This is a genomic window from uncultured Mucilaginibacter sp., from assembly GCF_913773635.1.
Lineage (GTDB): Bacteria > Bacteroidota > Bacteroidia > Sphingobacteriales > Sphingobacteriaceae > Mucilaginibacter.
On record NZ_CAJYGQ010000006.1, the window covers coordinates 403700 to 461370 of the forward strand.

Annotated in this window: 58 protein-coding genes (2 of these 58 running past the window's edge); 20 read left to right on the forward strand and 38 right to left on the reverse strand. The window is 43.4% G+C overall.

From position 1 onward, the window contains the following. Nucleotides 1-638 carry the final stretch of a PQQ-dependent sugar dehydrogenase gene (locus tag QZ407_RS07055; RefSeq protein ID WP_295769139.1) on the forward strand. The gene continues 658 nt to the left of window position 1, outside the view, so the window shows 638 of its 1296 coding nt (coding positions 659-1296); its start codon lies off the left edge, out of view; its stop codon occupies nucleotides 636-638. Nucleotides 639-705: 67 nt separating this feature from the next. Here QZ407_RS07055 and QZ407_RS07060 read toward each other — a convergent pair whose 3' ends face one another. Beyond that, on the reverse strand, nucleotides 706-1560 hold the full coding sequence (locus QZ407_RS07060; protein WP_295769141.1) for a fumarylacetoacetate hydrolase family protein: 855 nt from the start codon (nucleotides 1558-1560) through the stop codon (nucleotides 706-708). A gap of 25 nt (nucleotides 1561-1585) precedes the next feature. Next, nucleotides 1586-2617 carry an aldo/keto reductase gene (locus QZ407_RS07065; protein WP_295769143.1) on the reverse strand — a complete coding sequence of 344 codons (1032 nt, stop codon included), beginning with the start codon at nucleotides 2615-2617 and terminating at the stop codon, nucleotides 1586-1588. A 210-nt stretch (nucleotides 2618-2827) separates the two neighbouring features. Between QZ407_RS07065 and QZ407_RS07070 the strand changes: the two genes are divergently transcribed. Together QZ407_RS07070 and QZ407_RS07075 are read left to right on the forward strand one after the other, a co-directional pair. Continuing rightward, nucleotides 2828-4519 (forward strand): beta-xylosidase, encoded by a 1692-nt coding sequence (locus tag QZ407_RS07070; protein ID WP_295769146.1) that lies wholly within the window; start codon nucleotides 2828-2830, stop codon nucleotides 4517-4519. A 7-nt stretch (nucleotides 4520-4526) separates the two neighbouring features. Then, entirely contained in the window at nucleotides 4527-5564 is a 1038-nt protein-coding gene (locus QZ407_RS07075) for a family 43 glycosylhydrolase (protein WP_295769148.1), read from the forward strand. A 61-nt stretch (nucleotides 5565-5625) separates the two neighbouring features. Here the strand turns inward: QZ407_RS07075 and QZ407_RS07080 are convergent, their stop codons facing one another. From QZ407_RS07080 to QZ407_RS07095, 4 genes are all read right to left on the reverse strand, one after another. After that, nucleotides 5626-5979 carry a hypothetical protein gene (locus tag QZ407_RS07080; RefSeq protein WP_295769150.1) on the reverse strand — a complete coding sequence of 118 codons (354 nt, stop codon included), beginning with the start codon at nucleotides 5977-5979 and terminating at the stop codon, nucleotides 5626-5628. A 101-nt stretch (nucleotides 5980-6080) separates the two neighbouring features. Continuing rightward, nucleotides 6081-7379: a cellulase family glycosylhydrolase gene (locus QZ407_RS07085; protein WP_295769152.1), complete on the reverse strand. Its 1299-nt coding sequence runs from the start codon at nucleotides 7377-7379 to the stop codon at nucleotides 6081-6083. 170 nt (nucleotides 7380-7549) lie between these two features. Continuing rightward, entirely contained in the window at nucleotides 7550-8809 is a 1260-nt protein-coding gene (locus QZ407_RS07090; protein WP_295769154.1) for a sodium:proton antiporter, read from the reverse strand. 259 nt (nucleotides 8810-9068) lie between these two features. Further along, on the reverse strand, nucleotides 9069-9440 hold the full coding sequence (locus QZ407_RS07095; RefSeq protein WP_295769156.1) for a helix-turn-helix domain-containing protein: 372 nt from the start codon (nucleotides 9438-9440) through the stop codon (nucleotides 9069-9071). Nucleotides 9441-9533: 93 nt separating this feature from the next. On the opposite strand from QZ407_RS07095, the gene QZ407_RS07100 reads away from it, so the two are divergent. From QZ407_RS07100 to QZ407_RS07120, 5 genes are all read left to right on the forward strand, one after another. Continuing rightward, nucleotides 9534-10064: an NAD(P)H-dependent oxidoreductase gene (locus QZ407_RS07100; RefSeq protein ID WP_295769158.1), complete on the forward strand. Its 531-nt coding sequence runs from the start codon at nucleotides 9534-9536 to the stop codon at nucleotides 10062-10064. Between the two features lie 130 nt (nucleotides 10065-10194). Continuing rightward, nucleotides 10195-10773 carry a TetR/AcrR family transcriptional regulator gene (locus QZ407_RS07105; RefSeq protein ID WP_295769159.1) on the forward strand — a complete coding sequence of 193 codons (579 nt, stop codon included), beginning with the start codon at nucleotides 10195-10197 and terminating at the stop codon, nucleotides 10771-10773. A 51-nt stretch (nucleotides 10774-10824) separates the two neighbouring features. Then, a complete protein-coding gene (locus QZ407_RS07110; protein ID WP_295769161.1) occupies nucleotides 10825-11601 on the forward strand; it encodes an SDR family oxidoreductase in 777 nt (258 codons plus the stop codon). 167 nt (nucleotides 11602-11768) lie between these two features. Beyond that, nucleotides 11769-12386 carry a TetR/AcrR family transcriptional regulator gene (locus QZ407_RS07115; protein WP_295769163.1) on the forward strand — a complete coding sequence of 206 codons (618 nt, stop codon included), beginning with the start codon at nucleotides 11769-11771 and terminating at the stop codon, nucleotides 12384-12386. Between the two features lie 100 nt (nucleotides 12387-12486). After that, nucleotides 12487-13347, forward strand: coding sequence for an SDR family oxidoreductase (locus QZ407_RS07120; RefSeq protein WP_295769165.1), 861 nt, complete (start codon nucleotides 12487-12489; stop codon nucleotides 13345-13347). A gap of 147 nt (nucleotides 13348-13494) precedes the next feature. Here the strand turns inward: QZ407_RS07120 and QZ407_RS07125 are convergent, their stop codons facing one another. From QZ407_RS07125 to QZ407_RS07145, 5 genes are all read right to left on the reverse strand, one after another. Beyond that, the gene (locus QZ407_RS07125) at nucleotides 13495-13791 is read right to left on the reverse strand and encodes a TIGR03643 family protein (RefSeq protein WP_295769168.1); all 297 of its coding nucleotides are present in this window, start codon (nucleotides 13789-13791) and stop codon (nucleotides 13495-13497) included. A 123-nt stretch (nucleotides 13792-13914) separates the two neighbouring features. After that, nucleotides 13915-15072 (reverse strand): NAD(P)/FAD-dependent oxidoreductase, encoded by a 1158-nt coding sequence (locus QZ407_RS07130; RefSeq protein WP_295769170.1) that lies wholly within the window; start codon nucleotides 15070-15072, stop codon nucleotides 13915-13917. 26 nt (nucleotides 15073-15098) lie between these two features. Next, the gene (locus QZ407_RS07135; protein WP_295769172.1) at nucleotides 15099-15854 is read right to left on the reverse strand and encodes an AraC family transcriptional regulator; all 756 of its coding nucleotides are present in this window, start codon (nucleotides 15852-15854) and stop codon (nucleotides 15099-15101) included. A 139-nt stretch (nucleotides 15855-15993) separates the two neighbouring features. Next, entirely contained in the window at nucleotides 15994-16356 is a 363-nt protein-coding gene (locus QZ407_RS07140; protein WP_295769174.1) for a ketosteroid isomerase, read from the reverse strand. A 196-nt stretch (nucleotides 16357-16552) separates the two neighbouring features. Then, nucleotides 16553-17506 carry a hypothetical protein gene (locus QZ407_RS07145; protein WP_295769175.1) on the reverse strand — a complete coding sequence of 318 codons (954 nt, stop codon included), beginning with the start codon at nucleotides 17504-17506 and terminating at the stop codon, nucleotides 16553-16555. Between the two features lie 763 nt (nucleotides 17507-18269). Between QZ407_RS07145 and QZ407_RS07150 the strand changes: the two genes are divergently transcribed. After that, nucleotides 18270-20579 carry a TonB-dependent receptor gene (locus tag QZ407_RS07150; RefSeq protein WP_295769177.1) on the forward strand — a complete coding sequence of 770 codons (2310 nt, stop codon included), beginning with the start codon at nucleotides 18270-18272 and terminating at the stop codon, nucleotides 20577-20579. A gap of 35 nt (nucleotides 20580-20614) precedes the next feature. Then, a complete protein-coding gene (locus QZ407_RS07155; RefSeq protein ID WP_295769180.1) occupies nucleotides 20615-21883 on the forward strand; it encodes a DUF4374 domain-containing protein in 1269 nt (422 codons plus the stop codon). 104 nt (nucleotides 21884-21987) lie between these two features. Here the strand turns inward: QZ407_RS07155 and QZ407_RS07160 are convergent, their stop codons facing one another. The 5 genes from QZ407_RS07160 to QZ407_RS17550 form a co-directional block, all read right to left on the reverse strand. Then, nucleotides 21988-22422 (reverse strand): hypothetical protein, encoded by a 435-nt coding sequence (locus tag QZ407_RS07160; protein WP_295769182.1) that lies wholly within the window; start codon nucleotides 22420-22422, stop codon nucleotides 21988-21990. Nucleotides 22423-23331: 909 nt separating this feature from the next. Beyond that, nucleotides 23332-25338 carry a heavy metal translocating P-type ATPase gene (locus QZ407_RS07165; RefSeq protein ID WP_295769185.1) on the reverse strand — a complete coding sequence of 669 codons (2007 nt, stop codon included), beginning with the start codon at nucleotides 25336-25338 and terminating at the stop codon, nucleotides 23332-23334. A gap of 31 nt (nucleotides 25339-25369) precedes the next feature. Further along, nucleotides 25370-26614: an efflux RND transporter periplasmic adaptor subunit gene (locus QZ407_RS07170; RefSeq protein ID WP_295769187.1), complete on the reverse strand. Its 1245-nt coding sequence runs from the start codon at nucleotides 26612-26614 to the stop codon at nucleotides 25370-25372. Between the two features lie 2 nt (nucleotides 26615-26616). Further along, a complete protein-coding gene (locus tag QZ407_RS07175; RefSeq protein WP_295769189.1) occupies nucleotides 26617-30996 on the reverse strand; it encodes a CusA/CzcA family heavy metal efflux RND transporter in 4380 nt (1459 codons plus the stop codon). An 80-nt stretch (nucleotides 30997-31076) separates the two neighbouring features. Beyond that, the gene (locus tag QZ407_RS17550; RefSeq protein WP_365334785.1) at nucleotides 31077-31397 is read right to left on the reverse strand and encodes a DUF6660 family protein; all 321 of its coding nucleotides are present in this window, start codon (nucleotides 31395-31397) and stop codon (nucleotides 31077-31079) included. Between the two features lie 153 nt (nucleotides 31398-31550). Here QZ407_RS17550 and QZ407_RS07180 point away from each other — a divergent pair, with 153 nt between their 5' ends. Together QZ407_RS07180 and QZ407_RS07185 are read left to right on the forward strand one after the other, a co-directional pair. Then, nucleotides 31551-31766: a hypothetical protein gene (locus QZ407_RS07180; RefSeq protein WP_295769191.1), complete on the forward strand. Its 216-nt coding sequence runs from the start codon at nucleotides 31551-31553 to the stop codon at nucleotides 31764-31766. Between the two features lie 2 nt (nucleotides 31767-31768). Continuing rightward, entirely contained in the window at nucleotides 31769-32323 is a 555-nt protein-coding gene (locus QZ407_RS07185; protein ID WP_295769193.1) for a hypothetical protein, read from the forward strand. 274 nt (nucleotides 32324-32597) lie between these two features. On the opposite strand, the gene QZ407_RS07190 is transcribed toward QZ407_RS07185, so the two are convergent. The 6 genes from QZ407_RS07190 to QZ407_RS07215 all read right to left on the reverse strand — a co-directional run bounded on the left by QZ407_RS07190 (nucleotide 32598) and on the right by QZ407_RS07215 (nucleotide 38779). Beyond that, a complete protein-coding gene (locus QZ407_RS07190; RefSeq protein ID WP_295769195.1) occupies nucleotides 32598-33665 on the reverse strand; it encodes a DUF932 domain-containing protein in 1068 nt (355 codons plus the stop codon). Nucleotides 33666-33670: 5 nt separating this feature from the next. Beyond that, a complete protein-coding gene (locus QZ407_RS07195) occupies nucleotides 33671-33838 on the reverse strand; it encodes a hypothetical protein (RefSeq protein WP_295769197.1) in 168 nt (55 codons plus the stop codon). Nucleotides 33839-33842: 4 nt separating this feature from the next. Beyond that, nucleotides 33843-33968 carry a hypothetical protein gene (locus tag QZ407_RS07200; RefSeq protein WP_295769199.1) on the reverse strand — a complete coding sequence of 42 codons (126 nt, stop codon included), beginning with the start codon at nucleotides 33966-33968 and terminating at the stop codon, nucleotides 33843-33845. 63 nt (nucleotides 33969-34031) lie between these two features. After that, a complete protein-coding gene (locus QZ407_RS07205; protein WP_295769201.1) occupies nucleotides 34032-34679 on the reverse strand; it encodes a hypothetical protein in 648 nt (215 codons plus the stop codon). 796 nt (nucleotides 34680-35475) lie between these two features. After that, nucleotides 35476-36294 (reverse strand): hypothetical protein, encoded by an 819-nt coding sequence (locus tag QZ407_RS07210; protein ID WP_295769203.1) that lies wholly within the window; start codon nucleotides 36292-36294, stop codon nucleotides 35476-35478. A 22-nt stretch (nucleotides 36295-36316) separates the two neighbouring features. Next, nucleotides 36317-38779, reverse strand: coding sequence for a hypothetical protein (locus tag QZ407_RS07215; protein ID WP_295769205.1), 2463 nt, complete (start codon nucleotides 38777-38779; stop codon nucleotides 36317-36319). Between the two features lie 258 nt (nucleotides 38780-39037). Between QZ407_RS07215 and QZ407_RS07220 the strand changes: the two genes are divergently transcribed. Together QZ407_RS07220 and QZ407_RS07225 are read left to right on the forward strand one after the other, a co-directional pair. Next, the gene (locus tag QZ407_RS07220; protein WP_295769207.1) at nucleotides 39038-39331 is read left to right on the forward strand and encodes a type II toxin-antitoxin system HigB family toxin; all 294 of its coding nucleotides are present in this window, start codon (nucleotides 39038-39040) and stop codon (nucleotides 39329-39331) included. Nucleotides 39332-39393: 62 nt separating this feature from the next. After that, the gene (locus QZ407_RS07225) at nucleotides 39394-39768 is read left to right on the forward strand and encodes a helix-turn-helix domain-containing protein (protein WP_295769209.1); all 375 of its coding nucleotides are present in this window, start codon (nucleotides 39394-39396) and stop codon (nucleotides 39766-39768) included. Between the two features lie 168 nt (nucleotides 39769-39936). Here the strand turns inward: QZ407_RS07225 and QZ407_RS07230 are convergent, their stop codons facing one another. From QZ407_RS07230 to dinB, 3 genes are read right to left on the reverse strand one after another with little or no spacing between them, the layout of a single operon-like run. Continuing rightward, entirely contained in the window at nucleotides 39937-40182 is a 246-nt protein-coding gene (locus QZ407_RS07230; protein WP_295769211.1) for a hypothetical protein, read from the reverse strand. Between the two features lie 21 nt (nucleotides 40183-40203). Further along, entirely contained in the window at nucleotides 40204-43152 is a 2949-nt protein-coding gene (gene dnaE / locus QZ407_RS07235; RefSeq protein WP_295769213.1) for a DNA polymerase III subunit alpha, read from the reverse strand. 2 nt (nucleotides 43153-43154) lie between these two features. Further along, nucleotides 43155-44312 (reverse strand): DNA polymerase IV, encoded by a 1158-nt coding sequence (dinB, locus tag QZ407_RS07240; RefSeq protein WP_295769216.1) that lies wholly within the window; start codon nucleotides 44310-44312, stop codon nucleotides 43155-43157. Between the two features lie 64 nt (nucleotides 44313-44376). Between dinB and QZ407_RS07245 the strand changes: the two genes are divergently transcribed. The 4 genes from QZ407_RS07245 (at nucleotide 44377) to QZ407_RS07260 (ending at nucleotide 47087) form a co-directional block, all read left to right on the forward strand. Next, nucleotides 44377-45225, forward strand: a complete 849-nt coding sequence (locus tag QZ407_RS07245; protein ID WP_295769219.1) for an SOS response-associated peptidase — start codon at nucleotides 44377-44379, stop codon at nucleotides 45223-45225. A 22-nt stretch (nucleotides 45226-45247) separates the two neighbouring features. After that, nucleotides 45248-46108, forward strand: coding sequence for a restriction endonuclease (locus tag QZ407_RS07250; protein ID WP_295769221.1), 861 nt, complete (start codon nucleotides 45248-45250; stop codon nucleotides 46106-46108). A gap of 49 nt (nucleotides 46109-46157) precedes the next feature. Next, nucleotides 46158-46544: a hypothetical protein gene (locus QZ407_RS07255; protein WP_295769223.1), complete on the forward strand. Its 387-nt coding sequence runs from the start codon at nucleotides 46158-46160 to the stop codon at nucleotides 46542-46544. Nucleotides 46545-46754: 210 nt separating this feature from the next. Continuing rightward, a complete protein-coding gene (locus tag QZ407_RS07260; RefSeq protein WP_295769225.1) occupies nucleotides 46755-47087 on the forward strand; it encodes a YnfA family protein in 333 nt (110 codons plus the stop codon). Between the two features lie 34 nt (nucleotides 47088-47121). On the opposite strand, the gene QZ407_RS07265 is transcribed toward QZ407_RS07260, so the two are convergent. The 8 genes from QZ407_RS07265 to QZ407_RS07300 form a co-directional block, all read right to left on the reverse strand. After that, nucleotides 47122-47532 carry a VOC family protein gene (locus tag QZ407_RS07265; RefSeq protein ID WP_295769519.1) on the reverse strand — a complete coding sequence of 137 codons (411 nt, stop codon included), beginning with the start codon at nucleotides 47530-47532 and terminating at the stop codon, nucleotides 47122-47124. Nucleotides 47533-47610: 78 nt separating this feature from the next. After that, nucleotides 47611-48348 (reverse strand): metallophosphoesterase family protein, encoded by a 738-nt coding sequence (locus tag QZ407_RS07270; protein ID WP_295769227.1) that lies wholly within the window; start codon nucleotides 48346-48348, stop codon nucleotides 47611-47613. Between the two features lies 1 nt (nucleotide 48349). Next, nucleotides 48350-49120, reverse strand: a complete 771-nt coding sequence (locus tag QZ407_RS07275) for a metallophosphoesterase family protein (RefSeq protein WP_295769228.1) — start codon at nucleotides 49118-49120, stop codon at nucleotides 48350-48352. Beyond that, nucleotides 49120-50205 (reverse strand): ACR3 family arsenite efflux transporter, encoded by a 1086-nt coding sequence (arsB, locus tag QZ407_RS07280; RefSeq protein ID WP_295769230.1) that lies wholly within the window; start codon nucleotides 50203-50205, stop codon nucleotides 49120-49122. Before arsB ends, QZ407_RS07275 begins: the two co-directional genes overlap by 1 nt. Before the next feature lie 23 nt (nucleotides 50206-50228). Beyond that, a complete protein-coding gene (locus QZ407_RS07285) occupies nucleotides 50229-50555 on the reverse strand; it encodes a helix-turn-helix transcriptional regulator (protein WP_295769232.1) in 327 nt (108 codons plus the stop codon). A 13-nt stretch (nucleotides 50556-50568) separates the two neighbouring features. Then, on the reverse strand, nucleotides 50569-50985 hold the full coding sequence (locus tag QZ407_RS07290; protein ID WP_295769234.1) for an arsenate reductase ArsC: 417 nt from the start codon (nucleotides 50983-50985) through the stop codon (nucleotides 50569-50571). A 9-nt stretch (nucleotides 50986-50994) separates the two neighbouring features. Next, complete coding sequence (locus QZ407_RS07295) at nucleotides 50995-51558, reverse strand: DUF6428 family protein (RefSeq protein WP_295769236.1); 564 nt, start codon at nucleotides 51556-51558, stop codon at nucleotides 50995-50997. Nucleotides 51559-51609: 51 nt separating this feature from the next. Beyond that, the gene (locus tag QZ407_RS07300; protein ID WP_295769238.1) at nucleotides 51610-51939 is read right to left on the reverse strand and encodes a metalloregulator ArsR/SmtB family transcription factor; all 330 of its coding nucleotides are present in this window, start codon (nucleotides 51937-51939) and stop codon (nucleotides 51610-51612) included. A gap of 195 nt (nucleotides 51940-52134) precedes the next feature. Between QZ407_RS07300 and QZ407_RS07305 the strand changes: the two genes are divergently transcribed. Together QZ407_RS07305 and QZ407_RS07310 are read left to right on the forward strand one after the other, a co-directional pair. Beyond that, nucleotides 52135-53220: a S1/P1 nuclease gene (locus QZ407_RS07305; protein ID WP_295769521.1), complete on the forward strand. Its 1086-nt coding sequence runs from the start codon at nucleotides 52135-52137 to the stop codon at nucleotides 53218-53220. A gap of 1 nt (nucleotide 53221) precedes the next feature. Continuing rightward, a complete protein-coding gene (locus tag QZ407_RS07310) occupies nucleotides 53222-53461 on the forward strand; it encodes a hypothetical protein (protein WP_295769240.1) in 240 nt (79 codons plus the stop codon). 27 nt (nucleotides 53462-53488) lie between these two features. Here QZ407_RS07310 and QZ407_RS07315 read toward each other — a convergent pair whose 3' ends face one another. The 5 genes in view from QZ407_RS07315 to traM are tightly spaced (at most 50 nt apart) and all read right to left on the reverse strand, a layout consistent with a single transcriptional unit that may run on beyond the window. Further along, nucleotides 53489-53725, reverse strand: a complete 237-nt coding sequence (locus QZ407_RS07315) for a hypothetical protein (protein ID WP_295769242.1) — start codon at nucleotides 53723-53725, stop codon at nucleotides 53489-53491. A 45-nt stretch (nucleotides 53726-53770) separates the two neighbouring features. Further along, nucleotides 53771-54241: a hypothetical protein gene (locus tag QZ407_RS07320; protein WP_295769244.1), complete on the reverse strand. Its 471-nt coding sequence runs from the start codon at nucleotides 54239-54241 to the stop codon at nucleotides 53771-53773. Between the two features lie 50 nt (nucleotides 54242-54291). Next, nucleotides 54292-55791, reverse strand: coding sequence for a hypothetical protein (locus QZ407_RS07325; protein WP_295769246.1), 1500 nt, complete (start codon nucleotides 55789-55791; stop codon nucleotides 54292-54294). Continuing rightward, on the reverse strand, nucleotides 55778-56806 hold the full coding sequence (locus QZ407_RS07330) for a hypothetical protein (protein WP_295769248.1): 1029 nt from the start codon (nucleotides 56804-56806) through the stop codon (nucleotides 55778-55780). Before QZ407_RS07330 ends, QZ407_RS07325 begins: the two co-directional genes overlap by 14 nt. Before the next feature lie 2 nt (nucleotides 56807-56808). Beyond that, nucleotides 56809-57671 carry the 3' portion of a conjugative transposon protein TraM gene (gene traM, locus QZ407_RS07335; RefSeq protein ID WP_295769250.1) on the reverse strand. Its footprint extends 160 nt past the window's final position, so the window shows 863 of its 1023 coding nt (coding positions 161-1023); its start codon lies beyond the right edge, outside the window — the gene reads right to left on this strand; the stop codon is at nucleotides 56809-56811.

Genomic DNA, 57671 nt, shown 5'->3' on the forward strand with positions numbered 1-57671 from the left:
GTGTGCGTTATGCAACCGGCTTACGTAACGTTGTGGGCTTAGATTGGAACCAGCAAAACAATCAATTATTTGTCATGCAACACGGTCGTGATCAATTGCACGATTTATTCCCTGACTTGTATACTGTAAAGCAATCGGCTATTTATCCTGCCGAATGTATGTACGCGCTAAAGAAAGGTGACAATGCCGGTTGGCCATACATTTATTACGATCAAGATCAGCATAAGAAAATAGTTGCACCTGAATATGGTGGCGATGGTAAAAAAGAGGGTGCTAAAGATATCATAGATCCGGCAGCGGCTTATCCGGGGCATATGGCTCCAAATGCCTTGCTGTTTTATACAGGTAACATGTTTCCTGCAAAGTATAAAAACGGAGCATTCATTGCCTTTCATGGTTCATGGAATCGTGCTCCTGAACCTCAAGCCGGCTTTTTTGTTGTATTTCAGCCATTTAAGGATGGAAAGCCTTATGGCAACTACGAAGTGTTTGCTGATAACTTTTCCGGATCAGCAGCTAAAACTGCCAGCGGCCGGGTTGATCACAAGCCATGTGGACTTGCTCAAGGAGCCGATGGCTCGCTATATGTAAGCGACGACCTTAAAGGAACAATTTATAGAGTTGTTTATAATAAATAGCTGTAAGTATATTCAACAAAAAAGGCTGCATTTTTGAAATGCAGCCTTTTTTGTTGTTTGATAAGTTTTATTCACCGTAAGCTTTAACAACTTGTCTTTGAGTGCCTAAACCATCAATACCTAAATCAATAATATCGCCTGGTTTTAAGTATACTGGAGGGTTAAATCCAAGACCTACACCAGCCGGAGTGCCTGTTGATATTATATCACCCGGTAGTAAGGTCATAAACTGGCTTACGTATGAAATAAGGAATGGAATTTTAAAAATGAAAGTTTTAGTATTGCCTGTTTGCATACGTTTACCATTAACATCTAACCATAGGTTCAGGTTGTTATCATCAGCTATCTCATCTGCTGTAGCTAAAAACGGACCCAGGGGTGCAAATGTATCACATCCTTTACCCTTATCCCATGTACCGTTGCGCTCCAGTTGAAACTCGCGCTCTGAAACATCATTATGTAAAACGTAACCTGCAATGTAATCAGCAGCATCGGCTTCATCAACATAGCTTGCTTTTTTACCTATTACAAAAGCAAGTTCAACTTCCCAATCGGTTTTCACTGAATTTTTAGGAATTACCACGCTATCATCCGGGCCAACCATTGCAGTAGTACTCTTCATGAATATAACGGGTTCCGGCGGTATTGGTGCGTTTGTTTCCTTTGCATGATCGGCGTAATTAAGGCCAATACATAAAATTTTTGAAGGGCGCGCAACGGGGCTGCCCAGGCGCTCATCATCAGCTACAGTGGGCAAGTTAGTTCCATGCTCGTCAACTATTGCTTTTAATTTGTCTAAACCTCCTGTTTCAAAAAAAGCTTCATTGTAATCAGGAATAAAGCCTGATACGTCATATCTTTTATCATCAATCAAAACGCCCGGTTTTTCCTGGCCTTCATTACCAAATCTAATCAGTTTCATTTATGGTATATGTTAATCGTTGTTCTTAATTTACTAAGTTGAAGCCTTCATCGGTTATAAGCTCTTCTTCGTGCAGTTTTGACCAAAATTCGGCAGGCACCTTTGTATTGAATAATTGCAGGTTGTGCTCAACACGTTTTGGATTGCTGGTGCTCAAAGCAACACTTTTTACACCCGGTGCCGCAAGACCGAATTGTACGCATACTGCTGCCGGTTCAAGCTGGTGCTGTTTGCAAAGTTCATAAAAGCGGCTTCTCCAGTTATATAATGCATTGCCTTCGGTGGTCTCTTTATCTATTAAATGATAGTTGTAATAACCACCGCCGGTTAAAAAGCCGCCGTTAAACACAGCCGAATTGATTATGGAAGTGCCCTGGTCGTTAAGCTTACGCATAAAAGCGAGCAAATCTGCCGGATGACTGTGCACCGTCATGCTGTTTGCAATCATTACCCAATCCAGCTTTACATCATTACTTATACGCTGTATGCTGTGCCAGTCTTTCGCACCTACACCAACCGATTTTACTTTACCTGCACTTTTAAGCTCTAATAAAGCATCATAAGCACCTAAAATATCTTCATATCTTTTAGCCTTATCGCCTTCATCTGCAGAGGCAGCCAAATATTCATCCGGATCATGTACTGATACAAACTGTGCCTCATAATTTCCTAACAGTTCATTACCCTGATGATAGCATTCTAAAATGCCATCGTAGCTTATTTTTTGAACCGCATCAAATTCTAAGTCTACCCATACCCCAGGTTCAAAGGTTGGCTCGGCTGTCACAAGCGGTGTACGTAGCCAGCCAAGCTTATTACTGATAATTACATCGTCAGGTGATACATTTAAATCGGCTAAACACTTTCCTAAAGACTCAAGCGCCAAACCAGCACCATATTTACCAGCCGAATCTAAAACAGCCGGCTTTTGACTATGCTGTACAAACTGCCGGACAATTTCAAGCTTCACCTCATAAGGCAAAGCCACATATAAATTACCTAAACCGCTGGTACCTAATATTACAGGCGGTACTTGTATTTGATTGTGTTGAGACATTAGATTTAATTAAGACGTAGCAACTGCTGCTGTGGCAAAGCTATTACTATATAACAAATATGGAAATGTAAATTTGAAGAATAATAGATGCTATGCCATGTACTTGATAGGCATTTATTTATAGGATGTTCTCTTGCCTCAATTTTGAAACCAACAATATTTTGCTACCTTTAAGCGTCATCCTGACACTAAATAAACCACTTATAGCCTATGCTTAAATCTGTTATCAATGCGGTAATGCTCGCAGCTGCTGTATTTACGTGCAATAATGTAGCAGCACAATCCCCCGCCCGTGTACAAGTTAACCTAAATAAAGTTAAGGCGCCCATGAAGCCAGTTTGGGCCTGGTTTGGTTACGATGAGCCGAACTATACGTATATGAAAGACGGCAAGAAGCTGCTGACTGAAATTTCGCAATTAAGCCCGGTGCCTGTATACGTACGTACGCACAGCCTGTTGGTTAGCGGCGATGGCGAGGCCGCGCTTAAATGGGGATCAACCAATGCATATACCGAAGATGCACAAGGGAACCCAGTTTACAACTGGCGTTTGGTTGACAGTATTTTTGATACCTACGTTAAACGCGGAATGAAGCCTTTTGCCCAAATTGGTTTTATGCCACAGGCCTTGTCAACCCACCCTGATCCTTATCGGCATTATTGGAAACCAGGCGACCCTTACACCGACATAATTACGGGTTGGGCTTATCCGCCTAAAGATTATAAAAAATGGGGTGATTTGGCTTACAACTGGGTTAAGCATTGTATTGAAAGGTACGGTAAAAAAGAAGTTGAAAGTTGGTATTGGGAAGTTTGGAATGAGCCCAACGGACATTATTGGAAAGGTACGCAGCAGGAATTTTTCAAACTGTATGATTATGCAGCCGATGGTGTAAAGCGAGCACTTCCAACAGCAAAAATAGGCGGAATAAATATTGCGGGTACATCCGGCCGCGGCGCTCAGCAGTGGACGAATGCTTTTATTAAGCATTGCCTTACCGATACAAACTATGCTACCGGTAAAATAGGCTCACCGCTTGATTTGCTTGCCTTCCATGCTAAGGGAAACCCTAAATTAGTTAACGGGATAGTTCAGATGAATATGTCGCCACAGTTACGTGACATAGCCACCGGATTTAAAATTGCTTCTACTTATCCTCAAACCAAAAGCATACCGCTTATCATAGGAGAATCTGACCCTGAGGGCTGCGCGGCATGCGGAATGGCAACCAATCCTTCAAATGCATATCGTAATGGCACTATGTACTCCAGCTATACTGCTGCTACATTTGCCCGTAAATATGAACTTGAAGATCAATATAATATAAACTTTCAAGGTGCTGTATCTTGGTCGTTCGAGTTTGAAAACCAGCCTTGGTTTTATGGCTTCCGCGATCTATCAACCAATGGAGTTGATAAGCCTGTATTGAACGTATTCAGGATGTTTGGCAAAATGGGTGGCAACCGTGTTGAAGCAGTAAGTGATCGTATGTATGCCCTTAAAACTGTTATGGACTCAAGCGTGAGAGGCAAACAATCAGATATAGGAGTGCTGGCTTCAAAAAATAGTAAATCGGCTGCTGTTATGGTTTGGAACTACCATGACGATGATAAGCAAGGCCCTGCCGAACAGGTACAGGTTACTGTAAATGATGTTCCCTCCAAACTTGTTACACTTACCCATTACAGGATTGATGATAAGCACAGCAACTCATACGAAGTTTGGAAAAAAATGGGCTCTCCGCAACAACCAACAGCAGCACAAATTAAGCAACTGGAAAAGGCAGGACAGTTGGCTACCTATGTATCACCTAAAAAAGTTAAAGTTGGCAGCGATAACAAATTGAGTGTTGACTTTGAGTTGCCCCGGCAGGGAGTTTCATTATTGAAGATAGACTGGTAGCCAAATTATGAAGTATAACTCATTGTTGCTAGTATTACTGACTGTCACCACATTTTGCTATGCACAACAAAATGCATTGCGTACTAACATTGGAGTTCATGATCCGGTGATGATTAAGCAGGACTCAGTATTTTATCTATTCTGCACAGGTAACGGCATATCCATGTGGACGTCGCAGGATATGGTACACTGGCATCAGGAAAAACCTGTATTTGCACAGGCACCAGAATGGGCGGTTGAGGCAGTGCCGGGTTTTAAGGGGCATATTTGGGCACCTGATATATCGTATTATAGCGGACTTTATTACTTGTATTACTCCGTATCAGCCTTCGGTAAAAACACATCTTGTATTGGTGTAGCCACTACCCCAACCTTAGATGTGAATAGCCCTGCTTACCAATGGACAGACCATGGTAAAGTCATTCAATCTATTCCGGGTAAAACAAATTGGAACGCTATTGATCCAAATTTGCTTACGTATAAAAATGATGCCTACCTAACCTTTGGCTCATTTTGGGGCGGATTGAAAATTGCAAAATTAACTCAAGACCGGTTGTCTATTGCCGAACCTATTGAACAAACTACTACAATTGCAACTCGTGTAAACGCCGAAGGCATGTCATTTGACAATGTAGCTAAATCGAAAACCAAAGCCGCTAATGCCATTGAAGCCCCATTTATATTTAGAAAAAGGAAGTATCATTATTTATTTGCATCAATTGATTACTGTTGCAAAGGGCCTAAAAGCACCTACAAAATTATAGTAGGGCGCGCAAAAAAGATTACCGGCCCATATTTTGATCAAAACGGCATACGTATGGATCATGGTGGCGGCACCATATTGTTAACCGGTAATGAAAGCTGGTACGGCGTTGGCCATAACGGTGTGTGCAGCTTTAACGGAGATGACTATCTTGTGTATCATGGCTATGACGCCAGCGATAACGCCAAGTCGAAGCTAATAATCAATAAAATTGAGTGGAAAAAGGGCTGGCCTGTTATTGTAAATCAAGCAAATAATTTAGCTGCAACAAAGGCTAACTGAAATTTCATTAAGCAACAAAAGCGGTCTGTTAAGGCCGCTTTTGTTGTTTAATAGGAGTTGATTAAAGTATAAAGACAAGTGCCATTAAAATGTGTATGGTAACGCTGGCTGCAAAAAATAACAACGCGGTTCTAATACCTGCGCCACCCATGGTAGCTATAAGGTTAGCAAAAAAACTAACCATGGTTACGGCCAAAACTATAACGGGCGCATCAAAATAATACATTAAGGTTGCCGGTAACGGCAAAAAGAAAACGCCATGTACCATCAAAATTATAAAAAACCACTGTACTTGCTTGCCCTTTTGCGCATCAGCAAAAGCGGTAAACCTAGTCCATAATGTGATATTTTGATTAGTGTTATTTTCAGTTGCAACGTTCCAGGTTGCAGGTACTGTAGTTTTTAAAGTTGCCATGGTGTTGTATATTTTTATACACAAATATGGCTCTGCTCGTAATTCTACACCATGACTGTAATCAACATTAGAAGTGATCTAAAGCACATTTAAAGTTGCGTCTACTTGCTTAGGATATTAGCGTACTTCTTGATAAGCATCCACGTTGTAAGGTCGCTGTCAAACACGGTGTTTAAACCCTGTTCCTCCATCGGCGGGTCGCCCATAAAATTATCACCCTCTTTCCAAAACAGCTGATTTTTAACAGGACGGGCAACACCACCAAACGCCCAAAAGTTACAGCCTGCTAATACGCCGCTTTTAGCTTTGCTTTTAGCTAATAGCTCGAATATTGTTTGAAAATACCTGTCGCGGTATTTGGTTGTGGCAGTTGGTTCGTAAGAATGGCCATCCCGTGGTAAGCCAAACTCTTCAATTACAAGTGGCTTCCTTAAATGTATAGCTGCAGCCGAATTGCGGTTAATAAATTTGTTGGTATTTGCAATTATGGTTGGCATTCCTTCCGCTATCCTATTGTCCGAAAACCACTTCCAGTTTTTGGGCCAGATATGAATAGTCAAATAATCAACGTTTTTGCTAGCGTGTATTTGTTCATATAGCTGATCTGAGTTTTCAGTGCCTATTGACCCTTCTGTACCTATTGTAACCAAATGATTTTGGTCTTTTGCCTTTATCATTTCAGTAACATCCTTAATCCAGGCAGTATATTCATTTATTGACTCAGGGCGCATAGGTCTTGGCTCGTTAGCCAGTTCCCAGGCCATAATTGTTTTATCGTTTACATAAGGCTTGCCGGTATAGGTGTTCACCCGGTTTATGATATGATTTGCCTGCCTTTTATAATCTTCAATGCACTGTTTACATTTATAAAATTTGCTGGTGTAGTCGCGCTGCTCATCCCAGGTTGGCTTTTTTCGTAAGGTTAAGCTATCTAATTGTCCATTCCAGTTTAAGTATTGCAAAAAGCCTCCACTCCATTCCCAATTATTACTTAAGTAGATAACAGCGTAGATACCCCTTTTACCCATTTCGTAAAGTAAAAAGTCAAGTCCTTTTATTACGTTTTCGTCAAACACTCCCTTGTTAGGTTGCAGTGCTGGGTTAACCCGCTCAATACCGTTAATAATACCTTCACCCTCCGCACCAGCTAATATGCGCAGGTTGGTGATGCCATTTTTCTTCATAAAGTCGAGCTCTTGCCTTATGCGTTGCTTTCCTTTAGTTGTGTCTCCTTTACCCCCAAGTAAACTGCCATACCAATAATTAGCACCAATGTAGTGGTATGGTTTGCTGTTTAAATAAAAGCGGCCGTCTTTAACCTGTATAAATTGTGCTTTAGCTGCTGTGAATGCAAACGAAAATAAGAATATGGCTAATATGTATTTAATAAATTTAATCATTGAGTAAGCGTTATTATGGCTATCAAAGTCGAACATTTTTGTGAATTTACCTCATTCTGGCTAACAGCCTGTATATATATAATTGCAGGGTATATAGTTACACAGACACTTGTCTTTAATTAATTAGTAGCATTTATTTATTTAAATTGGTTGCAAGTGAATACAAAATATTACTCGGTAATCAATGGCCTTTGCTTTGAGGCTAATTTATTAATAAACGTATTAAGTGTAAGGCCCTGGCAAATAATTGAAAACACCACAATAACAAACCCGGCCGTAAGTATAAGTGACTTATATGGAGATTCGGGTAAAGACAGAGCTAATGCAACCGATATGCCACCACGTAAGCCTCCCCAAGTGAGTATTGCTATGCTGTTGTACTGCATGTTTAAGCTGCGCCTTAAAAATGCTATTGGTAAAATTATACTCAGCGCACGGGCCGCCAATAAAATAACAACTGCGGCTGCACCAATAAGTAAATAATCTGGCTTAACAATAATGGTAACTAATTGCAAACCAATCAACACAAAAAGAACCGTGTTTAGCAATTCGTCAGCCAGTGACCATACTTTTTCCAGTTCTTCGCTATGTTCGATGGATTCATGTCGGTTAAAGCAGTGACTTCCAATCAGGAGTCCGGCCGCCACTACGGCCAACGGAGCAGAAACATGTAATAGTCCGGATATTGCAGCGATGCTTAACACCAACGTTACCGAAATCATTACTATGGTTTGAAAATCGCTTATTACCCTCATCATTCTGTAGGCAATTAATCCTAACAAGCCTCCTAACAGCAAACCACCAAATACCTCTTGCCCAAAAAGCTTTGTAGCCTCCACCAACGAAAAGTTTTTTTCTGGTATGCTGGCAACTTCTGAAAAACTCACAAAAAGAACAATCCCGATACCGTCGTTAAATAATGACTCGCCTGAAATTATGGTCTTTAAACGATCGGGCATTTTTGATTTGGTTAATAAGGCAGCAACCGCTACAGCATCTGTTGGTGATATTAATGCTCCAAATACCAGGCAATAAATAAACGGCATATCTATTCTACAAATCAAGAGCAACTCGTAAAGCAAACCGGCAAATATTACGGTCGAAAGTACAACGCCAATGGTGCTGATGATTAATACACCTCTTAAATTATCCCGCAACTTGTTTACATCAAAATGCAGTGCGCTTGCAAAAAGGAGGAAGCCCAGCATAACATCAAGCAAAGTTTTTGAGAAGTCGATTGAATTGGCCAACCCCAGTATCAGGCGGCTGAAGCCCGGCATTGCAGAACCGGCAGCAACCGTTACTATTGCCGAAATAATTGCAAGTACCATAACGCCAATCACGCCGGGTAAACGTATCCAGCGTGCGTTTACAAAACTAAAAAGAGTACTTATGGCCAAAAGAGCCGTTAAGATAAATATAAAATTCATAAGCGGTAAAAGGCGGAATGCCTAGATTAACGAATAAATGAGGTCACAAGCCGTTCGTAGCTTACCATAACCTCAATACACAAAAAATTAACCCATTATAATAAATAAGGTTTATTAGAATCTTCTTTTAAGCAAAATATGCTGTTGATGAGCAGTTTAAGAATTATAAATAATAAATGTTAACATTGGTTCTTTGGCTACATGAGTTACACGTAGTCGAACCTTAAATTTAAAAGAGGGTCATAGAAGTTGATGTAACTCAACCAAATTGCTCGTTTGTAAGCTGTTTATGGCTCTCCCCCCATTGTTCCAACTCTTTTATCACCGGTTTTAGCGCATAACCAATGGGTGTTAACTCATATTCAACGCGCGGTGGAACCTCTGCGTAAACCACCCTGCTTACTATTTTATTTTGTTCAAGTTTACGTAGCTGCAAGGTCAACATTCGTTCGGTAATATTTGGCAGTCTCTTCTTTAACTCACCAAACCTCAGCTTTCCATTCAACAACCATGAACATATAACTAACGTCCACTGCCCACCTATAATGTTTGAAGCATAAGCTTCCGGGCATTCATCGCTTAAAGCTGATTTATTTGAAAAGTTAGTTGAAGTGGTCTTTATCTGGCTCATTACTTACATTTTTGATAGTACCTAACAATTGGCAGGCAATATACAAAAGGCTGAGTGAGATTGTAGATTTGTACTAATTCAAATAATACAGAAATGAAAACGCTAATTATTGTAACGCATCCAAATATCAGTGAGTCTGTAATAAACAAGAGATGGATAGAAGAGCTTAAAAAGCTTCCTGAAAAGTATACCGTTCATCAATTATATGAATTATACCCTGACGAAAGAATTGATGTTGAAAGCGAACAGCGTTTGATTGAACAACACGACAAAATTGTTTTTCAATTTCCATACTACTGGTTTAATGCTCCGTCGCTATTGAAGAAGTGGCTTGATGTCGTAATGACTCATGGGTGGGCATATGGAAGTAAAAGTGGCTACAAGATGAAGGGCAAGAAAATAGCTCTGGCTATTTCATTAGGTGTTGATGAAAGTGAGTTAGGCAAATCAGCAAAATACAAATACACGCTAAACGAACTTACAAGACCTTTTGAGCTAAGCTTTGAGTATGTTAAAGCTAACTACCAGGCACCGTTTGCTTTTTACGGAATGGAATACAATGTTACTGATGAGCACATTGATATCGGTGTAAAAACTTATATGGATTTCCTCTCTAATTTTTGATCATCATAAAAGTCAGTTGATCAATACAGGTTTGAAAATCCCAATCATGATTGATTAAATTTTATACCAGTACTTCAAAATGACGCAAATCTGAAACAAGTGTTTCAGATTTGCGTACCTTTGTAACGTTATGGCAAGGAATGTAGAGTTTGACGAGGCTTTAGCAATTCAAAAAGCAATGGAAGTTTTTTGGAAGAAAGGTTATAATGCGACCTCGCTGCGTGACCTTACCGATGCCATGCAGATCAACAGCAGTAGTCTTTATAATACTATTGGGGATAAGCAGGAGCTGTTTGTGAGATGTGTGCAACATTATACCAACATTCGCAAAAAAGACTGGGACCAGCGCTTAGCAAGTGAAAGGTCGCCGTTGGCCGTCTTGACTGATTATATTCATGAAGCAGTGAGTATAATTATAAACGGTGAAGATAGCTGTATGGCGGTTAAAACTGCATTTGAAGTTGCTACTAATGATGAGCGGGTTAAGCAGATACTGGCGGCTGATGATCAACGCTCCAACCAATTTTTATACGATCTCATAAAAAAAGCAATGGATGCAGGCGAAATCAAGAATGATGAAGATCCTGCATTACTGGCCGACTATTTCAACAGCACCTGGACGGGATGGTATGAGTCTTACATATTGCATAAAGACTCCGTTAAGATCAAGCGTATGGCAGCATATTTTATTAAACAATTAACTAAATAAATTTTTTAACCCATTCTGAAACATTCGTTTCAGAATTGAAATGTCCCTAAAATGGAATTACACGATCTTAAAGGAAAAAGGGCCTTAGTTACCGGTGGTACAAAAGGCATAGGTAACGCTATTGCCAATGAATTGGCAGCGGCAGGTGCAACAGTCATTGTAAGCGCCAGAACAGCGCCTGAGAATACGCCTCATCATTTCATTGCGGCCGATTTAACCAATGCTGACCAGGTTGCTGCTCTGGCTCAGCAAATAACGGAATCCTTTGGTGGTATTGATATACTTATAAATAACGTAGGCGGGCTCACCACCCCGGGCGGGGGACATGGCACACTGACTGATGCGCATTGGGAACAGGAATTAGATCTCAATCTTATATCTGCCATAAGGCTCGACAGAACTTTGTTACCTCAAATGATTGAGCAAAAAAACGGAGTAATTATACATATATCTTCGGTAGCAGGTAAACAGGCCTTGTGGAATTTGAATATGGCTTACGCAGTGTCTAAAGCAGCTTTAAACAGTTACAGCAAAGCATTGGCTACCGAGCTGGCCGAAAAAGGTATACGTGTGCTTACGGTTGCGCCAGGCGCAACTAAAACTGAGCCCATGGTTAAGTTTTTAAATGACTTTTCAGCGTCGGCAGGCATTACGCCCGAAGAAGGAATGAAACAGCTAATGGCCCAAACAGGCGGTATACCTATGGGGCGTATGGCCGAACCTCAAGAAGTTGCCCAGCTGGTTCACTTTTTAGTTTCCCCATCGGCTGCTTACCTAACCGGCGCTATCTATGCAATTGACGGCGGCTCATTACCTGTTGTGAGTTAATATATTCATTAACGCAATAAGCATATTGCAAGTTCATCTAAAAAAGACCCGGCTGTGCGCCGGGTTTTTTTGTAATAATTTCCAATTTTCGTAACTCTCAAATAATTTATAACAAGACAAAAACAAAATAAATTAAACGTTGTCTAAAAATGACTAGCAGTCATTTTATGGTTAAGAAAACTAAGCATCTTCCAAAATCGCAAAGAGAACAGCAAATTATTAATGCTGCTGATAAGGTATTGAAAGAGGTTGGAGCTCACGATTTTACTATTGATAAAGTGGTCTCTCATTTAAGCGTTGCTAAGGGCACCATCTATAAATATTATAAAAGCAAAGACGATGTACTTGCTGAGGTAAGTGTTAAAGCTTTAAATGTATTGCTTGAGCATTTCAAGGCCGCCGAAAAAAAAAGGCATGAACCATTAACTGCATTACGGGAAATGATAATGTCCTTTTACATGTATTATTTGATGTACCCCAAATATTTTGAGTTGTTTATTTACATGGAGCGACCCGACTTTAGCAGTACCGTGCAAAGCTACCTGGATATAAGCTTGGAGGTAAAAAACTACTTCGCCGATCACTTGAAAAAATGCCAGGCAGCAGGGTTAATTAAAAGCGATCTTGATACCTCCTATTGCACTTACATCATTTGGGGAAGTTGTATGGGTTTGATGAATTTTATTGAAGCCAAAAAAGTTTTTATAGAAGAGATTATTAAGCTAAAGAGTAAAACCCTCCTTGAGTTATATGCTGATATAATTGCTGGTGGATTGAAACCTTAATTTTTTTTGTTTTCAAAAATGACTACTGGTCACTTTTGAGGTTTGACTGTGTGACAGATTTTATTTTCAGATACTACATATAAATTAAAACGATTGGATTATGATTTTAGTAACCGGAGCTACAAGTGTTATTGGACAAAAACTATGTGATCTTTTGGTTGAAAACAACAAACAGTTTCGCGCTATGTGCCGAAAAGAAGATCAATTGGAAAAGTTACGTGCACGAGGGATTGACGCAGTACTGGGTGATTTTGAAAAGCCAGAGAGCCTGAGATTGGCAATGAAAGACTGTACTTCAATGTTTCTGGTTAGTCCTCCAAATGAAAAACAGTTGGAGTGTGAAACAAAGGCCATTGATATTGCCAAACAAGAAAACGTAGAATACATTGTAAGGGTGTCTGCGTCAGATGCAAATTTGCGATCGTTAGTTCCTTGGGCAAAAAATCATGCACATATCGATCACTATCTTCGAGCGTCAGGCATAGCCTGGACAATACTTAAGCCCACCGCCTTTATGCAAAACTTTTTGACAATGACCAAGCCCATTTCAAAAGGTTATTTACCGCAAGTTGGCGGCAAGGGGCTTGTAGGATATATTGATGCGCAAGACATCGGCAGCGTTGCATACAATGTACTAACTAAAGGCGATCATAAGCTAGCTACCTATTACCTTAATGGGCCTGAAACGCTGGAGATGAAAGATGCAGCCAAGTTGATTTCAAAGGCTATAGAGAAAAAAGTCCGCTATTTAAATTTGCCATCTTTCGCCTTCCGGGTTTTGTTAAGAGCCACAGGTGCATCAAAATGGTTAGCAAACGGACTCATTGAACAATATGCACAGGTAGTTGCCAAGCACCATGATCATGATTTGGGTGAAGAGGTATTGAGACTAACCGGACACCAGCCCCGCTCCTTTCTTGAATTTGCTAAAGAAAACAAGGGCAAATTCCTTGACAGATAATTTTTGATACAAGCACATATTACGTAGATTAGCTAATGCAGGTGAACTCCTGCCTTTAGCTAATCTGGTTTTACTTTGACATCCAGTTTCAAATTGTTTATTTGAGTTAATAGGTTAAATGCATAATCAGTGTGTCACGTCTTTACGCTAGCCTCTCTTGCTAATTTTATTTAAAGTAACGTGCCTTTGAAGATTAGACTTAAATCTGGTAATCGTCTCCGTTTGCAATTTTGAATGTTTGGTGCTTCGGCCTTGAACCCTCTCGCGCCACATTTTGAAACTTGATTGTTTCATCTCTTTGCGCATAAGGTCAATCACATTTTTCTCGCTTAAGCCAAACTGCATTCGTATAGCATCAAACGGCGTACGATCTTCCCAAGCCATCTCAATAATCCTGTCTACATCTTTAACGCTTAGCTGAACGCCTGATTTATTGATATCCATTTGTTCACAACGTATATCACGTCCTATTGTTGGTATGGGCACGTAAGTACGCGACTTAAAAAAAGATCACATTGTAAACTTGTTCACCTTTATATATACAGCGCTCTGTTAATGAACCACAAATTAATGGCCTTTAAAAAAGCTTAGCATATCAGGCAAAGCCGTGTCAGAGTGCATGCGTTCGCCGTTTAGTAAAGATTCTCGGGCGGCTTCTGCCGATCGTTGACGCATTTGCGTTTCATAAGCAGCTATAGCTTCCAGTTGAGTTAGGTAATTGTTGTCTGTTAAGCAATGGCTTAGCTCCAATGCGTCCAGCATGGCCATGTTGGCCCCTTCGCCGGCAAAGGGTGGCATCACATGTGCCGCATCACCCAGCATAGTCAGATTAGGTTTGGCTTCCCAAGTTTGATTTAAAGGCATACAATAAATTGGCCGTGGAATAAATGGGGTTTCCGCATTGGTAAACAGTTCAAACCAAATGCTCTTCCACCCGGCATATTCCTGTTTAAACCAGTTTAATATCTGTAGGTTGTCGCTATAATTTAAATTGTTTTTCGCTGCCCAATTTTCGGGCGCTTTAAGGCTGGCGTAAAAGCCAATATCGCCGTTGCCTTTTTGACCAAGTAGTATATTCTTACCCTTGCCAAACGCCATAATCTTACCGCCTTTTATCAATTGGTTAACCTGTGGGGCGTTGATTGCTGCATTAGTCAAATTGCCTTCTAGCATCGTAATGCCTGAGTAAAATGGCTTAATATTGGTAAGGTAAGGCCTTATTTTAGAGTTGGCTCCGTCTGCCGCAACCACAACGTCGGCATAAGCTGTTTTGCCATCTTTAAAATGTACTAACCAGCCTTCGCCTTGCTCTTCCATATAAGTAAAATGGCTGCCCCATGCCACTGTATCGACTTCCAGAGATTCTAATAAAATCTTTCTGAGTATTCCTCGGTCTATTTCCGGCCGGAAGTGTTCATAGCCAAAGTTTTCTTCCGGCTTATCATGGTCGCTATAAAAAATCTCCGCTTGCTCGTTTACAATTAATTGTTTATCGGCACCCGGCATATAAGTTTGTTTGAATACATCCTGCAAGCCGGCTGCGCGAAGTGCAGCCATTCCAGAATGTTCATGCATATCTAATGGTGAGCCCTGCACCCGGGAATCTTTATTAGTATCTCGCTCGTATAGTTTGACGCTGATGCCTTTGAGTTGTAATAGTTTTGCTAAAGTTAGGCCACCGGGACCACCGCCTATAATGGCTACTTGTTTGTTTTTTAGTAACATACTGTAAAAATTTAGTATGCACGAAATTACTTTTGCTTTAAAAGGGATAATAGTAGAAATCGGTCGTTTTTATTACGCGACAGTTCTTTGGGTACCACACCGGCAAATTTTTTTACGGCCTTAATAAAATAGGCCTGGTCGGTAAAATTTAATTCAGGAAATAACTTGCCATGCGCAATGTGTTGCAAAGAGGCCCTGAACTGCAAAATATTGCAGTAAGCTTTTAAGGATAAGCCAAACTGCTGATTGAAATACCGGTTAATTTGCCTGCTGCTCCAAGCTGCCAGTTCGGCAATTTTGGTCACTGACAACTCCCCTTTTGATTTATAAATGAGATTGAAAAGTTTAAGTTTCCGGCCGTCAATTTCATTAGGAACAAGCGATGCTACCTTGGCTACAGCTTTTTCAAAAAACGCATCAAAATCATCTAAAATTTCCTCGTTAAAATCCCAGAAATCGTTGGGTAACGTTATGGCAGTATCCAAGACGCCGGCAATTGAGTTTTTTAAAATGTATTCTACAGCAAGGGGCTTAAAGCTAATTACAAATGCTTTGGTTTGTGGCAGCACGTAGCGTTGCTCGGGGGCGGTTTCCAATCCCATTAACATTACCTGGAATGGATCGGTACCATTTCGCCAAAAAAACAGGTCTATACGTCCATCAGGCAGCACAACAACTTCTTTGGTTTCAGCTGTATCATTTTGAAACATGCCAATATTTTCCACAAACGTTGCTACAGACTCAGGCGGTGGAAGAAATTTTAGCAAGAAGCCTTTGTCCATTGTTACTGTTTTTATTTGAGCAATTTTACGAACGTGTCAAAATAATCTTCAAATTAATAGAAAGGAACTCAAAATAGAAAAGTTCCGACTAAAGTCAGGGCATTTTATTTTCTCACTATCATTAGATTTGTCAACGGATTTAACAATCTTCGATATTCATTTTATAAAGCAATCCGTTTTGTATTTCATAGACGTGCTTTACATTGCCGTCGAAAATCACGTTACCTTCCAGGTCCGTCACTAGTTGATGCACTAATACCTCTACTCTCCCATCCTCAAGATTTTCAATTGCTAATGGTATCACTTTGGGATTTATTTCACTCCACTGCCTATTCCAGTAAATTTTAATTTCGCCTATGCCAATTGCATACCCACCTTCAAAGGCTTTTGGCCAGTGTATGTCAGGGTGCATTAAAGATAGCACGCTGTCAATATCGCGCATATTAAATCCACTGTAAGCTGCTAGAATTAAGCGCTCGATGATTGTTGATTGATCTTGCATTACATATTAGGTTTAACTTATAGTGGAGTATTTGCATCAATTATCACCATAGCGCTTTCTTAAAATTGAGGGCCGATATAAAAAAGCGTGTCAAGTGAAATTGCTTGAAACCGCTAATTATTAAGAAACGGTTTAGGCTCATCAGTCTTGACACTTGCATATTAACATTTCGCGTCAAACAATCTATTACAAAGACTCATTTATCGCATTTGGCTTTGATTGTATTAGAATCATACTCTTTGTATAAAATCATTCCAAAATCGCTATCGGAACATCGTATTTCGTCTTTTCTTCCGTCACTCCAACTGATGTTTTCACCATATTTTGAGAGAATAACCTCTTTTGTAGCCTCGTTAAACTTAAACGTTATAAACTTTTCTGACAAATACTCGTCAGGAATTTCATTCATTAATTCAATGGTGAAGAAGTTATTCTTAACAGCTAACCTTTTGAAAGCATCGCCGAAGTTATTTGGGTATATGTTTCCATTAACTAATACCTTGTACCCCTTATTTTGCTCATTTATTAAGAGAGCAACAGGTGCTATTTTAGTTGCAGGATCCTGTGTGTTTATATCACCATTGTATCCAAAGACGATAATCTTGTCGTCAAATCCGTCCGTATTTATATCACACTCTTGTTCTTTCACCACATAGTATTTTTTCCTGGCTATGGAATCTATGATATGTTTAATGTTAAGATTGTCTCCATCTACCGGGCCACTATCGTTAAAGAACCTAGCATAATCTTCCTTAACGTTGATCATATCCAGCGTTTCATACTTTCCGTTTTTATAGAAGATAACGTACCAAGGGCTGGTGTGCCTGGGAATTTTGACAACCTTGTTGTTCTTGTTAAAAACTATGACCTTATTGTCATCAAAATTCTTGTAACTAACCTTTGAAGAGTCGAGGTAACTCGCAGCTTCAGCAAAATAGTTATTTGCGTCATCAGCAATTGTATAAAAATTATCCCCATGTTTCTTCTTAAGGCTTTCAATACTATTATCACTTGGTGAAATAAATACAACTTCGTCTTTGTTCAAAACAACGGTATCAGATTTAGGATGAACCGATGCTTGGGGTTTTTTTGACCGATTGCATGCAGTTGAAAATGTAATTACAAGTATTGCAAAAAGCAAATTTCTCAAGATTTGTTGCATTGTTTAAACTTTAAATAAACTTTTGACACGCGCGAATAATGATTATTAATTCAAACACGTCAAAAAATTATATAACAGCGTTATCTACGCCTGATAAAATATTCGAACAACTCTCAAAGCAGGTACCTTGTTTTACAAATTCTCATAGCTGTTCTTTTGCTTATCTAATGCTCTAACGTAACGCTTCTTGAATTATTAATCAATGTATTTAATTTTCCAGACAAAGTAGTAATGTGCGCCCGTTCGGTCCATAGTATTGTTTTTTATTACTTACCGTTATTCACTTGCGAATAAACATAAAGTGTAATGACCGGGCCTGACTGTGCGTAAAATCCCATTTGACACGAGCACACCCAATAAAGTTATATTGAACCTAAAATATGAATAATTGAGATTATACTATTTTTAATTAGTCTAAATAATTATATTTGGCAAATATTAAACTTTGTCAGGCACGTTGATAAATACAGTGTCGTAGTAGCAATAACAGATGAATTAAAAGAAAATTAACAGAACCGTTCAGCGCCAAATTGCAACAGCGGTTCAGCTTATAAGAATTAAATTACTAATAGTAAAAATGGTTACGTAGCGGGAACTACGTAACCTTGACTGCAAAATGCAGATTTACTGACCCGTTCGGAGGAACAAGACAGCCATGCAATTTAAGAAGATTTTCTTAACGGCCATTCTATTGGCCCTATTTTCCTGTTGTTACGCACAGACAGCATCAAAAATTTTGCTTACGGGGCGTGTGACCGATACCGCGGGTACCGCACTTGCAGGTGCTACTGTAAAGCTAATTGGCTCAGGCAAACAAACAATCACTGATGTCAATGGCAATTTTACTTTATCGCAACTGGCACCCGGCACTTACAAACTCAAGGTATCCATAATAGGGTATCTTGTGGGCGAACAGGAAGTACTTCTTCAAAATGGCTCGCCAAAACAGCTGGTTGTTCAGCTTAAGGAGCGGCGACATGACCTGCAAACTGTAAATGTACAGGGTTTGACCGTCGTCCAGGCTACCCGTAAGCAACCATTTGCGGTTACAGTTATTGATGCAAAAAAGATTGCAGAAAGGGATGTTGATATCAACAGGTTGTTAGACGGGCAGTCCGGCATACGCGTTCAGGAAAGTGGCGGATTGGGATCTGAGTTTAACTACTCGATACACGGACTCTCCGGCAAGGCGGTCAAATTTTTTGTTGATGGCATCCCCATGGAAAGCTTCGGAAAGTCTTTCAGCATTAACAACTTTTCGGCTAACGTTATTGACCGGATCGAGGTATATAAAGGGGTTAACCCGGTCGAACTTGGTGGTGATGCCTTGGGCGGTGCTATCAACCTGATTACCCGCAGCGATGTGAAAAACTACCTTGATCTCTCACATAGCTACGGCTCGTTTAACACTAATCGTTCGGCTATATCCGGCAAGTGGCGTCACCGTTCCGGCTTCACTTTGCAGACCAACTCTTTTTACAACTACTCTGACAATAACTACCAGGTATGGGGTCCAACGGTTGAAGTGGCTGGTGAGGACGGCAGGCCGATTCCAGGTTTCCCGCGGTTCAGGCGCTTCAATGATGATTACCGGTCATACACCGTAAAAGCTGATATTGGTTTTACTAATGTTGGCTGGGCAGACCAGTTGCTGGTTGGGATCACCAAGGCGGATCAGCACCGGGGCATTCAGACCGGGCGTACCATGGCCTATGTTTATGGGGATGTGCGTTACCGCGAGGATTTCCTTATGCCGTCGGTGCGCTATAGCAAACGCGGTTTCATCGATCCTAAGTTAAATATTGATGCGTATGCCTCATACAATAAGTTGAACGGTACAACTATCGACACCGGCTCGTATAAGTACAAATGGAACGGCGAAACCTTCGACAGCCGGGTAAATGGCGAGTTGGGCGGCATTCGTAGTCCGGCAAAGACGATATACACCTTTAACGACCGTACCACATTGGGCAGGCTAAACCTGTCTTATGCGCTTGCTCAGCAGCAACGCCTTAATTTTAATTATACGCTGAACAATACCTCACGTTCGGGGTCTGACGCCATATCAACAGCGGAATGGGCCATTCCTTTCCGTTTGCCACAGGATATGAGCAAGCAGGTAGCCGGGTTGTCCTATGAAGCCATAGTGCTGAATGACCGCTTTACCAATACCATCTTCGTTAAACACTTCAGCTACCATGCCAAAGCTTCCGTGTATGATTACAACAATGGCAGCCAAAGCAAAGAACTATTCTACCGTGATACCCGTGATGATGCCTGGGGACTGGGTTATGCAGGCAAGTTTGCTTTTGATGGTCAATACCTGCTTAAATTCTCGGCAGAAAATACCACCCGATTACCTGAAGCGCTGGAGCTACTGGGCGACGGTAGCACTATACTGAACTCTTCATCGCTTAAACCCGAAAAGAGCACGAATATTAATTTATCACTGCATAAAACATTTGGTTGGGGCGCTCGCCGTTTGCAGGCTTCAGTCGGAACCTTCTTCCGTAATACCCGTAACCTGATCTGGCTTGGCGAATCGGACCTGATGGGTACTGCCCGTTATGAAAATCTTGACCAGGTACGTACTATGGGCGCAGAATTGGAGCTGAACTATGCACATAATAAATGGTTAGAGGTTTCAGCCAATACCACTTACCAGGATATCCGCAACCGGCAGCGATTCGAGCCGAATGGCGCAATGAGCATTGTCTATAACGACCGGTTACGCAACATTCCTTATTTGCTGGCCAATGGAGAGATCCGCGTTTACCTGGACCAAGCACTTCATCTGAAGAACAAATTTACTTTTTATACCAACACGCATTTCGTACAACGCTACTACTTGGGCTGGCCTAGCTTGGGTGCTGCAGATACCAAACTGGTGATACCCACACAATTTGTGCAGGATGCAGGCTTGAGCTATGCTCTACAGCAAAGCCGATATAGCATCAGCCTGGCATGCCGTAATCTTTTCGACAGGCAGGTGTTTGACAATTACCTGCTGCAAAAGCCCGGACGTTTTTTTAGCCTAAAGCTCCGATACCTCATTCAATAGATCAATCCATTATTCATAATCAAATCATAAATACAATGCTTAAATTTCTAAAAAGATCATCACTGACAGCAATTGCTGGACTGGCCTTTTTCATAGCGGCCTGCACATCATGTAGTAAAGACAACAGTGCAACAGAATGTGAAAATTGCAACACCGGTAACAATGGATCAGGCCCTCAGACAGGCGCGGGTGCATTCACTGTTGCCAGTTGGACAGCCGACCTGCAGTATGTAGCATCAGTTCCCAGTTTAACCAGCGGCTCGCTAACCTTCAAAGGCAAAGGTTTAGAAGCCAACGGCTCACGTTACATCTGGCATAAGCAATATGTTTACCTGATGAACCTGCCCATGAAACGTTTCATCCAATACGAAATGGGCGTAGACGGCAGCCTCAAAGAAAAAGCCTACATCCTGACTGATGGCGTGGTTCCTAACTATTTCCAGTCGTTGAACATCGTTAACGACAATACTATGTTGGTGTTAGGTGCGCTTGAAGCTAATAGCGGCACTGTTGGCTGGGCCCGCATCAATCTTACCGAATTTAAAGTTGAGGCAAAAGGTACCATGGCGGTTCCTTATGATGCTGCCAAACCAAGTGTAAACTACGCGGTAGGCCGTGGCTTTGTTGATAATGGTAAATTTATTGTCGGCGGCTATTTCTACAACAGTGCAACGGCTGCATATGATGTTGACGGTGTAAGAGCGTTAGTGTATGACTATCCGGCCATGACCAATATGCGCGTCATTAAAACCAATGCAACTGCCGGTGGTGTTGGGTACGATTACTTATCGTCATTGACCACCGACGAAGAAGGTAACCATTATTTCGTAGCCAGCGCCGGTAAATTCTGGACCGGTACAGGCGGTAAGTCGGGCGTGGTGCGCATTAAGAAAGGTGCTGCCGAGTTTGATCCTGATTACTTTTTAGATGTAACGACACCTTTGGGCAAACAAGCCTGTCTGATGGGCATCAATTATGTAAGCAACGGCATTGCTATCGGTAGCATCCAATACGAAGAAATGATGACATCGGTGCGTGATCGCCTGAAAGATGTTGGCCAGTTGGTGAAATTGGACTTGCGCAATAAAACAGCTACGCTGATCAATACCCCGCTTAGTCCTGTAGCAATGGTGCGCTCCCCACTGGTATATGGTGGTAAATATTATACCAGCATTTCGCCTGTGGGCGCAGATGCGGCGATATACGAAGTTGATCCGGCCAGTGGTTCATTCAAAAGAGGACTTGCGCTGGATGGAGGTGGTTCGGTAAGCGTTCAGCTGATCGCTCCTCACCCGGGTAAATAATGAGAGTTTAAATAAAATTTTAAACAACGGCTGCTTTACAGCAGCCGTTGTTTTTTTGTTAAGGCTATTAATTAATATGCTGCAAATAAAAACATCATCAATAATTATTCTACATTGCCTTTGTATTTTTCAATACCATTGACGTAAAGTACAGACTTATACGAATCAAATTTATATTGGTCATCCTGATAAGTATTCTCGTTAGATTTATTCAGAATAATCGTCTTATGATCGGCTGCATCAGGCAAAAAAAGTTCTACCTTATTTTTATCTTTACTCCATAGCACAAATGCACTGATCACCGCTGAATTTTTTTTTGAAGCTACTGGATTAAGCCGGAATCCTTCGTTATAAACCTTGATGCAATCCTGTTGCAGTTCGCTCCAGGTCAGTCCTTCCGATACCACACATCCGTGGTCATTATTGTGATCACGCACTGCTTTATTTTCTTGTATACCGGTGTTTGCATTTGTTTTAGCGGGTTCATTACATGCTAACAGTCCCACCATACATGTTACTATAGAAAAAAGTTTATTCATTGGAATTATACTCATGAAGTAATTGCTTACAATATAAATGCCAATATTGATTAAATTTAAGTAAAGTTGCGAAGGCTTATGATCTATAGCTTTTTGATGTAGCTAGTTTGGGGTTTTTTGCGCCAACACATATTTTTATTTAGCGGCACAAATTTAAATGGAACAAAGTGTAAAGATTTAGGAGGAATTTTGCAATCATCACTGGTGGAAATAAAAGAATTGGATTTTCCACAGCTCAACTCTTTATTCAAAAAGGCCGGAAAGTTATCATTACATGAGGAGGCGCCCAAACGGTCAATACAGCATTAGAATGGTTAGGGAAAATACTTAAGGTATTGTTTTCAGTGCAGGAAATATGAAGTATATATACCTATTATAAGAACAAGTAAGAGAACAACTAGCAATATTTATTTGATGTTTGGCAATGCGGGTTATGGCAAATTTGCCTCTATCAAGCTTGCTAATGAATTCAATTGACAAATTGTTTGTTATGTTGTTTTCATTTGGTAAGGATTGATTCATGTAGTAAATTACCCATCAGTGTGTTACGTTACTTTTGAACACCTAAGGTGAAAAACTTTCTCAAGTAGTCAGTTAGGTGTTCAGAAGTTGGACTTTCTTTGGTGTTAGAGAGGATATCACTAATGGAAAAAACCCTCTAAATAAGCTATTTAGAGGGTTTTAACAGCAATCATAAGCTGACTTCGTGCGCCCACCTGGGCTCGAACCTATTTCCTTAAATCATTGATTTTCAATGATTTGCTTTAGTTGTCGTTGTTTAAGGTAGTTACAAAGGTAACACGCCCTATTGACTTAACGAATTTACGACTATTTCTAAAACTTGCAAAAAAGTTAATTAAAGTCTTGAATAAGGTGGTATTCTACATCGAAAGAAACTATCAATTTTTATTAAAGCTTCATCCGCTGAATCCTTACCGCATTCAAAATGGCGAGCAAAGCAACCCCTACGTCCGCTATAACAGCTTCCCATAAGTTGGCGACACCACCGGCACCCAAGACCAGTACGATCACTTTCACAACCATCGCGACAGTAATGTTCTGCCATACCACTCGGCTGGTGATCTTGCCCACGCTGATCGCGGTCGTGATACGTGAGGGCTGATCGTTCTGAATGACAATATCTGCCGTTTCGATGGTAGCATCACTGCCCAAGCCACCCATAGCTATACCTGCATCAGCAAGCGCGACCACAGGAGCATCGTTTACGCCGTCGCCTACAAAAGCGATCCTGTTCCCGGCATCCTTAAAGCCTTGTACTTTCTCCACCTTACCATCGGGAAGCAGATCACCGAAGGCCTGGTCGATCCCTAAAGCCTTCGCCACCTTTTCAACCACGGCTTGTTTGTCTCCTGAAAGCATAACCGTTTTGAGTTTAAGACCGTGCATTTTTTCAATGGCTTCTTTCGCATCTTCTTTGATCTCATCAGCAATGGTGATATAGCCTGCATATTTACTGTCTATAGCTAACACAACTACAGTATCCACCAATTTATCTACGTCCTCGGGATAAGCGATGCTGAACTTTTTAAGCAGTTTGGCATTTCCGGCAAGCACCGTCTTACCGGCTACGGTACCTTTTAAACCATGTCCTGAAATTTCCTCGACATCATCCGCTTTCAGATCGCCCAGCTTATCACCTGCATATTCTACAACCGCTTTAGCAATGGGATGCGTAGAGTTCTTTTCAATGGCTGCGGCGGTGCGTACCAATTCACCTTCATCAAAATTATCCGTTTCTACTTCCTGAACTTTAAATACACCTTTTGTCAAGGTGCCGGTCTTGTCCATGATGACGGTATCGATCTTTGTCATTACGTCCAAAAAGTTTGAGCCTTTGAATAGGATGCCATTTCGTGATGCTAATCCTATACCACCGAAGTATCCCAAAGGGATAGATACCACCAGGGCGCAAGGGCAACTGATCACCAGGAACACCAGCGACCGGTAAAACCATTGATGAAAATTATAGGTATCCACGAACAAGTATGGTGCAAAGCAAACCAGTAAGGCCAATGCAAAAACGATAGGTGTATAAACTTTGGCAAACCGGCTGATGAAAAGCTGCGTCTGTGATTTACGGGCGGTCGCATCCTGTACCATTTCCAGTATCTGGCTAAGCTTACTGTCTTTGAACAGCGCTTTTACTTTTATCTCGATCACTTTATCAAGATTGATCATTCCGGCAAGTACCTTTTCACCTTTTCTTTTGGTGTCAGGCTTGCTTTCGCCTGTCAAAGCTGCGGTATTAAAAGTCGCTGCATCGGAAAACAACTCTCCGTCCAGTGCAACTTTTTCACCTGCTTTCACTTGTATGATCTCGTCCACTATTACGGTCTTGGGATCGACCTCGATCGGTTTACCATCACGCATAACGTTCACTTTATCGGGCCTGATGTCCAGTAAGGCTTTGATGCTTTTCTTGGCGCGGTTAACTGCGGAATCCTGAAACCATTCCCCAATGGAATAGAACACCATTACAGCCACACCCTCACTGAAAGAACTGATGCTAAAAGCACCGATGGTCGCAACGCTCATCAGGAAGAATTCATTGAAAAAATCAAAGTGTTTAGCCTTGCGCCAGGCCATGGCCAATACATTATAACCGGACAAACCAAAGGCGATCAGAAAGATAATCACGTTGACCGGGAATGGCGGTTGAAACTTGAAACCGTATTCCAGCGTGAGCATGATGACCAGGATCAGTAAGGCACTTAGTAAAGGCCAATGATCCAGCCAGCTTTCCTCTTTTTCAGGTGCTTGTGTGAGGTTTAGTGTTTCGTCTTCGTCACCGTGGTCATGCCCGGCATGTTGATATGCTGCACTGGCCTCCTCAGAACCGGCTTTATTTGACAGCTGAGCTTCAAGCCGTTCTTTATGTTCTTGTTCTTCGTTCATAATCTATATAAATTGAATGATAATGTTTGTGTTAGTCCTCGTCGCTTGTGGCGTTTTCAGAAGACAGAATATAAAATGCGCCTTTAGTGACAATCTTTGCCGCGGCAGGTAGTTCTTTCACTAATCGTATCTCGGTATATCCAAGATCTGTAACACCGGTGACAACCTCTGCTTTTTCAAAAACATAGCGTTTTTCCTGATCCTCGTCATTTTTCTCAGGTTTTTGCTCTTCGCTTATCGGCTCGGTGATACGTACAAGATAGAAGATATATTCTTTGCCCCCCGTTTTGATGACGGCCTCGGTCGGAACGGATCTGGCTGTTTGTTTGCCTACGTCGATCAGGGCAGATACATACATACCTTGTATGAGGTTATTCTTAGCGGCTTGTTCGATCACCGCATGCGCGATGATAGCTTTGCTCTCATTCTCAAAAGACTGGTTCACACCATAGATCTTGCCGGTGATCTCCCGGTTGTTTTGGTTGGTAAGTGTAAAGTACACTTGCTGCCCGGCCTTTACTTTGAACAGGTCTTTCTCATATACGACCAGATCGCAATGAACTTTAGAGTTATCTATGATATTCATGAGCGGCCTTGCAGGTTCTGCATAAGAACCGGTTTGGATCACGATCTTACCGATAGTGCCGCTGATCGGCGCATAGACCGGGATCTGCGTAATGAACCGTCCATGGGCGGCGCTTTCGGGACTTACCCCAACCTGCCTGAGCTGTCGGCTCAGTGCAGCAACTTTAGCCTGCTCTGAACGAAGGGCGCTTTGGGATTGCTGGTAAATTTTGCCGACACCTGCATTGGCTTCATTCAATTCTTTTTGGCGTTCAAACTCTTTCGTAGCGTACGATAAGCTACTTTGAGCAGCCATGTAATCCTGTTGCAACTGGATCAGTTGATTGTTCTCTATGGTCGCCAGTTTCTGACCCTTGTTGACATGCTGGCCTTCCAGTACAAAAACTTGGTTCACCACGCCACCCATTAATAAAGTTACTTCTGCTTTATTTTGAGGGGGCACTTCCAATTGGCCGCTGGCCTTGACCACAGATCTTAAATTTTTTTCTTCTACGGTACCTAACTGAATACCCACCGCGTTAAGCTGGCTTTGTGAAAGGCTGATGCCTTGGTTCTCTGTTTTAAGTGTCGCCGTTTCCTTTTGTTCTTTTTCTTCTGCTGGTGGCTGTTGCGAACAAGATGCCAGTATAAGGAATGCGATGATCATCATGGCAAAGCCCCTATGATATATGTTGAAATAACTGCGTTTCATGTTTATTTTCCTCCTGTGGTAAGGTATGTCAGTTCTATAACGGTTTGATTGTAGTCGCGTAAGGCGGCAAGATAGGCAAGCCGAATGTTCATCGCCTGGGTCATGTTTTGAATGAATTCTATGTAGCCGATCTCACCTTTGCTATAGGCGAACTGCGCGATCCTGATCTGTTCGGCGGCTTGCTTTAAGCCAGCCTCATCATAATAGCGCACGGCCTCGTCATATTTGGCCAGTTGCTGTAAGGTTTGGTTAAACTGCTTGTTCAGCTGCAAGGCTGCATTTTGCTGGTCAGCCTGTGCGATCTGTTGCCCGACTTGCGCAGCTTTGATCTTACTTTTCTGTGCACCGAAGAACAGCGGTACCGCTATGCCGACCTCGAACCCACCCACACGCGTTCCCGGGAAGTAGCTACGGTTAATATTCGCCGGGTTAAATGCACCGACCAACATTTGCTGTCGGTAGCCCAGGGTCAGGTCGGGCAGGTAACGGCTTCTTTCCACTTTCAATTGCGCATCAGCTAAGTTGCTGCGCTGCTGGTAGTAGGCCAGTTGCGGGCTGCCACTTATTTTGTTGCTGTCCGTTAAGGCAAAAACAAGCTTGGTCAAAGGCACAGGTTTTATGGATGGCAATTGATCAACGGCCATCAACTGCTGCAATTCCTGCCTGCCGATCAGCACGTCGGCCTCTGCCTGTTTTTTGGTGACCTGTATCTCTTTGTAAGCATTTACCGCTGACAATTGCTCTAAGTACGACGTTTCACCTGTTTTATAACGTAGCGCGGCACGCTCCGAAAAGCGCTTATATAAACTGTCTTGGCTGGCCAGTTGACTAAGTTTATGCTGCGCATAGATCAATTGATACCAGGCTAATTTAACCTGCTTCACCAATTCGGCCTGGCTGATGATCCTGGCCTTTTCACTCAGAACAGTTTGGGCGTTCAGCACTTTACGCTGCGCACCATAAACCGTTGGGAAAGCAAAGCTTTGGGTGATGCCTAAGCTGTTATCAATGTTTCCGCCTGATGTGGGGTCTTGGGTAAGCAACAACTCTGTTTTGGCGGGGTCAAATGCGGTGCCCTGCAAAGCTTTGTTTTGGCTTACCTCTAATGCAGAACGCCGGAGTTGCGGATTGTTTTTGATCGCGATCTGGATGCTTTCTTCAAGGCTGAGTGTTTTACCGTCCTGCGCCCGTGTTTCGCTGCTGATCAGTAAACCGCCTGCCAGCAATAGTATGATGACCGGCAATTTTGGTACGGTCTGCACCTTTGCTGGATGATCTTTGGTGAAAAGGATGTATAAAACCGGCAATACCAGTAAGGTCAGTAAGGTTGCAGAAATAAGGCCACCGATAACCACCGTCGCCAATGGTCGCTGTACTTCGGCTCCCGCTGTGCTGGAAATGGCCATTGGTAAAAATCCTAATGAGGCTACTGCCGCTGTCATGAGTACAGGGCGTAACCTCACCTGAGTTCCCTTTTTGACACGCTCAATAATATCCATGATCCCTTCGGCCTGTAGCTGGTTAAAGTAACCGATCAGCACAATGCCGTTCAGTACGGCCACACCGAACAGTGCAATAAAACCAACACCTGCCGATATACTGAAAGGCATACCCCTTAAATATAAAGCAGCAACGCCGCCGACCGCCGACAGCGGAACAGCGGAAAAAATCAGTAATGTTTCTCTGATGGAGCGGAAGGTAAAGAACAACAGCACCAGGATCAGTAAAAGTGCGACAGGTACGGCAATACTCAAACGGCCTTTAGCTTCCTGTAGATTTTGGAACTGGCCGCCATAGGTGGTATAGTAGCCTGCGGGCATTTTCAATTTTTGGTTGAGCAGTTGCTGTATTTCCTTCACTGCGCTTTCCACATCACGGCCACGCACGTTAAAGCCTACATATATGCGGCGTTTGCCATCCTCGCGACTGATCTGTGAAGGTGCGTTTTCAATTTTGATCGCGGCTACCTGGCTGAGCGGAACTTTATTGCCGCTTGGCAACGGGATGTAAAGATTCTCTATGTTAACAATATCGGAACGCAGTTCTCGTCCAAGCCTTAATACGATCTCAAAACGCTTTTCGCCTTCAAAGACTACACCCGCGACCCGCCCGGCAAAAGCCGTACTCAGCGCGGTATTCACCTCTTCAATGTTCAAACCGTACTGTGCGATCTGGTGACGGTCATAAGTAACCGTAACCTGCGGCAAGCCGCTTACCCGTTCTACAATGGGCTCGCTAACACCATTTACACTGCTGATCAGTTTGGCCGCCTTATCCGCTTGCGCGGATAGCACTTCCAGATCATCGCCGAATATCTTTATGGCTACATCCTGCCGGATGCCGGTCATCAGTTCGTTAAAGCGCATCTGCATAGGTTGCGTGACCTCGACGTTGATCCCCGGTATGACCTTTAACGTCTCTTCGATCTTTTCCATCATCTCCGCGCGGTCACTTGCAGATGTCCATTTACCTTTAGGTTTCATGGATAACATCATATCGCCCCGCTCGAACGGCATGGGGTCGGTAGGCACTTCTGCGCTGCCGATACGGGTCACTGCTTGCTTGATCTCGGGGAACTTATTTTTGAGCAGCTTTTCTGCTTTCCCGAAGGTTTCGACCACCTGGGATAAAGAGGTTCCCTGCATCATGGCGATCTCGACCGTCAGATCGCCCTCCTCCAAGGTAGGTATAAATTCACCGCCCATTTTAGCGAATCCCCATATAGCGAGAGCCAAAAGGCAAACAGATAGAAAAACGGTCATCTTTTTGGCTTTAAGTACGACATTCAGTGCCGGGGTGTAGAGCTTATGAACTGCGTCGATCAGACGGTCAGATATATTACGTTTATGATGTGTTTTTTTACTCAGGAACAAGGCGCTTGCCATCGGCACATAGGTCAGTGACAGGATAAAAGCACCAAGAATAGCAAAGGCCACCGTTTCCGCCATAGGCCGGAACATCTTTCCTTCGATGCCAACCAATGCGAAAAGCGGAAGGTAAACGATGAGAATGATGATCTCACCGAAGGCTGCACTGTCGCGGATCTTTGAGGCCGCCTCATACACTTGGCCATCCATTTCCTGCTGGTTCAGTACTTCTTTGCCTTTAAACCGGTTCGTCTCCGTAATGCGGTGCACAATAGCCTCGACAATGATCACAGCACCATCCACGATCAGCCCAAAGTCAATAGCCCCCAGGCTCATTAAGTTACCGGAAACGCCGAAGATGTACATCATCGTAACGGCAAAGAGCATTGCCAATGGAATGACTGAGGCGACGACCAATCCCGCGCGAAGGTTCCCCAGCAACAATACCAGGATAAACACCACGATCAGACCTCCCTCAATAAGATTGCGTTCTACTGTGCCGATAGCCCTGCCCACCAATTCGGTACGGTCAATAAAGGGTTCGATCACAACACCTTCAGGTAAAGATTTTTGGACTTGTGCCATACGGTCTTTTACCCGTTTGATCACTTCATTGAAATTTTCCCCTTTAAGCATGAGGGCAACACCGGCCACGACTTCGCCCTGGCCGTTACGGGTCACGGCACCATAGCGGTTAGCACTCCCATATTGTACTTTGGCGACATCGCCGATCACTACGGGAGCATCCTCACGGTTCTTAACGACAATATGCTCGATGTCATCAAGCGTTTTGACCTGGCCGAGGCCCCTGATGAAGTAGGCGTTACTGCGCTGCTCGATATAAGAGCCACCAGTGTTCTGGTTGTTCTTTTCAAGAGCTGTATAAATGTCGGTCACCGTGATATTGAGGCTGTTCAGCCGCTCGTTATCTATGGCTATCTCGTATTGCTTAACGTAACCGCCCCAGCCGCTGATCTCGGCGATACCCGGCGTTCCCGCCAGTTGCCTGCGAACGATCCAGTCCTGCATGGTACGCAGGTCGGTGGCACTGTATTTCTTTTCATAGCCAGGCTTGGTGTGCAACACATATTGATAGATCTCGCCGAGGCCAGTAGTAATAGGTGCCAGCGTAGGTTCTCCCGTATCTTTGGGGATTTGGCTTTCAGCTTCCTTCAGTCCTTCACTGATCTGTTGCCGCGCCCAATAGATGTCGGCGCTATCTTCGAATACGACTGTGATCACGGACAGGCCGGAACGGGAGATCGAACGTTTCTCAATGACCTTGGGAACGTTGGCAATAGCGAGTTCAATGGGCGCGGTTATATATTGTTCCACCTCCTGCGCACCTAAGGTCGGTGCCTGGGTAATGATCTGCACCTGATTATTGGTGATGTCAGGTTGGGCATCGATGGGTAGTTTGCTCAGCGAAAAGACACCCGCTGCTACCAGTATAATTATAAATGCTCCTACGACCAGCTTATTGCTGATCGAGAATGCAATGATCTTATCAAACATGGGATTTGGGATTAATACGATAATTCCTTTGGGTGTAGCAAGACCGCTATCCCGAAAAGGATCAACTAAAAAAGGTCGTATTAACCGATCTGCGGCGGCTGCCAGACAGATATGCTTTGTTCAAGAATAGCCGGAACCTGCGTTACTGCGTAGGTCTTTGTTATTTGCTGGATAAAAATCTGGATCACAGGCTGACGGGAAGTCACGGTACGAACCGTAGAGCAGCAAGCACACGTACAGAATGGCGTACACGTTTCTTTACTGGTTTTTTCTTTATCCGAATGACTTTGCGCCAAAGAAGTATTGGAAGTAGACAGATCACCAAAATCATCCGTGTCCCTGCATGGCATTACGGCCAACAAGGTCATGTAGAAACTGAATATGATCGTTATAAACTTCATTAGATGCAAACTTAGGTTATAAAGTTCATATTTCACAATTAGTAAAATCGTAACAACAATTTATTCAATAACTATGCTGAGGTTTTTATCGATTGGTTTTCATAATTAGATCAGGCTATTTACTATTTTTAGGGAACAAAGAATAATTCAATCATGTATATCGACCAAGTATATTTTAATAAATTGAACCTTCAATTCGGTGATTTGATCTACCTGATGATCGAAACGGGTGAAGGGTTTAACGGCACCTATCAAGATGGCTTTGATGGCTCAACATTTTTGTTCACTAACTTTTCCAACGGTAAGACCCAAAAGATAGCGCTGTGTAATCTTCAACAATTAGAAAAGGTCAAAAATCAGACAAATTAATAATGACTGAAGAACTCATTCTTAAATACAACAACCATCGGCAAAAAGCCGCCGGTTATGATGTCGATAACATTAACGGCTTGTATGATAAATATGCAACAACGTTTACGGGTTTTAACATGTTATATAATGAGGTTCCCGCCTCACTTGCAAAACTAAATGTAAAATTGAGAGCTAAAGATGACGATAACCATAAAGCAACAGACCTGGTTGCACAATATTTAGGTGAAGAAAATATTTATAACCTTTTTTTGGAAAGTGGGAATGAGAAAGACATTCAATCCATAATCTGGGTAATAGAAGAAGGCTATTTTAACATCGTACTTGACAAAGAAGGCAATTCTAAGGCAGAACGGGACAAAGCTTTGCTTGCGGGCCTGAAATCCGAATCGCCGGAAGAAAAAATAATGGCAATTTTAAAGACTATTTATGCCGTCAGGAACAATATGTTTCACGGCAACAAAGACATTCAAGAATATCAGCGCTTTTTATTAGAACCCGTTCTAAATCTACTCCAAACGCTAAGCGCACATCTATTTAATAAACTTGTTGAATAAGACAGGTGTGATATTGGCAATTCAGGTTAAATATCAAATAAAAGTCCCTTAACACTCGCTGCAAGGGACTTTCAACCTAAACCTTATCACAATTGTTAAGCTTACGCTTAACGGTAGTCTGCTAATTTAACACAATGTCTTTAATAATCAAGCGCCCCCTGTTTTCACCATCAATCATCAACGATAGGAAAACAGGGGGCGTCATAATGGGCGGGCGATAGCCCGCCGTCCGGCAATTTTTAAAAACAAGGGGGATTTCTCCCCCTTGTAAAGTTCAATTGTAAATCAGGGCTTCGCCTCCTTGCAAGGCAAAATCACGGCAAAGATTAAATGCCGTTTGCCCTCGTAATTTGGCGGTACCGTCCATGATGCTTTTAAACTTCGCTTCGTCACTTTTGAAACTGCGTACGTTTTGAAAATAACCTGTAACCGCATTATAGGCGCCAAACAATGTTCCCGCTGTGGTGTCCATCTGCTGGGTCTGATCTCCCAAAGCATATTCATACGCGTTATCTACGATATTGGTGTAATGGGTAGATAGCAGGTCTAATTTACCTTCGGCTAAATTTTCTAAAACCTCTTTGTTAGGTGCCATGGCAATCTGAATCAGTTTTTTAACCTCGGCATCGGTAATACGAACTTTAGCCCACTGGTTAAATAAACCTTCCATCTCACCGCCCAATGACCTGCTGATCCCCATGAGCGTATGCGCCTGTTTTAATCGTTCGGTAGCCGATGCGGTATGACGTATCTTAATAGCCCCTGAATGATGATTCATGGCAGCATTAAGTGTATTGTTGCATACTATTCGAATGGGCGTAAACGCTGCGGTAATGCTACCCAAGCCATCATGGGTAGTGGTCAAAAACAAATATTGCTCTATCCAATCTTTGACACCGACCCGAATATAATCGGGTAATTTAGCGGTAATAAAAACCCGCTCACCGTTGCCTAATGCCCCTGCGGTTTCGTATAAAATACCCTCGCCACCGCCTACGATAGCATCAAAGAACGAAAACGCTTCACGGTTTTGTACGACCTCATAATCCCTGCCCACTACGCCCAAAACCTGTTCTGTATCTGCTCGAACGGTGGCAAAGAAATTAGGCACTTCAATTTCAGGGATAATTATATCGTCGCTACCCTCGCCTAAATGGTGAGCGGTATCATAGGTGAACAAAGGGCGTTTTTCTACGATATAGTCTAATCCCGCGTGCTGTATCGCTTCGCTGCTGGTGGGATAACGGTCAATGATCTGTCCTAACCCGTGCCATGCTTTTTCTTTGACACTCATAAAGCTGCTTTTGTCTGTTTTTTCATTAAAATTTATCAGATGTGCCATGATATTTACTTTTTAGTTTTTAAATCCATTATTTCCGTTTCGATAACCTGTACATACTTGGTGCTGCCTATGCTGTAATCTGTTTCAGTTCGCAGTTCGGCAATAGCTTCGTGTATGCTCAGGTAACTGGTTTTAATTTTTACCTTGACCAGTAAAAAAATCGTGTCTTCCATTGTCTTACTGATAAGCGTTCAAAAATTCGTTCAACTCCATTTGAAACCTTGCGGGGTTTTCTTTTGCCAAACTTTCGGCATAACCTTCCCAAAAGATCTGGTCGGTCAGTTCTTTAAATTGCTCGTACATCGGAATGGGTGATTGGGTGAAACTTTAAAAATGCTCCCGCCAACTGGCGGGAGCATGAATTGATTAAGCATTCGGGAAAACGATATTGGCTTCGATCTCGGCCAGTTTCTCGTGGCAGGAATCGAAGATGAATTGTGAAACCATGCGAATGAGGTTGGGCGTGTTGGTGACAAACTCCCGGCCTTTATCATCTTTGATAATCAGTTTGCAACCCTGATAAGGGTTATTTTCCAGTTCGTCGTTCTCTTCAATGAGTTTCACCTCAAAATCTTCCAGTAATTTGATGCGTGACAATAAGGTAATGCGCTGAATGGACAAGCGATGTAAGCCCTCTACCGACCTCAAAGTTTGCTCTAAATTGAGTGCAAACTTTTTAGGTTCGGCCTTCACTTCCTCCACTTTAACAGGTTCTGCCTTAGGTTCTTCGGCTTTTACGGGTTCAGCTACCGGCACTTCGTCTATTCCCTGTCCTGTGGTGTAGGGCGCAAGGTTAGCGGGTTGGTTATCCACTGTAACGGTTGGATCGGTCTTTGCCTCTGCGGGGTTGGCTTTTTCATCCTGCGCAATTTGGGCAGGCTTTTGATCTTCAGCGGTCTCATCCTTTTTGGCTTCCTTTCCTGTAAGGTTCGGGCGGTTGGCGGTACGGTTAGCGGGTTGGTTGTTTGCTGCTGCACCTTGTGCTGCTTTGGCATCTTTCACTGCTGTTTTCATTTCTTAAATGATTAAAAGGGTTAAAAAATTTGTTTTTTCGTTTCCCTCTTTTCCCGAAGACCTTCCTCAAAAAGCTATTTTTCAAAAGAAAAAACGGTAAAAAAGAAAGTCAAAAAGGCGGTCGCAAAGCCCGGATGGGAGAACTATAAGTCCCGAAGGGTGGCCGGAGGCCATTATGCGTTCGTACGGACGGGCTGACCGAACTTGACGCCGCTTTTGTCCGTTTTCTTTGGAAAATAGCTACTGAAAGCAATCAGACCTTTAAGCAGTAAAATGAAGTACCGAGGGAAGGCAAGCGCCGCTTTTCCCAGCGTATGCGGGTAAACCAGTGTAGCCCTGACCGAAGTTCTTCATGGGTGTAAACAGTTTTAAACTATGCGAATGCTTTTGCAGCATAGCGAAAATGCAGAAGCGATCTTTTAATTGATCATTAAATGCGCTTGGCAAACCTATTTGATTGTTGATAGCAGCGGCCTGGCCTTCGCTTTGTTAATGTTGCGTGAGAATGTAAAGAGACAACAAAGAGTGATTTCGAAAAGTAGCCATAACCGTGAAGCATCGCATTAAGGCAGGTGCTTACAATGGCCGAAGGCTTCCATGTCTGAAAAACACAAGTTAAAGGTGGTCTCCTGTCAGGGATTGCAGTGGCATCCTTTTAGGATAAAAGATAAAGCGGAAAGCCCGGCCGTAGGGACAGCCAAGATCAAAAGGAACACTAAATATAATCGTTTAGCGACGAGGTATAGTTAGGGTCAACGTTACAGGAATAAGGTGGAAGTTCAAGCTTTGGAAAATGTTAAAAATTTACTTTTATGACCGTTGATACCGGGATATTCAACTGATATTTTTTTCTGACAATCTCTGTGAAAATATCAATCCGTGTTCCCATCCAAAAATGTTTGTTTGGCCAATCCGTTAAAATTGCAACCAATTTCTTTTCACCGTTCTGCTTTATAAAGCCATTGGTGGTCGTATTCCAAAATCCGCAACCACTCATCCCATAACTATCAGGTCCCTTATTTTTTAATTTAGTTGTAGTACTGACCACTGCGTTTTGGTCATAATGCACCAATACCTGATGTTCCGGGTCACATTTATTCTTTGCGTACTCCTTAAAAGCCGCTGGCATGGTAATAAAAATAAAGGGCACGGTTTTCACAGAATTCTTGAACGGGTTGTATTTCGTTTTGGTCGCAGGATAGCCGAGCGCAACGTATTGAGGTAAATTTTTCCATTCGTGATCAATGCCCAGCTCTTCTTTGGTTATGAATGCATACGAGGGTGTAAGCTTATCCACTGTCACCGTGTCCAACTTAATGATACCCGTGTCAATGGTATCTCTCTGGCGATCATAATGGTGATTTATAATATAGTCGCCCCCCAACAATAATGCATCATTTTGGTCTATTCCCACGTGTAATTTACCCTGATGGTCTTCTATCACATGCGCTGCCGTAAATACAAAGTAGTGCTCATCAATATTTACCAGAACGCCACTACCGTGTGCTCGGGGAATGTTTTGGTCATTTAATGTAAAGAACTGAATTGTTGAGGAATATACTACTTTGGCAACCTCGGTTTGATATGCCTTAAATTGATCTATTGTTACCATCATTTATTATAAATATCCTTCAGATCTAAATATTACTCAAGTTCAAAGAAAGCCATTCGATACCGATGTTACCTAAGCCGGTCGTTACCCTGGCAACGATATATTTATTACGAACACTTTCATCTTTCAAAAACTCCCACTGTTTTCTTCTGACAAAAAACGGGATCGAATCGGAATTGGCAATGCCCTGGTTTGTCGTTTTCGCATCGACATAAAGGATGATCGCGCCATCCCTGATCACCTCAAAATCATAACGCGGTTCTTTTCTGTCCCGGCTTGCCCAAATGACCTGCGTATTATTTAAACTGCCGAATTTCTTATTGAGCGCTTCAAATACGATCTCTTCACCGGTATGGCCAGTGTTTTCATTGGCATGGCTCTCGTCATCTGTTTTTTGAGAAAGCCATTCCAGGATGCTTTTTACCTGATCCAAGTTGTCGGTCAGCAAGTCTATCTCTTCATCACTGATCCTGGATTCGGCCAGTTTAGCCAGGCTTTGAAGTTTCCCGCTTTGTACGATCACAAACGCTTTGTCCTTTTCTTCCTCGTTAAAGGTGTCCATGAACAACTGTGGTTTCTTTTTAGAGAAATACTCAAATGTCTTATTCAAGGACTCATCCTCGTCATCTTGGTGATCCTTGAACCATTTAAAGAGTTTGCGCAAGCCCTCCAGGTAATTTTTGCCACTGGTGTCACCACTATAATTTTTAAAAGCCAGATCGATCTCTACACCGATGTCGTTGGCTCCCTTAGCTTGTGTTGCGGGTAGCAAGGTCAGGTTTTTCTCAAAATCATTATCAAGTAGAATATGTCCGTAGGAATTGCCGGTGATTTTCAAATATATCTCTTTGAGATCTTCGGGTATCTGGTCATCCCAGTTAATGTTGTCTTTACGGAAATGCAAATTCCCTTCCTGATCCGGGATAAGTTTATATTGATCAAAAAAAGTTTCGTGATAGGCCAATACATACTGATGCACCTCAGATAGCCAATCGGTACATGAGCCACCGAGCAAAGTATTCAGTACACTTAATTTTGCAGCATCGTGGATCTTCTTCAAGATCATCTCTATGGTAAATTTCTGATTGGGGAATCTTGAAAAATCAAGACTGTTATACCATAAGATAACATCACCCTTTTTAGGCGCTTTATTCTTTTGCAGCGTATCTGTGATCGCCGTCAATTGCGAAAAACGGGTAGCGTCGAATTCATCCCTGGGCATGTAAGCGATAGAAGCTTCAGACAATTTTATGGAAACACCGGGCGAATTGGCAATCACAATTTTCAGCTCATTAAGATCATTCTGAATGGGTTTTAATACAAAATCCCTGAGCCAGGTATTTACTGCCGGGCTGGCATCATTTGGATCGGAAAAAATACATAAGTGATGAAAGTCATAGCAACCCTCATCGCTCAGTTCATTAACTAACGCCTTGAACGCAATGATACTATCTAACAGTATTTTTCGGTTTGCCTGATCATTTTGCGATAATTCAACCTTATTTCTTTCCGTAGCAGGGATGAATTTGGAAGAATTCAATATATACGGTAAACAAAATTTTTCACTGCCGATCATAGGTAGGGAGCAAAAAAGCTTGGTGATCAACGACGGATAGGGTAATATTTTCTTGCCATCTTTCCTGACAACAACGGTGGCATCCCCTTGTTGAGCAACCTTGAATTGGTAGTCGACATTCTTAAACAACTGGTCGTGTTCGTCGAATTGGCGGTAGTTAATGAGGTTTGATGAAAGCTCATCCCGCTTAAAAACAGTTCGTTTGCCATATTCAAAAGCTGGAAAAGCATGGTTAATGACCTCCACCTGCTTCACTTTCTTCATGAAGATCAAGGTGAAAGGCAATACCTCATCGATATTCTTTAAGCCCTCTATCACTGTAGTGACAGCATCAACTTTAGGGAATGGCTTTGTCAGGTCATAGCTAAACTGAGTACTAAAAGCCCCTGGGATATATTCTACATCATAAGTACCCGTTTCCAGTTCCCTTTCTGCATCGTTGATAGATTTGATAAGTTTTTCTTTGCTTTCATATTCGGTTCTGTTCAGCGTAAACCTTACGCCGGTGAATTGCCCCTTATATTTCTGAGATGCTACGATACCCGAAATGCTTATCTCAGCCGATAGAATGTGCGTAGAAATAAACCCGGTGCCGAATTGCCCGATAGGGTCTTTTGCCTGTATCTCCTCATCATCTTTACCTGAATCAGGTGAGATCAAATTTTCTGTATCAATAGCCCTAAAGGGCAGGCCATTGTGGGAGAAAATGATCTTGTCATGGAAAAGTTCCAGCCTGACACTTACTTCATCATTGTAGTCACTGGCATTTTGAAGTAGTTCCCAAAACCATCGGCGGCGGAGGGATTCAAATGTAGAGGGTATCGGTGCAAGTTTTTCTTTTAATCTTTTTGCCGGGATAGAGAGACGTTGAATATTCTTGGCATCATTCAGTTCTTCAGTAATAAAGTTCATTATCGTGATCGGGTTTTATGCGAAAATAGTATCATTTGACAAAATGCGTCAAACAAACAATCATATTCTTAAATAACATAAAATTTGGCGATCTATGATCGATGAAACACTAAGCAACCATTATCAAGGCGATTGACTTTTCTTTTCCGATACAAATTTCATCCTTCGTTATAACATCATAACTTTTATTATTAGAAGTAAAATAAATTTTTTAGAAAATCTAAAAAATGTTTAGATTTGATAAAACACAGAAATCACATGGTCGTTATCAGCTATGGGACATTACGAGTATTTTTTGAGGAACACGCAGATTCCAAAGATGCATTGAACAATTGGTATCGACTGGTGTCACAAGCGGATTGGGCGAACTATCATGAGATCAAGGCCATGTTCAACAGTGTAGATGCAGTAGGCAATGACCGGTTCGTTTTTGATATAAGGGGGAACCACTACCGTATCGTAGCGCTCATATTTTTTGACATCCGAACGGTTTATATCCGTTTTGTCGGTACCCATAAAGCCTACGACAAGATCGATTGCTCAACGATCTGAAACGAGCACCATACGTTGCTTATGGAAAAAGGCAGCATAACATTTACAAATCTTTTTTATCAATGAAACTGATGAAAGCGATAAAAAGCGATGGCGATTATCAAACGGTAATGACGAAGATCGATGGCCTTATGGCCAAGGGAAGTGAAAACGTCACCCAAGAAGAACTTCAGGAGATCAGGGAATTGGCCAAACAGGCCCAAGCTTTTGAACAGGAAAAATACGAGGTAGAAGCGCCGACCACGCTTATCGGCATGGTAGAAATGCGTATGTTCGAGATGAAACTCAAGCAACGCGATCTTGCACAAAAACTGAACATGAGCGATGCGAAGCTTTCGTTGATCATGAACGGGAAACAAAGACCCGGTGTTGATTTTTTAAAAGCAGTGCATGCACAGCTTCATATCGATGCTAACTTTCTATTAGAGCATGCTTGAACAAGTTGATCTTTTTAAGGCCATGACCAGGGTTAAGTAACTTGTACAAAGTTACGACCTATTGAAATTCCCCCATAGTGAACGGTCATTCGTAGCTGAAAATCATCAAGCATAAAAGGAATACAGTAAAATGAAGATCTCATGGAAACCGAAAGGCTTCCTTTTTAGCTATTGTGAGAGGCCGGTCCTGATGGCCGTTAGCTGCTCGTTGATGGCAGCCATGTCCTCGGCAGCGAAATGCGTGTTTACTAACTGCTGGAATGTACCAGTGTTTTCCTTTTTGATATAGCCCCTAAACATCCCGTCTATCGATACCATGTAACAAGGGCCGGTCTCACCCGGCATCTTTTTAAGGTCGAACTGAAGTTCGGTTATTTTGCCCGTGATCATGCAGTTTATTGTAAATCTGTCCATATAGCTGTTCTTTTTTAATATTTATGCCATCACCGGGTTACCCTTGATCGGCATTTTTTCCATTCTTTTCACTTCGACACTGGCTACGCCGAATTCTTCGACGACACGCCCTTCCATTACATAACAGCCCTGGCCTCTGAAAGGATAAGTACGGGTGGTATTGGGGAAGTGTACCGTATCAAAAAAATCACCCTCTGCATCAATAAAATTACCGAACCACATTTTTTGATTCCGCTTGGTATGTACGGTCTTTTCGCACACATAACGGCCAACCATCAAAACGGTCTGGCCCACATGGTTGATGAGGTCATTAGCCATGACCTGCCCCCGGTAATCTGTTTCCAGCAGATCGAAATAGGTCATGGTCAAAGGGTACCCTAAAAGTTCCAGTTCATGGTAAGTATGTTCGAGTGCCGTATTTTCCAATACGGGCAGGTAGTAATCCTTTTTCTGTACGGCAAAAAGCTGTATCTCGTTGGTGGGTTTTGCTGTTTTGCTCAACAGCAGGTCCGCTTCCCAAAGTAATTGCTTTTTACTTTTTTCGGTAAAGCGCAGCGCGCCTACACGAATGAGAATGATCAGTTGTTCTTTGCCGATCTTCGTCCGCCTGACCAGATCTTCCAAATCGTGATAAAGGCCGTTCCTTGTACGTTCTTCGGGTATAAGCTGCATAAAATGCTCCTGTAAGCCCGAAACACCGACAAACCCGAGATGTACATCAATACCCGATATATTGACCACGGCGTCGCTTCGGTTCACACAAGGCAGGTGAACGATGGCACCAGCCCGTTGCAGCTCATGGATATAGACCGCCCGGCTGTAGAAGCCACCATAATTATTGAGCACCGCCACCATAAATTCACGCGGATAATAGGTTTTCAGGTAAAGGCTTTGATAGCTTTCCACCGCAAAACTGGCCGAGTGTGCTTTGGAAAAACTGTACCCGGCAAAGGACGATACCTGCCGCCACACTTCTGCGGTAATATCCTCCGGGCGGCCCAATGCTTTAGCACAGGAAAAGAAGCGTTCGACCAAACGGTCGAATTCCTTTTTAGATCGGTATTTACCACTCATTCCCCGTCTTAAAATATCCGCATCGGTGCCGTCCATCCCGGCATAGTGGATGCATATTTTGATCACATCTTCCTGGTACACCATCACGCCATAGGTTTCTTCCAGCTGCTCTTTCATGACCGGGTGAAGGTATTTTACCTGATCGGGTGCATGGTGGTTCCTGATGTAGGCCGCCATCATCCCCGAGCTGGCTACGCCTGGCCGTATGACCGAGCTTGCCGCGACCAGTATGCGATAGCTGTTACACCGAAGTTTTCGGTTCAATTGGATCATGGCAGGCGATTCACTGTAAAAAGTACCTATTGTTTTGCCGGCCATCAGGTTGGCATTGACCACAGGGTCATTGATGAACTTTTTGACGTCATGAATATCGATCTTGGCATTTTGATTCTCTTCGGCCAACTGCACAGCCAGTTTGATATGCCCGATACCCCGCTGGCTTAGAATGTCATACTTGTCAAAACCGATCTTTTCCGCTTCATACATATCCCATTGGACCGTAGGCATGCCTTTGGGCGGCAGATCGAGGGCGGTGTAATAAGTGATGGGTTCGTCTGAGATCAGTACCCCACCGGCATGTATAGAGCGCTGGTTCGGCATATCCGCCATCCGTTCATAGATAGCGGCGATCTTTTTGAAGGTCGGGTTATCCCGATGTATATCGGCTTTGGTGGGGTCGGTAAAACTATCAATCTCGGTTTTAGGCAAGCCCATTACCTTTCCGATCTCCCTTATAACACTGCGGTCTTTAAAAGTGCTCATCGTGCCCAGCAAAGCCGTATACCCTTTACCGTAGCGTTTGAAGATGTAGTCCTGTACATCTTCCCGCTCATCCCACGAATAATCGATGTCGAAATCAGGCGGCGAAGTGCGCTGCGCATTGAGAAAACGCTCAAAATAGAGGTCGAGTTCGATGGGGTCTACGTCGGTGATCTTCAAACAATAAGCCACGATACTATTGGCACCCGAACCACGGCCAACGTGGTAGTAGCCCTGGCTCATCGAGTACCTGATGATGTCATAGGTGATCAGAAAATAGGCACAAAAATCCAGTTCTTCGATGACCTTCAGCTCGTGTTTGACCTTTGCCAATGCCTGTTTATTGTTCCGGCCATACCTGTAAACCAGACCTTTCATCGCTAATTTTTCGAGCAATTCGCGGTCGTCCTTTTTACTGCCGGAACTCGAAAATGTTCTCAGATTCAAATTCGTTCGGCCTTTCGGGTAGTCCATCACACAGCGATCCATCAGCCTGCGGGTATTGTCGAGGATAAAAGCGTAACGCGCATATTTGGCCTCTATATCGCCGGGGGGCAGGAACATATCCGTTGCCTCGCATTTATCTGTCGCATCCACTTTGGTCAAAACCGTGTTCAGGTCGATACCGCGCAGGTATTCATGCAGCCTGTAGCTGATCTTGTCCAAAACGAATACCGGCTGTAAGGCGACCAGCTTTTCCCGTATAGCGGTCAGGTCTTTGCCAAACAGAGAATTGAGTTCATTAAAGCGAATACCCAGGTATTCATTAGCACGCAAGTCGCCCTGGTGCGAATAACTATAGATGACGAAGGCGTGCTGAAATTCAGGCGCGAGGTCAGGCAATGGTTTTTGTTCGAGGTTATGCTCGGTCAGAAAATCATTCAGTTCCTTCATACCTTCCCGGTTCTGCGCAAGCCCGATAAAGAGCAATTTACCATCCCTGCGGAACTCGATACCACCGATGGGTTTTAGCCCTTTTTCCAGGCAGGTACGCATAAATTCCATCACCCCCGTAGAGTTGTTGATGTCGGTGAGCGCCATTTGGGTTACCCCACGGGAAATGGCCTCGTCCACGAGGGTCTCTATGGACATTGTGCCGTAGCGCAGGCTATATTGAGAATGGACGTTCAGGTACATAACTATAATTGCAGATCGATGCCCGAAGCCAACTTAATGGAATCCGCTCCAAAACGGCGGCGTATCTTATCCATGGCCTGGCAAAGGCTGTATTGTTCTTCTGACGCACTGTAGAGGTCGATCTGTTCAAAACCACTTACGAGGTTTGATAAGCGCACGCCGATCAAACGGATCAGCAATCGTTTCTGATAAGCTTGTTTGAACAATTCTTTGGCCTTACTGATCAATACGGCATCTAAAGCCGTGTACGGTATCGTTGCCTGTTTGGTCACATCTTCACGGGTAGAATAGCGGATGGTTACCGTTATACAGGCACATTGACGGCGTTTCTCACGCAGTTCAAAAGCCAGGTCCATCACCATCGAGGTAAGTAAGAAATTGATCGATTGAACGTCGATACTATCATTTCTGAAAGTGCTTTGCGTGCCGATACTTTTTTGCTCCTGGTACGGGATCACGGGAGATTCGTCGATGCCTTGCGCTTTTTGCAGCAGCCAAATCCCGTTCTTTCCCAAAATGCTGGTCATGTACTCGGGATGTACCTGCGCCAGCTGGTCTATACGTTTGATACCCATATCGCTGAGTTTGATAAAGGTCTTTTCGCCAAGACCAGGAATCTTTTTGATGGAAAGCGGGTTGAGGAAGGGCTGCACACCTGTCGATGCCACCGAAAGTTCACCGTTCGGTTTACATTCATTGGTTGCCATTTTCGACACCGTTTTATTGACCGACAAGCCGAAAGAAATAGGTAAACCGGTTTCGCGCATTATCGCAGCCCGTAATTCCCGGCTATATTTAAGCGTCCCATGATGCTTGTCCATGCCTGTCATATCGATATAATGCTCATCGATACTTGCCTTTTCGACCAAGGGTGCACGAGCGTTCAATATGGCGGTCACCTCATGAGAGGCCTGGGAGTAAGCATCCATATCCCCTCTGATCCAGATCCCATGCGGGCAAAGCATGCGGGCCAGTTTGGCCGGCATCGCGGCATGTACCCCGAACTTTCGGGCTTCATAACTACAGGAAGTGACCACTCCCCGATCTGTAAGACTACCGATAATAACCGGCTTACCAGCTAATCTGGGGTCTTTTCGAACCTCGACGGACACAAAAAAAGCATCCTGGTCCATGTGGATGATCTGTCGGTTAGCATTCATGTGAAAAACAATTAAGAAACGGCCTACAAAATTATGCTAATATTTTTAGTATTTGCAAGCAGGCATGGCAAAATATTTTTCAACTTTGCATAACCTGATTGTTATTCTGTACATTAGAGTTATGTGTTATCATTATTCACTTACGGCAGACAAATTTGAGATCAGCACGCGCTATGCGCTTGAGGATGAAGAGACTATTGCCCTGATGAACGAGTATGATGTGGTTTACCATAATGATGGCTTCGCACATCGGGCGATGCCCGTGATCACGGCGGATGAACCCAATAAAATTCAGTTATATGATTGGGGGCTGATCCCCCATTGGTTCACGCCGAAAGACAATGCGGTTGATTTAAAAGGAAATAAATTAACAGCGTTGCAACAAGCGCGGGCATTCAGTAATCAAACGCTAAATGCGATTGGGGAAACGGTTTTTGAGAAGCCATCCTTCCGCAATTACATTGGAAAAAAGCGCTGTCTAATACCTGCGAACGGGATATTTGAGTGGCACCATTTGGATAAAAAAACGAAAATCCCCCACTACATCTACCTGAAAAGTAAAGAGATATTTTCGTTCGGTGGTATTTACAGCCATTGGACCGACCCGGAGACCGGCGAGATCGTGAAAACGTTCTCGATCCTGACCAACCCGGCCACACCGTTAATGGCACGTATACACAACAGCAAATTACGGCAGCCTTTTATTCTGCAACGCGATGCCGAAGGCCAATGGGTAGACGGCCATATTAAAAAAGAAGCAGTAAAAGATTTGATCCTGCCATTAGAAGACAAGCATTTTACGGCACACACCATCTCTAAACTCATTACGTCACGTTATGAAAGTTCCAATACACCTGAGGTCATGCAGCCGTATGATTATGAGGGATTTGTGAGTTTGGTAGATGCCGCATAATATCAGAAACCTAAACTAACCGATGAAAATGTCTACCGAAAGCGAACTTAACTGGGAGGAATACGAAGCTATCACCAGGTATATCTATGAAATGCTGGGTTCACGAGATGGTATCAAAATAAAAGGTCATGGTCGCCAATGTAAAGTTGTAGGTAAATCTGGTGTCACCCATCAGGTAGATGTGCTGACCGAGCAGGTTGACGGAGGGCGGCAGTTGTTAACAGCGATCGAATGCAAATACTGCAAGAAAAAAGCGACCAAAGACATGGTGATGAAACTTTCTGAGATCATGCGGGATGCAGCTATAGCCAGCGGCATCATCGTTTGCAGATCGGGATTTACCAAAGATACCTTAACCTATGCCGAGCACTTAGGGATTAAGCTTGTTGAGCTTCGGGAAGCGGGAGAAAATGATGCAGAATTTGAAAAGGACGTGGAGATCGCTAATATAGATCTTAAAGTCAAAGTCATGCTATCGAGGCCTAAGATCATTAGTATAAACTTCGGCGAAAAGATCATACAGGACGAAGCGCAGATCATGCAAATGTATCATGTGAACCTGCACGATGGTAAAGGAGGCTATATTCCATTTGGAAAATTTGTATCTGCATTTTCAGAAGAATTGCAAAACCGTGAAGACCCTTCAGAAACGATCACGAAAAATTATCCGCTTAATTTCAAGTTACACTGTGAACTCACGAAGGAGCAGATCGTTACAGAAAAGATCGCCATCACAGGATTTCTCACAAAGTCAGATCAAAGTTTTACAAGAGCCATTACGCTAACAGACCAGGTATGGATGATCATGAAAGAGATATTTGATAATAAGACCTTGGCTTTGTCAAAGCATGGTATGATGTGGAACCTATCCCATGAAGGATAAGCTTTTTCATAAAAACAAGCCCAACAAATCAACTCCGAAATAAAAAAGTATGCCACAAAAACCATCGCAACCACTGCCGGATAAAATTCAATTTCAATTTGTAAATATTCATCGTCCTGAAACTATAGAAATGATGTTCGATCTTCATGTATATATGGGAGACCAAAATTTCGATGGAGAGCCCGTGCTATACCGGGTGGTAGTAAAATTCACCGATGATGAAGAGATCGACCGTTACACCTATACGTCAGCAGAACTTTTCGAACAACATGTAATCGAACCTTACGACCACAAGCAACTGGAAGAACAACTGGAGGAAAGAATCGATGATATTTTAGATGATTGCCAATTAAATCATGAAGAACCTTTGGGAGAGCAGTTGAGCAAATTCTTAGCGGCGTTTGGCGGTAACCCCGAGATTCGTTTTTATCTGTAAAAGTTAACGACGTAGCTCCCCTGATCAGAGCAGTGGTGGTTCAGCATGATGCTACTCGCCATGCTAACAACTTTTTGGCCACATCACATAATTGATCACTTTAACGCCCAGTACTGCATTATCTTTACATTTAGCATTGACGTATAACGATACTATGGCGATGATGAAAGATCGCCGGTTTAAAAGACGTTATTTATCTGAGCTGAAAATATGAATTTAATTAAATCAGTATCTATTTTTATTCTTGCTGGTCTTCTCGAAATAGGTGGTGGCTATCTGGTCTGGCAATCGCTAAGATCGGATAAACCACTTTGGTGGGGAATTTTGGGCGGCTTGATCTTAGCTTTATATGGTGTGGTAGCAACATGGCAAACCGCCAACTTTGGACGTGTATACGCAGCGTATGGCGGTATCTTTATTATCATGGCCTTGATATGGGCCTGGAAAGTTGATGGGTTCAAGCCTGATCGCTGGGACCTGATCGGCGCATCTGTGGCGCTCATAGGCGCTTGTATCATTGTCTATGCACCGCGCAGCCAATAATACGCAACCGCATTTCGCTGAAACCATGAATGCTTTATGCTTCCTGAAAGAATGTGATGAGGTTGCCGTGGAGATCAAGGACAGGAAAATCTAACTGTCCCCAATACTGATGAGTGACCACTGTGTTCTTATCATATATCACTCCGGTAGCTTTATATTCCAGGTAAAGCTCTTCTATGCCTTCAACCTCGATCCTGCAACTTGCAGTTCCTGGCAAAAAGCTTTCTGCACCACTACGTATCGGCTTGAACAGACCGGTGATCCACCTGAACTTCCAGCGATGGTCACATGCAGCCCATAAATGTAACTCTATCTCATCACGTGTAACAATGGCAAAAGTATCTTCAACATGCCTTGCTTTAAACCCCAGTTTGTTCTCATAGAAAACAACAGCTTTCTTAATATCGATGACAGGTAAAGCAGGAATGGTCTTTTTGAGCTTTATCATTTGCGCAGCGCTAAGGTAATGACCTAAGATAGCGTTTTCATATCAAACCGCAGATCACTTAATATTACAAATTAACTAATAAGCCTCGCGCAACATCTGCGCAAACTCATCAGGTAACAAACTTTCTTCTACCGCCTTTGCCGACCTCTCGACATCATAAGCGAACCTGATAAATTCGACCTTTACGCTCTCCCTATCGTCGATGGTGCTGTTATCGGTCAAAGTAAGCATGACATAACAACCGTCAGGGTTACCATCTTTGGGTTTACCTACAGAACCCAGATTGATCACATGTTTAAACTTGCCATCGGCATTGATCACCCTGTGGAATGGTTTATGTGAATGCCCCACACATAAAATGTCGGCATTTGCCTCCTGCAACATTTCCACCAAATAGGCCTCATCAGTATCGGCCGACACGTATTCATTCACACTACGTGTGCTGCCATGCGCCAGCACGATATTCAACGGCTGGTCATCGTTCTGCTTATATTCCAACCGGATGTGTGCAGGCAGTGTACCTAAATAATCCCGGTTCGGCCATTTCACTAAATGATAGGCATGCTCCTTACCGCTCAGCTTTAAATGGTGTTCAAGGGTCACCAAATACTTAGCTTTTAGGTCATGATTACCAGCGATGGTCGGTATCTTTCTTTTTCTGACCTCGTTAATGACCTCATTAGGCCAAATATGGTAACCGATGAGATCACCTAAGCAGTACACCGCATCCGCTTCGCGGCTGTCCATATCTGCCAGGAAAGCCTCAAAAGCCGGAAGGTTGGCGTGTACGTCTGAAAATAGTGCTATCCTCATCTTATGCGTTCCTTAACAGGTCTGCATATTCATTCGGCAAAGGGCTATCCTCAACTGCTTTGGCGGCCTTTTCAATATCGTAATCAAAGCGTATGAACTCGACCTTTATGGTATCTTTATCCGATACCGAACTGTTCTCGTTGATATGGAGCAATACATAGCCTCCTCTCGGGTCTTTGTCTTTCGGCTTACCCACGCTGCCGATATTGACGGCGTGACGGTAACGGGTGTCTCCCGATACTTCCGCAGGTAGTATGCGGTGGTAGGGCTGGTGCGTGTGACCAAAACAAAGCACATCTGCATCAGCACTTTCCATGATCCGTAACATGCTTTTTTCATCCCTGTCCTCGAACAGGTACTCGTTCACTTTACGCGGGCTGCCATGCACCAAAAGCACGTTCAACTTATCGTTATTCAACTGATACTCTAAACGGATATGTGAAGGAAGGGTACGCAGGTATGCCCGCTGCTCATCCTTTACGATCTCATTGGTATAACTGATAGAGATCTTACCCATAGCTTTTTCCTCGTCTGTCTTGTAAGCACACCCGCAATCATCACTATGCCGGCCGATGCCGAAGTCATAGTTACCTGTTATAGTAGGTATGCCGCGTTTACGGATCTCATCAATGACCTCGTTCGGCCAAATGTTATAACCTACCAGGTCGCCCAGGCAATAGATAGCATCAGGTTTACGGTTGGCAACGTCCGCAAAGAAGGCTTCTAAAGCAGGCAGGTTGGCGTGTATGTCAGAAAATAGAGCGATCTTCATTATTCAGCAGTGTTTAAGGTTTGAGATGGATAATACTTTTTACGGAAATAGAAAGCAAGGTTGACAAGGGCGATCAGGGCAGGCACTTCTACCAAAGGGCCGATCACCCCGGCAAAGGCTTCGCCGGAATTGATACCGAATACCCCGATGGCTACGGCAATAGCCAGTTCAAAGTTGTTACCGGTAGCGGTAAAGGCGATGGAAGTGCTTCTGCTATAATCGGCACCAAAACGTTTGCCGATAAAAAAGCTCAGGATGAACATAGCGGCAAAGTAGATGACCAAAGGGATAGCGATACGGACCACGTCAAAAGGTATCTGTACGATCAGGCTACCTTTCAGGCTGAACATGACTACAATTGTAAATAACAAAGCGATAAGCGTGATCGGTGATATGAACGGCACATATCTCGTTTGGAACCATTCTTCACCTTTAAGGCTGATCAACGCATAGCGGCTGATGATACCGGCTGCAAAGGGAATACCTAAGTAAATACCTACCGATCTGGCGATCTCATCAATGGTAATATCTACGGCCAAACCCTCCATCCCGAAAAGCGGCGGCAATACCGTGATGAACAGGTAAGCGTAAACGCTGTAAAGTAAGACCTGAAAGATACTGTTCAACGCTATAAGCCCGGCAGCATATTCACGGTTACCTTCGGCCAGTTCATTCCAAACCACGACCATTGCGATACATCGGGCAAGGCCGATCAGGATCAGACCTACCATATAAGCAGGATGGTCACGAAGAAAGATTATGGCCAACACGAACATCAGTACCGGGCCGATGATCCAGTTGAGGAAAAGCGAGGCGGTCAATACTTTGGTATCTTTAAATACCTCGCCCATCTTTTCGTACCGCACTTTAGCAAGCGGCGGGTACATCATCAGGATCAGGCCGATGGCTAATGGGACGTTGGTGGTACCACTGGAAAAGGAGTTGATAAAGTTGGATGAAGATGGTATAAAATAGCCTATACCAATACCTATGGCCATCGCAAGGAAGATCCATAGTGTTAAATAGCTATCGAGGAAGCTAAGTTTTTTACGTTCGGCCACTGGGGCGCAATTGGTTGCTGACATTGTTCTACTGTTTTATCTATATTCTATTGGGGCAGATAGCCCGTGCAAGACAAGTTCATGAGGTCTGCAAAACGCTGGCTGCACAGGTTGAGGTAGATCTCGTTCAACCTGTAATGGGGGATGCGGTCAATGTACCGCATCTCCAGCAATCCAGCTTTTTTCATTGCCAGCAGGTTGTTCTCTATACTTGCCAGTGTGAAGGGTATCGCAATGAACGAACCGGCGCATAGCCAGTCACGTTCCTGTAGCATTGCCCTGAGAATGGTCACACGTACAGGTATTGCGATAGCTCTTGCAAAGTGGGCAAGCTCCTCGTCGGTAATACTTGAACTTGCACGGGTAAAGTTCATGGCCTGAATGAAACTAAACCCGGCTTGCGAAACTCGCAGCAAATACTTTGATCATATCCCGCACCTTCCTGAACTCATCCATCACCTGTTCAGGTGTACCCACAGCTTTTGCGGGGTCAGGGAAGTTCTCATGGAAACGTTCGACCTTTCCCGGAAAGAACGGGCAGGCTTCGTTCGCGTTATCACAGACCGTGATCACCATATCAAAGGGGATGTGCTGGTATTCATCCACATGGTTCGATGTATGCCCCGAAATATCGATATGGTCTTCGGCCATTACCTCAATAGCTTTGGGATTTACCCCATGCGTTTCTATCCCTGCACTATAGATATTTGCTTTGTCGCCTGCAAAGTATCTCAAATACCCTTCTGCGATCTGGCTGCGGCAACTATTGCCGGTACACAGCACTAAAATGTTCTTCTTGCTCATAATGTACTTTTAGCAGCAACCTCCACCGGGTGTACAGGTCGATGACGAACTGGCAAGGTTGACCAGTTGAACAACCGGCTTTTCAGCAGCAGGTGTGCAGCATTCTTCCCCTTTTTCATCGGTGCCGCAACTGCCGCCACGTGTAATGGCTTTGCATTGTACGGCATCGGGGCGCAGGTCGATGGTCAACTGGTCGCCATTTACGTCTATACTATTCGGGAACATTTGGCGGGTGTCGAACTCTGAGTTACCGAACTCGATCTTTACGGTCCCGTTAGGATCTAATGGTAGCATCTTTTCAACGATGTCCACGATGGATAAAGCTTTGCTTACGGTCATTGAACGTTCCTGTTGTTCATTCTCCGGCACCCACAATTGCATAATGATCTCTGTCCAGTTGTTCATTACACCGCCGCAATCCACCGAAGTGATCGGGGCTTGTTTGATCTCCGTGATATGGTAAGCGGCATCTACCAACTTACCTTCTGCATATTGAAATTGCAACTCCAGGTCAGGATGTTGTAACAGGGTCTCTTTAAATGTTTTCCAGTTGATGGCTTCTGTTTTATTCATGGCTTTTAGATATATTGATTGCAATATTGCGATAGATGTGGTCAAAAAAAATCAACAGCAACCGTTAGGGTCTTTGTAAGATCCGAACAAGCCGTTAAGTTCTGCTTGCAAGGTATTCCAAGCTTTCGGCTCGATGCAATAGCAAACGCTTACACCTTCGATAGTGCCTTGTATCAGGCCTGCGTTCTTTAACTCTTTTAAATGTTGCGAGATCGTAGCCTGCGCTAAACCAAGTTCTTCTACCAGGTCACCACAGATGCAGGCATTCGCTCTGATGATCTCCTGCAAAATAGCTATACGGGCAGGATGAGCGATCGCTTTAAGCTGCACAGCTAACTTGTTCTGTTCTTCGGTGAATATCTCTGTCTTTGTAGTTCCCATAATATACATCGCAATATTACGATTAATCTGCCAAATATCAATAAGTTTTTTTAAAATAAAGTGTTATGGGCAAAACTGACATTAAGTTTAGCATCAAATCGGAGTGCCATCTACTAAATAAATTAGTAATTTAATTTATGCTTTACGTTCAATCGTTATCTTAGCGGCATGAATAAGCGAATCTATCTCGCTGCTATGGCAGCTACCTTAACATTAATTTCATGGGGATTCAAAGGGCATCGTGCCGTCGCCACTATCGCGCAAAAACATTTGAGCGCTAACACGGCGTATGTCGTATCAGCCTATTTAAAAGGAGAGCAAATGGAAGATGTAAGTACATGGGCGGATGAGAATCGCAATCCGGCAACCGCACCCTGGCATTACATCAACCTGCCTTTAGGGCTGTCGAGAGACGCTTTTGTAAAAGCGGTTCAGGAAAGTGACAATAACGTTTATACCGCTATCCTAAAAACTGAAGCGACGTTAAAGGATGCAAACGCATCGGCAGATGCCAAAAATGAAGCACTAAAATATTTGATCCACCTGATCGGTGACGCACATCAGCCAATGCACGTGAGTCGCAAGGAAGACAAGGGTGGTAATTCCATTCAACTTCGTTTCAACGGTCAGGGCACGAACCTGCATGGTTTGTGGGACAGCAAATTGATCGATAAGGAAGGATTAAGCCAGGAAGACATTGTTAAAACCTACGATACGGGCAGTTCAACCGACATCAAAAAGTGGCAAAGTGACGGCCCTATTGAATGGCTTTGGGAAAGTTACCAGATAACGACCGAACTTTATGCGAATGCCAAACCCGGCCAGGATATTGATGAATTATATTATCAGAAATACATACCGGTTGTGCGTAAAAGGATCGATCAGGCCGGTATACGATTGGCAGGCGAATTGAATAAACTGCTTGCAGGGCAAAAGGTCAAAGCAGCTAATATGGCCACTGCACCCTCCACAACGTTTTCAGTAAATGCATCAACTTCTGTAAGTCCAACCATTATTAAACTGGAAGAAGCAAAAAACAACATCGGCAAAACAGTAACTGTTATCGGAAAAGTGTTCAGTAGCCGCGACATCGGCAGCATGATACTGGTCAATCTGGGCGCGGCCTATCCCAATCAATTGCTAACGCTGGCCTTAAAGGGGGAAGCCAAATCATTCGGCACACAACTCGATGGCAAAACGATTACCGTAACCGGCCAGGTCATCGACTATAAAGGTAAACCGGAGATCATTCTTACCGATAAAAACCTGCTCAAGTTTTAAGATGAACGAACCTTTTCATTTACATATCGACTATGACGGAGAAGAACGGGAGTTGCCTGCACGATTCGAACGCTGGGGTTATTCCCACCGGTTCGCTGTATTAATTGGCGAGACTGCTTACCATTTTGAACCCGATGAGGAAGATAGTTACCGGGTCATCTCGGAAAAAACCGAATATATCAATGCCCCTGTTGGGCTTCTAAAAGCCATTGCCCGCAAATTAGCAACATTACAGGCATAAAGCATAAAAGCGGGTCATGACCCGCTTTTATGCTTTACCGTATATTTTGATCGCATTGCTCAATTGTTCTTCGGTCTTATGAAATTCTGAAGGACAGGCTTGCGGATCGGTGATCTTGAAACCGCTATTCTCATCACCCTGCATATGAAAACGTTTTCTCTTGTCGTTATACGACACGTACACCTGAAACAATTGAAGCCGTTTAACATTCATGGTAAAGAACTCAAATTGTGCGCCGTCGGCATCGACCGTAAAGTTTCTCATAGTGCAAATATAAGAGCGGGATGGTCAAGCTAAGCATTTTGTTTACTAAGATAAAGCTAACTCCCGCCATTCATCAGCCGGTTTATCGGCTGCTAACGCTGTTTCTGCTAATTGCCAAAGTTGCAGCTCCTTCTCCAAAAAAGTCATGAGTTTTTGTAAGCCTACGTCATGATAAGTAAAAACAGAATTTATACCGTTTTCACTTAACCAATTTTCCTGATAACCTTGTGGCGATAAGGGCTGAATGATCACATCTTTATCCCAATCGAGATCGAAACCAATAAGAAAACCAGAAACCAGCGGCGCTACGGGCAATCCTCCAGGTTTTTCCGGTGTCGATGTCAGGCGAAAATACGCTGCGGGATAATGTCCACCTTCAGTTAACATGATCTCGACTTTGGATAACACCAAGCCGTTCAATGCCATTACATTATCCGTGAGCATTAAAATAAATTTGATCCATTGCTGATCGGTTACCGAAGGGAAAGGGTTGCGGGTTTTGTGAATACTGGTCATAACTTAATTTGTAAAAGGAACGGGTTTTTGAGACCCGTTCCCAATTTGAATTAAACGTGAACTTTACTCTTTTTCGACTGCTTTTTTCCAGCCGCATCCTCCGCGACGCTGGCTTTGTTATTTAATTTTTCGTTCTTTTTGGCTCCCGGCTCCAACAAAACCTCCCGTTTGATCTTTTTCATGTGCTCATCAAAAAGGTCCACGGTTTTGTACTGCGGGTTGGCCGCTACAAAATATTTGGTATTCCCACTTTCAGAGGCCACGGTGATCTGCTGTGCATTACCTTTCTTCAAGGAACGTAGCAGGTCATTTTTAGCTTCGTTTGACTCAAGCTCTTTAATCCCCTTACCGGCAAGCACCTTTTCAATATCATAGCCATAATTCTCATGAAAATGTTTTAATTTCTTATTGCCATTTTCAGTAAGATTCTGGTCATCAAGCGTGATCCAAGCCTGATATTTTTTGCTTTCCAGATTCGTAAGGGTTTTGTGAACCGCCCGGCCTTCCATCAGGTTAAATGCTTCTTTAGCCGTTATGCCACTTCCTTTATTGATATAGAAAGTTTGGTTAATATTTTTAGCAGGATCGTCCTTATGGGGAATGGTCGCATCGTACCTATTGAAAAAGTACATCTCCTTATTGTCGCCAGCCTTGAAATGCAGTACATAGTCTACATTTTTCTGGTTGAACTCATGCCGCAGGGCTAACATAAATTCGGGCGTTTTCGCCTCCATTTTCTTATCCAATTCTGCATTCAAGCTTTCACCAAAGCCAAGGTTCAACAGGCTTTTCTTTAGAAATTCTGCATTCTGTGTATTCATAACTTTATTATTTAAATGAACAATGATTATTTCCGACCTTCTGTCCGCAAAAGAAGCGGCGAGATAGGGTGCGCCCTCACACAAGGCATCGCCAATTGAGGTTCCGCTAAAATGTTTCACCAATAGATGTTCCCAAACCTGCACCGCTTGTGGCGGACCGTCAATCACCCCCAGTTTGTCGAGTTGCTTTTCAAGCCGTCGCATTTCCTTTAATTGAAGATCGGCCGGGTTATCACGATCATAGAACCAATTACCCGGATGCCGATGCCAATCGACATTACTCATCTGGTTATCGAGCTCGTGGGTATTTATACCATGATAATGGCCATGTTCTATGATGGCAGGCAGTGGCAGCCGGTTAAGCTCGGCACGAGTGACCAGACACTCATTCCACATATTATAACGGTCCTGCTCTCTTTCGTAATAAAGAACAGCGAGCGTCTCATTGCGGGTTATATCCGGCTTGAAACTCCGGTCAACAGCGTCATCAGCAAATGACAACATCGAATTGAACCGTTTGAGTTCGAATGAATTTTTCTCATAGCCCACCTCATAGTCGAACCATGTGCGTAATTCGTCCTCGTTGATCTTTTCACGGTAGTTGATGGTAAAGATCGGGTCTTCACCCTTCATTATATGATCACGTAAGGAGTTGATCAACCCAGAGTCGTTGAACCCTAACTTTTTCAACTGCGTACTCAATTCCATAAATTTTTCATCTGATCCCATGACGTACCTTCTTTCTAATTTGGGGAACTACGGTCATTTGTTCCTTTGACCGTGCTAACGTTTGTTTAGCCCGTACGTTCAACTCTTCTGCGGTGACGGGCTTTTGGTCTTTGTCAAATATCTTTAAGTTTCTACCGGCCGGGTCAGCTTGCAGGAAAATGTCCTGGTAATATTGGTCCTGTTTCCAACGGGCGCCAGCCAATTGTCCCATTTCCAGATAGCGGGTCAATTCGACTTTATTGGCCGTGATGGCCGGCATCTTTTCCAATAATTCATTAATATCAAACTTGTGGCTGGTATCGTATTGTTGCAATCCGTCAGGCCCGCTTACCACCCAACGCTGTCGCTCGTTACCCAATGCATCCGTGAAATCTTGCTTTACTGCCCGACCTTCCAGCAGGTTGATGGCCTGGTTGCCATTCATATCGGGCCATTCCCGCATATCGTAGTTGCCGGTATGTGTTTTAAGCCCATCCTTGTAAAGGCTGCACTCCAATCGTTCTAAGTGAAAATTACCGTACGGGTCTTTTTCAAACTGCAAACCGAACCTAACAGCTTTGTTATCGTTCATACGCAGCCCCAAAGGCAGGGAAACTTTATGTAATTCAGCAGGTAGATGGTTTTCCAGTTTACCGGAAAGATAACCGAAGCCGTTATTTTTGAGTTGTGCCGTTAACGCTTGCAGGTTAGCGTTGCGCTTGCGCTCTTTCTGTCTGCGATAAAGCGGGCCATCCAGTAAACGATCTTTTAACCTGAAAAACAGGCGGGACAACAAATTGGGGTGCTGCATTTTTTCCAGTCTTTTGATCTGGTTACGCAACAGAACCATAAATGGCTGTTCATCCGGCCGGGCTTTATCTTGTAGCAGGTGCCGGGCTTGCCGTAAGTGATTCAATTCCAGCTGCCGCATGGTGCGCTCATCAGCCGCCCCCGATCCTATCACCGGTTCCATTTCTTTTTTCCGGTCTTCCCAGGCTTTGAAAGCCAGCAATACCCGGTTCGGTGCATTTCTCATAACTACCGGTTTAGCTTTAACAATAAAGGATATTCGTCGGTCAGTTTGACCTTGATCTTTTTAACCTTCTTGCTGAACAGGTCTTTAGCTGCATTGATACCACCGGCAGCGGCCTGTGCACCAATCGATTGATCCATGCTCAATATCTGCATACCTTGCAGGGTTTGATCTGCATTTCCTGTGGCAACGCCGCTCAGCTCTGCCTCGGGAGCAGGGATACCCGGCATACCATCTTCGCTGAAAACGGTCAATTCCACGGGAATGATCTGTTTCCCCAGCCGTATATTCTTGACAACGACCAGTAAGCGTTGGTTGATGACCTGGCCTACGCCGAACAATTCCTGTCCTTCCGGCAAAAGCTGCCCCTTGATCGTCGCCGTATCGGTCAGTTTCAATTTAACCGTTGCGCCGTCCGCTACTTTTTGTTTACCATCGATAGCGGCAGGTATAGCGCTAAATGGTTTTGCAGGTTGCGCTGGTGTAGTTTTATCCGGCACGGCCGCTGCGGGATTTTGGATGGCCTGTATCTTATCGAGCATTTTGTCAAGCTGCTTCAATTCGGGATCGCCTTCCTCATTTTGGCTGCTGGCCTGCCTCATCATCCGGTTTAGCCGTTTAACCTGGGCCGGTTCGATTTCGTCGGCATCGGAAACCGTACCGGATTGTGGTTCTTTGACCTGCCTGTTCAACTCGGCCAGTTTGGCCTGTATCTTTGCCGCCTGCTCATCAGCACTGGGCGTGGTATCAGCTGTTACCGCGTCGTCGCGGTTCATCCCGATCGAGCGCAGAAATTCCGGGCTAATGCCATTCTGACCCGAATCACGTTGCGCTGCCTGATAGACAGCCATTTTATCGGACCGTTCCT

Coding starts and splice junctions, on each gene's coding strand:
- QZ407_RS07060 (WP_295769141.1), bottom strand. CDS start 1,560: ATGAAACTGATTAGATTTGGTAATGAAGGCCAGGAAAAACCGGGCGTT.
- QZ407_RS07065 (WP_295769143.1), bottom strand. CDS start 2,617: ATGTCTCAACACAATCAAATACAAGTACCGCCTGTAATATTAGGTACC.
- QZ407_RS07070 (WP_295769146.1), top strand. CDS start 2,828: ATGCTTAAATCTGTTATCAATGCGGTAATGCTCGCAGCTGCTGTATTT.
- QZ407_RS07075 (WP_295769148.1), top strand. CDS start 4,527: ATGAAGTATAACTCATTGTTGCTAGTATTACTGACTGTCACCACATTT.
- QZ407_RS07080 (WP_295769150.1), bottom strand. CDS start 5,979: ATGGCAACTTTAAAAACTACAGTACCTGCAACCTGGAACGTTGCAACT.
- QZ407_RS07085 (WP_295769152.1), bottom strand. CDS start 7,379: ATGATTAAATTTATTAAATACATATTAGCCATATTCTTATTTTCGTTT.
- QZ407_RS07090 (WP_295769154.1), bottom strand. CDS start 8,809: ATGAATTTTATATTTATCTTAACGGCTCTTTTGGCCATAAGTACTCTT.
- QZ407_RS07095 (WP_295769156.1), bottom strand. CDS start 9,440: ATGAGCCAGATAAAGACCACTTCAACTAACTTTTCAAATAAATCAGCT.
- QZ407_RS07100 (WP_295769158.1), top strand. CDS start 9,534: ATGAAAACGCTAATTATTGTAACGCATCCAAATATCAGTGAGTCTGTA.
- QZ407_RS07105 (WP_295769159.1), top strand. CDS start 10,195: ATGGCAAGGAATGTAGAGTTTGACGAGGCTTTAGCAATTCAAAAAGCA.
- QZ407_RS07110 (WP_295769161.1), top strand. CDS start 10,825: ATGGAATTACACGATCTTAAAGGAAAAAGGGCCTTAGTTACCGGTGGT.
- QZ407_RS07115 (WP_295769163.1), top strand. CDS start 11,769: ATGGTTAAGAAAACTAAGCATCTTCCAAAATCGCAAAGAGAACAGCAA.
- QZ407_RS07120 (WP_295769165.1), top strand. CDS start 12,487: ATGATTTTAGTAACCGGAGCTACAAGTGTTATTGGACAAAAACTATGT.
- QZ407_RS07125 (WP_295769168.1), bottom strand. CDS start 13,791: ATGGATATCAATAAATCAGGCGTTCAGCTAAGCGTTAAAGATGTAGAC.
- QZ407_RS07130 (WP_295769170.1), bottom strand. CDS start 15,072: ATGTTACTAAAAAACAAACAAGTAGCCATTATAGGCGGTGGTCCCGGT.
- QZ407_RS07135 (WP_295769172.1), bottom strand. CDS start 15,854: ATGGACAAAGGCTTCTTGCTAAAATTTCTTCCACCGCCTGAGTCTGTA.
- QZ407_RS07140 (WP_295769174.1), bottom strand. CDS start 16,356: ATGCAAGATCAATCAACAATCATCGAGCGCTTAATTCTAGCAGCTTAC.
- QZ407_RS07155 (WP_295769180.1), top strand. CDS start 20,615: ATGCTTAAATTTCTAAAAAGATCATCACTGACAGCAATTGCTGGACTG.
- QZ407_RS07160 (WP_295769182.1), bottom strand. CDS start 22,422: ATGAATAAACTTTTTTCTATAGTAACATGTATGGTGGGACTGTTAGCA.
- QZ407_RS07165 (WP_295769185.1), bottom strand. CDS start 25,338: ATGAACGAAGAACAAGAACATAAAGAACGGCTTGAAGCTCAGCTGTCA.
- QZ407_RS07170 (WP_295769187.1), bottom strand. CDS start 26,614: ATGAAACGCAGTTATTTCAACATATATCATAGGGGCTTTGCCATGATG.
- QZ407_RS07175 (WP_295769189.1), bottom strand. CDS start 30,996: ATGTTTGATAAGATCATTGCATTCTCGATCAGCAATAAGCTGGTCGTA.
- QZ407_RS17550 (WP_365334785.1), bottom strand. CDS start 31,397: ATGAAGTTTATAACGATCATATTCAGTTTCTACATGACCTTGTTGGCC.
- QZ407_RS07180 (WP_295769191.1), top strand. CDS start 31,551: ATGTATATCGACCAAGTATATTTTAATAAATTGAACCTTCAATTCGGT.
- QZ407_RS07185 (WP_295769193.1), top strand. CDS start 31,769: ATGACTGAAGAACTCATTCTTAAATACAACAACCATCGGCAAAAAGCC.
- QZ407_RS07190 (WP_295769195.1), bottom strand. CDS start 33,665: ATGGCACATCTGATAAATTTTAATGAAAAAACAGACAAAAGCAGCTTT.
- QZ407_RS07195 (WP_295769197.1), bottom strand. CDS start 33,838: ATGGAAGACACGATTTTTTTACTGGTCAAGGTAAAAATTAAAACCAGT.
- QZ407_RS07200 (WP_295769199.1), bottom strand. CDS start 33,968: ATGTACGAGCAATTTAAAGAACTGACCGACCAGATCTTTTGGGAAGGT.
- QZ407_RS07205 (WP_295769201.1), bottom strand. CDS start 34,679: ATGAAAACAGCAGTGAAAGATGCCAAAGCAGCACAAGGTGCAGCAGCA.
- QZ407_RS07210 (WP_295769203.1), bottom strand. CDS start 36,294: ATGATGGTAACAATAGATCAATTTAAGGCATATCAAACCGAGGTTGCC.
- QZ407_RS07215 (WP_295769205.1), bottom strand. CDS start 38,779: ATGAACTTTATTACTGAAGAACTGAATGATGCCAAGAATATTCAACGT.
- QZ407_RS07220 (WP_295769207.1), top strand. CDS start 39,038: ATGGTCGTTATCAGCTATGGGACATTACGAGTATTTTTTGAGGAACAC.
- QZ407_RS07225 (WP_295769209.1), top strand. CDS start 39,394: ATGAAACTGATGAAAGCGATAAAAAGCGATGGCGATTATCAAACGGTA.
- QZ407_RS07230 (WP_295769211.1), bottom strand. CDS start 40,182: ATGGACAGATTTACAATAAACTGCATGATCACGGGCAAAATAACCGAA.
- dnaE (WP_295769213.1), bottom strand. CDS start 43,152: ATGTACCTGAACGTCCATTCTCAATATAGCCTGCGCTACGGCACAATG.
- dinB (WP_295769216.1), bottom strand. CDS start 44,312: ATGAATGCTAACCGACAGATCATCCACATGGACCAGGATGCTTTTTTT.
- QZ407_RS07245 (WP_295769219.1), top strand. CDS start 44,377: ATGGCAAAATATTTTTCAACTTTGCATAACCTGATTGTTATTCTGTAC.
- QZ407_RS07250 (WP_295769221.1), top strand. CDS start 45,248: ATGAAAATGTCTACCGAAAGCGAACTTAACTGGGAGGAATACGAAGCT.
- QZ407_RS07255 (WP_295769223.1), top strand. CDS start 46,158: ATGCCACAAAAACCATCGCAACCACTGCCGGATAAAATTCAATTTCAA.
- QZ407_RS07260 (WP_295769225.1), top strand. CDS start 46,755: ATGAATTTAATTAAATCAGTATCTATTTTTATTCTTGCTGGTCTTCTC.
- QZ407_RS07270 (WP_295769227.1), bottom strand. CDS start 48,348: ATGAGGATAGCACTATTTTCAGACGTACACGCCAACCTTCCGGCTTTT.
- QZ407_RS07275 (WP_295769228.1), bottom strand. CDS start 49,120: ATGAAGATCGCTCTATTTTCTGACATACACGCCAACCTGCCTGCTTTA.
- arsB (WP_295769230.1), bottom strand. CDS start 50,205: ATGTCAGCAACCAATTGCGCCCCAGTGGCCGAACGTAAAAAACTTAGC.
- QZ407_RS07285 (WP_295769232.1), bottom strand. CDS start 50,555: ATGAACTTTACCCGTGCAAGTTCAAGTATTACCGACGAGGAGCTTGCC.
- QZ407_RS07290 (WP_295769234.1), bottom strand. CDS start 50,985: ATGAGCAAGAAGAACATTTTAGTGCTGTGTACCGGCAATAGTTGCCGC.
- QZ407_RS07295 (WP_295769236.1), bottom strand. CDS start 51,558: ATGAATAAAACAGAAGCCATCAACTGGAAAACATTTAAAGAGACCCTG.
- QZ407_RS07300 (WP_295769238.1), bottom strand. CDS start 51,939: ATGGGAACTACAAAGACAGAGATATTCACCGAAGAACAGAACAAGTTA.
- QZ407_RS07305 (WP_295769521.1), top strand. CDS start 52,135: ATGGCAGCTACCTTAACATTAATTTCATGGGGATTCAAAGGGCATCGT.
- QZ407_RS07310 (WP_295769240.1), top strand. CDS start 53,222: ATGAACGAACCTTTTCATTTACATATCGACTATGACGGAGAAGAACGG.
- QZ407_RS07315 (WP_295769242.1), bottom strand. CDS start 53,725: ATGAGAAACTTTACGGTCGATGCCGACGGCGCACAATTTGAGTTCTTT.
- QZ407_RS07320 (WP_295769244.1), bottom strand. CDS start 54,241: ATGACCAGTATTCACAAAACCCGCAACCCTTTCCCTTCGGTAACCGAT.
- QZ407_RS07325 (WP_295769246.1), bottom strand. CDS start 55,791: ATGGGATCAGATGAAAAATTTATGGAATTGAGTACGCAGTTGAAAAAG.
- QZ407_RS07330 (WP_295769248.1), bottom strand. CDS start 56,806: ATGAGAAATGCACCGAACCGGGTATTGCTGGCTTTCAAAGCCTGGGAA.